The 56,702-nt window shown below is 60.8% G+C and carries 52 protein-coding genes (1 of these 52 running past the window's edge); 41 read left to right on the top strand and 11 right to left on the bottom strand.

The window, feature by feature from the left end; all coding sequences use genetic code 11:
• Positions 1-555: the 5' portion of a DJ-1/PfpI family protein gene (locus tag ACNOHI_RS14650; protein ID WP_420475418.1), read on the bottom strand. 123 nt of this gene lie to the left of the window's left edge; the window shows 555 of its 678 coding nt (coding positions 1-555); its start codon is at positions 553-555; the stop codon falls past the left edge of the window.
• Positions 556-639: 84 nt separating this feature from the next.
• On the opposite strand from ACNOHI_RS14650, the gene ACNOHI_RS14645 reads away from it, so the two are divergent.
• On the top strand, positions 640-1,602 hold the full coding sequence (locus ACNOHI_RS14645; RefSeq protein WP_420475417.1) for a GlxA family transcriptional regulator: 963 nt from the start codon (positions 640-642) through the stop codon (positions 1,600-1,602).
• Here ACNOHI_RS14645 and ACNOHI_RS14640 read toward each other — a convergent pair.
• Positions 1,577-2,983 (bottom strand): hypothetical protein, encoded by a 1,407-nt coding sequence (locus ACNOHI_RS14640; RefSeq protein ID WP_420475416.1) that lies wholly within the window; start codon positions 2,981-2,983, stop codon positions 1,577-1,579. The genes ACNOHI_RS14645 and ACNOHI_RS14640 overlap by 26 nt on opposite strands.
• Before the next feature lie 62 nt (positions 2,984-3,045).
• A complete protein-coding gene (locus ACNOHI_RS14635) occupies positions 3,046-4,056 on the bottom strand; it encodes a carboxypeptidase-like regulatory domain-containing protein (RefSeq protein WP_420475415.1) in 1,011 nt (336 codons plus the stop codon).
• Between the two features lie 191 nt (positions 4,057-4,247).
• Here ACNOHI_RS14635 and ACNOHI_RS14630 point away from each other — a divergent pair, with 191 nt between their 5' ends.
• The 4 genes from ACNOHI_RS14630 to ACNOHI_RS14615 are packed head-to-tail and all read left to right on the top strand — an operon-like array spanning position 4,248 to position 10,434.
• Positions 4,248-6,791, top strand: a complete 2,544-nt coding sequence (locus ACNOHI_RS14630) for a type VI secretion system Vgr family protein (protein WP_420475414.1) — start codon at positions 4,248-4,250, stop codon at positions 6,789-6,791.
• Positions 6,792-6,794: 3 nt separating this feature from the next.
• Positions 6,795-7,592 carry a DUF4123 domain-containing protein gene (locus ACNOHI_RS14625; protein WP_420475413.1) on the top strand — a complete coding sequence of 266 codons (798 nt, stop codon included), beginning with the start codon at positions 6,795-6,797 and terminating at the stop codon, positions 7,590-7,592.
• Between the two features lie 26 nt (positions 7,593-7,618).
• On the top strand, positions 7,619-8,338 hold the full coding sequence (locus ACNOHI_RS14620) for a DUF3304 domain-containing protein (protein WP_420475412.1): 720 nt from the start codon (positions 7,619-7,621) through the stop codon (positions 8,336-8,338).
• Positions 8,335-10,434 (top strand): T6SS phospholipase effector Tle1-like catalytic domain-containing protein, encoded by a 2,100-nt coding sequence (locus tag ACNOHI_RS14615; protein WP_420475411.1) that lies wholly within the window; start codon positions 8,335-8,337, stop codon positions 10,432-10,434. The genes ACNOHI_RS14620 and ACNOHI_RS14615 overlap by 4 nt, the downstream gene beginning before the upstream one ends.
• 72 nt (positions 10,435-10,506) lie before the next feature.
• On the opposite strand, the gene ACNOHI_RS14610 is transcribed toward ACNOHI_RS14615, so the two are convergent.
• Positions 10,507-10,965: an Lrp/AsnC ligand binding domain-containing protein gene (locus ACNOHI_RS14610; RefSeq protein ID WP_331940080.1), complete on the bottom strand. Its 459-nt coding sequence runs from the start codon at positions 10,963-10,965 to the stop codon at positions 10,507-10,509.
• A 143-nt stretch (positions 10,966-11,108) separates the two neighbouring features.
• On the opposite strand from ACNOHI_RS14610, the gene putA reads away from it, so the two are divergent.
• Together putA and ACNOHI_RS14600 are read left to right on the top strand one after the other, a co-directional pair.
• Complete coding sequence (putA, locus tag ACNOHI_RS14605; RefSeq protein ID WP_420475410.1) at positions 11,109-14,789, top strand: trifunctional transcriptional regulator/proline dehydrogenase/L-glutamate gamma-semialdehyde dehydrogenase; 3,681 nt, start codon at positions 11,109-11,111, stop codon at positions 14,787-14,789.
• 4 nt (positions 14,790-14,793) lie between these two features.
• Positions 14,794-15,090, top strand: coding sequence for a hypothetical protein (locus tag ACNOHI_RS14600; RefSeq protein WP_420475409.1), 297 nt, complete (start codon positions 14,794-14,796; stop codon positions 15,088-15,090).
• A gap of 18 nt (positions 15,091-15,108) precedes the next feature.
• Here ACNOHI_RS14600 and ACNOHI_RS14595 read toward each other — a convergent pair whose 3' ends face one another.
• Together ACNOHI_RS14595 and ACNOHI_RS14590 are read right to left on the bottom strand one after the other, a co-directional pair.
• Positions 15,109-15,894, bottom strand: a complete 786-nt coding sequence (locus ACNOHI_RS14595) for a 5'-methylthioadenosine/adenosylhomocysteine nucleosidase (protein WP_420475408.1) — start codon at positions 15,892-15,894, stop codon at positions 15,109-15,111.
• Positions 15,895-16,609: 715 nt separating this feature from the next.
• The gene (locus tag ACNOHI_RS14590; protein WP_420475407.1) at positions 16,610-17,485 is read right to left on the bottom strand and encodes a LysR family transcriptional regulator; all 876 of its coding nucleotides are present in this window, start codon (positions 17,483-17,485) and stop codon (positions 16,610-16,612) included.
• Positions 17,486-17,593: 108 nt separating this feature from the next.
• On the opposite strand from ACNOHI_RS14590, the gene ACNOHI_RS14585 reads away from it, so the two are divergent.
• The 8 genes from ACNOHI_RS14585 to ACNOHI_RS14550 all read left to right on the top strand — a co-directional run bounded on the left by ACNOHI_RS14585 (position 17,594) and on the right by ACNOHI_RS14550 (position 26,743).
• The gene (locus ACNOHI_RS14585) at positions 17,594-19,105 is read left to right on the top strand and encodes a CoA-acylating methylmalonate-semialdehyde dehydrogenase (protein WP_420475406.1); all 1,512 of its coding nucleotides are present in this window, start codon (positions 17,594-17,596) and stop codon (positions 19,103-19,105) included.
• A 173-nt stretch (positions 19,106-19,278) separates the two neighbouring features.
• Positions 19,279-20,952 (top strand): GMC family oxidoreductase, encoded by a 1,674-nt coding sequence (locus tag ACNOHI_RS14580; RefSeq protein WP_420475405.1) that lies wholly within the window; start codon positions 19,279-19,281, stop codon positions 20,950-20,952.
• 162 nt (positions 20,953-21,114) lie between these two features.
• Positions 21,115-21,630, top strand: coding sequence for an Rrf2 family transcriptional regulator (locus ACNOHI_RS14575; RefSeq protein WP_420475404.1), 516 nt, complete (start codon positions 21,115-21,117; stop codon positions 21,628-21,630).
• A gap of 279 nt (positions 21,631-21,909) precedes the next feature.
• Entirely contained in the window at positions 21,910-22,680 is a 771-nt protein-coding gene (locus ACNOHI_RS14570) for an ABC transporter ATP-binding protein (RefSeq protein WP_420475403.1), read from the top strand.
• On the top strand, positions 22,681-23,394 hold the full coding sequence (locus tag ACNOHI_RS14565) for an ABC transporter ATP-binding protein (RefSeq protein WP_420475402.1): 714 nt from the start codon (positions 22,681-22,683) through the stop codon (positions 23,392-23,394).
• A gap of 39 nt (positions 23,395-23,433) precedes the next feature.
• Complete coding sequence (locus ACNOHI_RS14560) at positions 23,434-24,642, top strand: ABC transporter substrate-binding protein (RefSeq protein ID WP_420475401.1); 1,209 nt, start codon at positions 23,434-23,436, stop codon at positions 24,640-24,642.
• Positions 24,643-24,858: 216 nt separating this feature from the next.
• Entirely contained in the window at positions 24,859-25,743 is an 885-nt protein-coding gene (locus ACNOHI_RS14555; RefSeq protein WP_420475400.1) for a branched-chain amino acid ABC transporter permease, read from the top strand.
• Positions 25,744-25,756: 13 nt separating this feature from the next.
• Positions 25,757-26,743, top strand: coding sequence for a branched-chain amino acid ABC transporter permease (locus ACNOHI_RS14550; protein WP_420475399.1), 987 nt, complete (start codon positions 25,757-25,759; stop codon positions 26,741-26,743).
• A 64-nt stretch (positions 26,744-26,807) separates the two neighbouring features.
• Here the strand turns inward: ACNOHI_RS14550 and ACNOHI_RS14545 are convergent, their stop codons facing one another.
• Positions 26,808-27,983, bottom strand: a complete 1,176-nt coding sequence (locus ACNOHI_RS14545; protein ID WP_420475398.1) for an iron-containing alcohol dehydrogenase — start codon at positions 27,981-27,983, stop codon at positions 26,808-26,810.
• Between the two features lie 216 nt (positions 27,984-28,199).
• Between ACNOHI_RS14545 and ACNOHI_RS14540 the strand changes: the two genes are divergently transcribed.
• The 7 genes from ACNOHI_RS14540 (at position 28,200) to ACNOHI_RS14510 (ending at position 34,521) form a co-directional block, all read left to right on the top strand.
• Positions 28,200-28,955, top strand: coding sequence for a hypothetical protein (locus tag ACNOHI_RS14540; protein WP_420475397.1), 756 nt, complete (start codon positions 28,200-28,202; stop codon positions 28,953-28,955).
• 131 nt (positions 28,956-29,086) lie between these two features.
• Positions 29,087-31,012 (top strand): tRNA uridine-5-carboxymethylaminomethyl(34) synthesis enzyme MnmG, encoded by a 1,926-nt coding sequence (mnmG, locus tag ACNOHI_RS14535; RefSeq protein ID WP_420475396.1) that lies wholly within the window; start codon positions 29,087-29,089, stop codon positions 31,010-31,012.
• Positions 31,013-31,025: 13 nt separating this feature from the next.
• A complete protein-coding gene (gene rsmG / locus ACNOHI_RS14530) occupies positions 31,026-31,679 on the top strand; it encodes a 16S rRNA (guanine(527)-N(7))-methyltransferase RsmG (RefSeq protein WP_420475395.1) in 654 nt (217 codons plus the stop codon).
• Entirely contained in the window at positions 31,676-32,308 is a 633-nt protein-coding gene (gene leuE / locus ACNOHI_RS14525; RefSeq protein ID WP_420475394.1) for a leucine efflux protein LeuE, read from the top strand. Before rsmG ends, leuE begins: the two co-directional genes overlap by 4 nt.
• A gap of 6 nt (positions 32,309-32,314) precedes the next feature.
• Complete coding sequence (locus tag ACNOHI_RS14520; RefSeq protein ID WP_420475393.1) at positions 32,315-33,085, top strand: ParA family protein; 771 nt, start codon at positions 32,315-32,317, stop codon at positions 33,083-33,085.
• 9 nt (positions 33,086-33,094) lie between these two features.
• Positions 33,095-33,979 carry a ParB/RepB/Spo0J family partition protein gene (locus tag ACNOHI_RS14515; RefSeq protein WP_420475392.1) on the top strand — a complete coding sequence of 295 codons (885 nt, stop codon included), beginning with the start codon at positions 33,095-33,097 and terminating at the stop codon, positions 33,977-33,979.
• Positions 33,976-34,521, top strand: coding sequence for an RBBP9/YdeN family alpha/beta hydrolase (locus ACNOHI_RS14510; RefSeq protein WP_420475391.1), 546 nt, complete (start codon positions 33,976-33,978; stop codon positions 34,519-34,521). The genes ACNOHI_RS14515 and ACNOHI_RS14510 overlap by 4 nt, the downstream gene beginning before the upstream one ends.
• Before the next feature lie 8 nt (positions 34,522-34,529).
• On the opposite strand, the gene ACNOHI_RS14505 is transcribed toward ACNOHI_RS14510, so the two are convergent.
• Positions 34,530-35,030 (bottom strand): acyl-CoA thioesterase, encoded by a 501-nt coding sequence (locus ACNOHI_RS14505; RefSeq protein WP_420475390.1) that lies wholly within the window; start codon positions 35,028-35,030, stop codon positions 34,530-34,532.
• A gap of 422 nt (positions 35,031-35,452) precedes the next feature.
• Between ACNOHI_RS14505 and ACNOHI_RS14500 the strand changes: the two genes are divergently transcribed.
• From ACNOHI_RS14500 to ACNOHI_RS14445, 12 genes are all read left to right on the top strand, one after another.
• The gene (locus tag ACNOHI_RS14500) at positions 35,453-35,791 is read left to right on the top strand and encodes an ATP synthase subunit I (protein WP_420475389.1); all 339 of its coding nucleotides are present in this window, start codon (positions 35,453-35,455) and stop codon (positions 35,789-35,791) included.
• Position 35,792: 1 nt separating this feature from the next.
• Positions 35,793-36,614, top strand: a complete 822-nt coding sequence (gene atpB / locus ACNOHI_RS14495) for a F0F1 ATP synthase subunit A (protein ID WP_420475388.1) — start codon at positions 35,793-35,795, stop codon at positions 36,612-36,614.
• A gap of 79 nt (positions 36,615-36,693) precedes the next feature.
• A complete protein-coding gene (atpE, locus tag ACNOHI_RS14490) occupies positions 36,694-36,939 on the top strand; it encodes a F0F1 ATP synthase subunit C (RefSeq protein WP_088710626.1) in 246 nt (81 codons plus the stop codon).
• 74 nt (positions 36,940-37,013) lie between these two features.
• Positions 37,014-37,484, top strand: coding sequence for a F0F1 ATP synthase subunit B (locus ACNOHI_RS14485; protein WP_420475387.1), 471 nt, complete (start codon positions 37,014-37,016; stop codon positions 37,482-37,484).
• A 2-nt stretch (positions 37,485-37,486) separates the two neighbouring features.
• Positions 37,487-38,020 (top strand): F0F1 ATP synthase subunit delta, encoded by a 534-nt coding sequence (locus ACNOHI_RS14480; protein WP_420475386.1) that lies wholly within the window; start codon positions 37,487-37,489, stop codon positions 38,018-38,020.
• Between the two features lie 53 nt (positions 38,021-38,073).
• A complete protein-coding gene (gene atpA / locus ACNOHI_RS14475) occupies positions 38,074-39,609 on the top strand; it encodes a F0F1 ATP synthase subunit alpha (RefSeq protein ID WP_420475385.1) in 1,536 nt (511 codons plus the stop codon).
• 27 nt (positions 39,610-39,636) lie between these two features.
• Positions 39,637-40,506: a F0F1 ATP synthase subunit gamma gene (gene atpG / locus ACNOHI_RS14470; protein WP_420475384.1), complete on the top strand. Its 870-nt coding sequence runs from the start codon at positions 39,637-39,639 to the stop codon at positions 40,504-40,506.
• A 32-nt stretch (positions 40,507-40,538) separates the two neighbouring features.
• Entirely contained in the window at positions 40,539-41,936 is a 1,398-nt protein-coding gene (atpD, locus tag ACNOHI_RS14465; protein ID WP_420475383.1) for a F0F1 ATP synthase subunit beta, read from the top strand.
• Between the two features lie 110 nt (positions 41,937-42,046).
• Positions 42,047-42,469: a F0F1 ATP synthase subunit epsilon gene (locus ACNOHI_RS14460; RefSeq protein WP_420475382.1), complete on the top strand. Its 423-nt coding sequence runs from the start codon at positions 42,047-42,049 to the stop codon at positions 42,467-42,469.
• A 105-nt stretch (positions 42,470-42,574) separates the two neighbouring features.
• Positions 42,575-43,006 carry a CoA-binding protein gene (locus tag ACNOHI_RS14455; RefSeq protein ID WP_420475381.1) on the top strand — a complete coding sequence of 144 codons (432 nt, stop codon included), beginning with the start codon at positions 42,575-42,577 and terminating at the stop codon, positions 43,004-43,006.
• Positions 43,007-43,021: 15 nt separating this feature from the next.
• Complete coding sequence (locus ACNOHI_RS14450) at positions 43,022-43,783, top strand: SGNH/GDSL hydrolase family protein (RefSeq protein WP_420475380.1); 762 nt, start codon at positions 43,022-43,024, stop codon at positions 43,781-43,783.
• A gap of 47 nt (positions 43,784-43,830) precedes the next feature.
• Positions 43,831-44,346, top strand: a complete 516-nt coding sequence (locus ACNOHI_RS14445) for a hypothetical protein (RefSeq protein WP_420475379.1) — start codon at positions 43,831-43,833, stop codon at positions 44,344-44,346.
• On the opposite strand, the gene ACNOHI_RS14440 is transcribed toward ACNOHI_RS14445, so the two are convergent.
• Positions 44,335-45,852 (bottom strand): PLP-dependent aminotransferase family protein, encoded by a 1,518-nt coding sequence (locus ACNOHI_RS14440; protein ID WP_420475378.1) that lies wholly within the window; start codon positions 45,850-45,852, stop codon positions 44,335-44,337. The two genes, ACNOHI_RS14445 and ACNOHI_RS14440, sit on opposite strands and share 12 nt — an antisense overlap.
• Positions 45,853-46,035: 183 nt before the next feature.
• On the opposite strand from ACNOHI_RS14440, the gene ACNOHI_RS14435 reads away from it, so the two are divergent.
• From ACNOHI_RS14435 to gabD, 6 genes are all read left to right on the top strand, one after another.
• Positions 46,036-47,304: a 4-aminobutyrate--2-oxoglutarate transaminase gene (locus ACNOHI_RS14435; protein WP_420475377.1), complete on the top strand. Its 1,269-nt coding sequence runs from the start codon at positions 46,036-46,038 to the stop codon at positions 47,302-47,304.
• Positions 47,305-47,353: 49 nt separating this feature from the next.
• The gene (locus ACNOHI_RS14430; RefSeq protein WP_420475783.1) at positions 47,354-48,454 is read left to right on the top strand and encodes an ABC transporter ATP-binding protein; all 1,101 of its coding nucleotides are present in this window, start codon (positions 47,354-47,356) and stop codon (positions 48,452-48,454) included.
• 48 nt (positions 48,455-48,502) lie between these two features.
• Complete coding sequence (locus ACNOHI_RS14425) at positions 48,503-49,531, top strand: ABC transporter substrate-binding protein (protein ID WP_420475376.1); 1,029 nt, start codon at positions 48,503-48,505, stop codon at positions 49,529-49,531.
• An 86-nt stretch (positions 49,532-49,617) separates the two neighbouring features.
• Positions 49,618-50,901 (top strand): ABC transporter permease, encoded by a 1,284-nt coding sequence (locus ACNOHI_RS14420; protein ID WP_420475375.1) that lies wholly within the window; start codon positions 49,618-49,620, stop codon positions 50,899-50,901.
• Between the two features lie 135 nt (positions 50,902-51,036).
• Positions 51,037-51,873 (top strand): ABC transporter permease, encoded by an 837-nt coding sequence (locus tag ACNOHI_RS14415; RefSeq protein ID WP_420475374.1) that lies wholly within the window; start codon positions 51,037-51,039, stop codon positions 51,871-51,873.
• Positions 51,874-51,882: 9 nt separating this feature from the next.
• The gene (gabD, locus tag ACNOHI_RS14410) at positions 51,883-53,337 is read left to right on the top strand and encodes an NADP-dependent succinate-semialdehyde dehydrogenase (protein WP_420475373.1); all 1,455 of its coding nucleotides are present in this window, start codon (positions 51,883-51,885) and stop codon (positions 53,335-53,337) included.
• On the opposite strand, the gene ACNOHI_RS14405 is transcribed toward gabD, so the two are convergent.
• Together ACNOHI_RS14405 and ACNOHI_RS14400 are read right to left on the bottom strand one after the other, a co-directional pair.
• Complete coding sequence (locus ACNOHI_RS14405) at positions 53,338-55,206, bottom strand: diguanylate cyclase domain-containing protein (RefSeq protein ID WP_420475372.1); 1,869 nt, start codon at positions 55,204-55,206, stop codon at positions 53,338-53,340. It lies immediately after the preceding gene.
• Positions 55,203-56,303 carry an ABC transporter substrate-binding protein gene (locus tag ACNOHI_RS14400; protein ID WP_420475371.1) on the bottom strand — a complete coding sequence of 367 codons (1,101 nt, stop codon included), beginning with the start codon at positions 56,301-56,303 and terminating at the stop codon, positions 55,203-55,205. The genes ACNOHI_RS14405 and ACNOHI_RS14400 overlap by 4 nt, the downstream gene beginning before the upstream one ends.
• Positions 56,304-56,542: 239 nt before the next feature.
• Here ACNOHI_RS14400 and ACNOHI_RS14395 point away from each other — a divergent pair.
• On the top strand, positions 56,543-56,702 hold a 160-nt coding region (locus ACNOHI_RS14395; RefSeq protein WP_420475782.1), incomplete at its 3' end, for a uroporphyrinogen decarboxylase family protein.

Here is a 56,702-nt window from a genome sequence, read left to right as displayed (position 1 = left end):
CGGATCGTATTCGAACGCGAGCTGGAGCATCTTCGCCGTCTCTTCCCCCGCCAGTTCCGCCGCCAGCGTCAACCCGAAATCGATGCCCGCCGTAACGCCGCCGCCCGAGATGCGGTTGCGGTCGCGCACCACGCGCTCGGCCACCGGCTCCGCGCCAAAGCGATGCAGGTAATCGCGCCACATCCAGTGGCAGGCGGAACGGTAGCCCTTGAGCAGGCCGGCCGCCCCCAGCAGCAGGGCGCCGTTGCAGACCGACGTCACATAGCGCGCGCCCTCCGCCTGCCGACGGAGGAAGTCCAGCACCTCGGCATCGAGCACCATGTCGCCAACGCCAAATCCGCCCGGTACGCACAGGACGTCGAGCTGCGGACAGTCGGCGAACGACACGGTCGGATTGATGGTGAAGCGGGCATCGGTCTCGACCGGCTCGTACCGCTTCCAGACCAGGTGCGTCTTCGCGCCGGGCACGCGGCTCAGGATCTGTAGCGGCCCGGTCATGTCGAGCTGGGTGACGTTGGGAAACAGCAGGAAGCCGATATGGATGGGTGTTGTCATGGGTGTTCCTCGGGGAATGGGATGAAAACGATTCTAGGCCTGTGGCATCTGGCAGAAATGACAGAAAAGCGTTAAATTCTGCCAATGCCCCATACCCTTGCCATCCTCGTTTTCGACGGCGTCCAGATCCTGGATGTCACCGGCCCGGCGTCCGTCTTCGGCGGCGCCAACGATTGCTGCGGTCGCACTTTCTACGACGTCCATATCGTGTCGGCCCGGGGCGGCACGGTCAGCAGCAGTTGCGCGGTGCAGCTCGCCACCCGCGCGCTGCGCACACTGCCGCCGGAGAGCGTCGATATCCTGCTGATTGCCGGCGGCGACGAACACGTGCTGCGCCGGCTGGCAGGCGACCGCATCATTGCCGACTGGGTCAGGAAGGCAGGCGCCTCGGCCAAGCGCTACGGATCGATCTGTACCGGCGTATTCCTGCTTGCCGAGCTGGGCATGGTGGACGGCCGCCGCGTCGCGACACACTGGTCGGCCTGCAAGGAACTGGAGTCGGATTTCCCCGCCGTGGAGGTGGACGCCGATTCCTTGTACGTCGAGGACGGCGATCTGTGGACCTCGGCCGGCGTGACGACCGGCATCGACATGTGCCTGGCGATGGTGGAACGGGACCTTGGCAGCAAGGCCGCGAACCGCATTGCTGCACGACTGGTTTTGTACGCGCGCCGTCCCGGCTATCAGTCGCAGTTCAGCCCGGTGCTGAAGGCGCAGGCGAAGGCGGGCGCGCCTTTCGGCAAGCTGGTCGACTGGATGGCTGCCAACCTGCAGCAGCCGCTCGATGTGCCGCAGCTCGCGGAGCGGGTGGCAATGTCCGAGCGCAGCTTCTACCGCAAGTTCACGGCGACGATGGGAGAGACGCCCGCGCGCTTCGTCGAAGTTCTGCGGGTGGACCGCGTCCGGCACTTGCTGGAAACTGGCCGCAGCCTGAAAGAGATCGCCGCGCAAACCGGTTTCTCCGGAACGCCGCAATTGACGAAGGCATTTGAGCGGCGCTTTGGAATCACGCCGCAGCTGTTCAGGGAGACGAGAGTCCCGCCTTGATCCGGTCGGCGATTGCCTGGTTGATCGTCGCCAGACCCTGCATCGCCATCCGCCCGGTAGCAGGACCGTCGAGATCCACTTCCGTATCGGTGCGCCTAGTCTTGTTGGCGCCCATCCCTGCAAGGTTGGTCAGGAGGCCCATCGTCCTGCCGACCGCATCCTTGTCCGTATCGTAGCCCCCGACCTCGCGGAAGGACGCAAAGCTGCCGTCGACCACCAGTGGCCCGTTCATGCGCAGGATGTTGGTGTGCGCATGACTCTGCACCAGCAGGGTATCCGGCGCCATGCTGATCGACATCCCTTCGCCGGCGCTGGCGCTCGATCCTCGCTTGATCATGGTCATCCCCGAGCCGGAAGATTCCAGCGCGGCGATGTTGACGGCGACCGAGATCGACAGGGCTTCCAGGTTGCTCTTGCTCCATTCGATGCGCTTGCCGATATTGCCCGCGCCCAATCCCGCAAAGCCGCGCGCGTGGACCTTCGTGCCGGTCGGCGCCATCACCAGGAACTTGCGCTCGGCATGCCCGTAGTTCTTTTCGATGAACACCGGCTTGCCCGGCTTGCTGGCCTCCTCGGTGGCTTCGTAGATCGCGCCGTTCTCGCGCTCGAAGGCTTCCCGGTCTTCCGGCTTGATGCCCGCCGCGGTCAGGCGCGCCTGGAAATCTTCCCAGGCCTTGTCGGTGATCGCCTGGAAGGCAGCGACATCGATTTGCGGCACCGCGTAATTGACCTTGGCCCGAGTCGAACCGTAGTCCCGGCCCGGCAGGTAACTGCCGCGCGTATTGGCGCTGACCTGTCCACCGATGTCGAACAGCACGCGGAATTCGGCGATATAGAAACGCTTCCCCTTCATATCCAACTTGCCTTCGACGAGGCCGTCGACCGGCAGGAGCGTGACCGGCGCGGCGAGCGCCGGCTGGATCGCGGCCACGGTCAGTGGCGAGGGAGCGTGTTGCGCGATCTGCTGGAACTGCTCGGCAGTCAACTGCTTGCCGCCCTGTCCGCCGGGCTGGCATTCCTTTGCAGAACCGAGGCGGACAAGGAAACCCTTGCGCGCCTGGGCCTGGGTGGCCTTTTCCTGCGCATCGGCGTCGGGCGGCGCCTTCTCCCCGGCGGGTTGCTGCGAGGCCTTGCTTACCATCGCACCCAGCGCGCCGAACAATCCGCCGGAACCTGAACCGGCATTCTTCTCCGTCGTCGCCCCCGCCGCAATGAATCCATCCATGGCCTGGGTTTCCTTGGCGATCGCTGCGCAATCCAGTTCAGCGTCGCCAGCCTTGACCCGTTCGATGGCCTGGGCCGCTGCGCAACTGGCACCAATTGCAAGCACTACAGGCAGGACATGCCGGACGAGCCGGCGTGGGGAGTCGGAGCGTTTCATGCTTTTCCTCGCGGGTTGAACGGGTCATGCCATCCACCGGAACGGCATGACCCGATGCCTGCTTATTGCAGGTTCACGGTGAATGCACCGGCGGCGCAGGTGGACGCGTAGGTGTAATTCAAGTTCGCCGCGCCCGCCAATCCACTCTGCCCGGCGAGCGCCTGGCTGACCGATGCGTTGCCCGTACCGCAGGAACCGGCCGCGATGCCGGTGATGCAGTAGTTGATGTTGAGCGGCACCGTGAAGCCTTGCGCTGTGACCGTGCCCTGCACATTGACGCCGCAGGTTCCGGTCCCGCCGCCAGCGCCAGTACCGGTCACATTGAAACCGCTGCTGTCGAAGCTGAAGCTCACCGCGGAACCCGGATTGATCGACGCATAGGCACTGTTGAAGGCGCTGGAGAATGCAGCGAGTTGGTCAGCCGTGAAGGTGGTATTGGTCACGGTGTCCAGCGTCTTGCCCTGCGTCTGCATGTACTTTGAGACGCCGCGCAGCACCTGGCCGTAGGCATCCGTTGTGCCCGTCACGGTCGGCAGCGTGGTCACGATGTTGACGTTGGTGAGCTTGAACTGGGAAGCAATTTTTGCAGCCGATGTATTGAATGCATTCGACGTCACCGCCGCACCGCCGCCGAACGCCGAGCTATACGCCATCGTCGTCAGCGGCGTAACCATGCCGGTCACATTGCTGCCGTTGGCATTGACCACTACCTTCATGGGTGAAGAGAGGTTTGTCGTCGCACCGGTAGCTTCGTCGGTATACGTGCCGCCACTGATCTCCACGATCACGTCGCCGGTGAAGGGTACGTTCAGCGTGTAGGCGCCTACCGCATTGGTCGTGGTCGTCGCGAGTACTGCGCCAGTCGCGGCATTCTTAATGGTGACGGTTGCATTCGCCACCGGCCCCTTCACGGCGGAGCCGGAGATCGTCGTACTGGACGCCTGCGTGCCGGTTCCCGTACTCGTGCCCGAACCGGATGCGGCCGTCGTTGTATCGCTACCGCCGCCCCCGCACGATGCGAGGATGAACGCGGTCGACGCCGCTGCCAATGCTGCCCAGACTGAATTCTTCATTCTTTTTCTCCCTGTTGAAGTTTTACTGTCGCTGTCTCGATGGTCGGCCCCCGGGCACGAAAGTTCAGATTAGACAATTTGTTACAAATAGTAAAGATGCAACTTGGAAATCAAAAAATTGCAAACATTGCATCGAAAATCGTTTTCAGATATTGTCGGCGACACTCAATTTGTTACCACTTTGACAATCAATGTCTCCATTCGACGCGTTAGCCTTCACCCAGTCCGGCCGCCTGTTCACGCTCTCGTTTGCGCCTGGTTCCGGCGTCGAGGACCGCACGCTCTTGCCGCAGGAACTGTCCGGCGATGAAGCGGTTTCCGAAGGCTTCACCTACTCCCTGACCTGCCTGTCGTCCGATGCGCACCTGGAACTGAAGCAGTTCATTGGCTTGCCAGTACGGGTCTCCCTGCTGACCGATGGCGGCGAAGAGCGTGCGTTATGCGGCCTGGTCACCCGTGCCGAATTCGCCGGCTCCGACGGCGGCTTCACCCGCTATGTGCTCACCCTGCAGGATCCCTTCGCCGTCCTGTCCCGCCGCGTCAACAGCCGCGTGTTCCAGGACTTGTCGGTGCTTGAATTTGTCGATGTGCTTCTGCAGGAACACCGCCAGAACAATCCTGTCCTTGCCTCCTGTTTCGACCTCGACGACCGCTGCATGGGCGAACATCCCGCCCAGTCCTGGGTCACCCAATACAACGAGTCCGATACTGCGTTCATTTGCCGCTGGCTCGCGCAGGAGGGGATCAGCTGGTACTTCGAGCATGGCGAGGCCGGCGCGCCGGGAGAGCATCCAAAACTGACGCTGGTGCTGTTCGACGACGTCTCGGTGCTGGAACCGGCCACCGCCGACAAGGTCCGCTTCCACCGCGACGACGGCACCGAGTCCGAAGACAGCATTACCGCTTGGCAGGGCGTACGCACTTTGCAACCCGGCGGCACCGAACGCGCCAGCTACGACTACAAAGCGGTGGTCACCAGTACCCAGCAGGATGGCACCGGCATCGACCAGGGCGAACACGGCGAAAAGCTCGCCAGCACGCTGGAAGACGTGCGTTACGAACCGCACCACAGCGCCAATGATGAGGATGATTACGCGCGCTACGGCAAGCTGCGCATCGGCGCGCATGAATTCGCCAGCAAGACCTTCAACGGCAGCGGCAGCCACCGCGAACTGGCGGTAGGCAGGTATTTCGAACTGGCCGAGCATCCGGTGCACGACCAGGATGCGCCGGAAGACCGGCAATTCACGGTACTGCGTACCCGGCTGTTTGCCCGCAACAACCTGTTGCAGGAAGACAAGGGCAGCGAACCCATATTCCGTACCGACTTCGATGCCACCCGCCGCCATATCCCCATCATCCCTGCATTCAGCACCACCGAACATTCAAAGCCGGTCGCCCCGACACTGCTGACTGCCGTCGTCGTCGGCCCGCCCGGCGAAGAAATCCACGTCAACGAGTATGGCTGCATCAAGGTCAGGATGCCGTTCACCCGCAGCCTTGACCATGCCTTTGCCGAAGGCGCGGGTGCGAGCGGCACGGACAAGGATTCGCTCTGGATCCGAGTTGCGCAACCGTGGACCGGCAACCACTACGGGCAGGTGTGGATTCCGCGCATTGGCGACGAGGTCTTGATCCAGTTCATCAACGGAGACATCGACCGTCCGATTGTCACCGGCTCGGTCTACAACGGCACGCATCGTCCTGCAGCGTTCACCGATGCCGGCACTCTCCCTGGCAACAAGGCGCTCTCTGGCATCAAGAGCAAGATGTATAAGGGACGGGGGCTGAATGAGATCGTGTGGGATGACAGCACGAATGAGCAGCGCATCCGGGTAGCAACGGATCACGGCAAGACGGCGCTTAATCAAGGCTATCTCGTTCATCCACGAAGGGATGGAAAAGGGGAACCGCGAGGCGAGGGTTTCGAGTTGCGCACAGACCAGTACGGCGCGCTTCGTGCAGGTCAGGGCATGCTCATCAGCACCGATGCCAGGAGCAATGAAAGCAGTAGCCACCTGGACAGCAAGGAGCTGGCCAACCAGCTGGCGAGCAACCTGGAGCTGTCCAAAACCTTGTCCGATGCAGCGAAGGATCACAACGCCGATCCGCTGGATGCGAACGAGGAAGCGGAACGGCTGATCAAGGTCGCCGGCAAGACATACACACAGCAAGGCGGAACCGGGCAGAAGGTAGAGGTGCCGGGCTACGAAGAACCGATTCTCGCCTTCTCCAGCCCGGCAGGCATCGTGAATGCAACACCGAAGAGCCATGAAATCGCCGCCGGCGAACACATTCACCTATCGAGCCAACAGGAAACGAACATCGCAGTCGGCAACAAGCTGTCGATGGCGATCAAGGAAGCATGGAGCGTGTTCGTCGCCAAGTCCGGCATCAAGCTCTTCGCTGGCAAGGGCAAGGTGCAGATCCAGGCACAGGATGACGAGATCGAGGCAATTGCAAAGAGGGATATTAGGATCACTTCCGTAATGAACGATATTGACTTCACATCCGCAAAGAGCATTCGCCTGACAGCGGGGGGATGTCAGGTCGAGATCATTAACGGCGCAATCACAATGAAAGCACCGGGCGCAATCAATATCCACGGCAGTGTGAAAAATCTGACGGGTCCGCAGGGCGTTCCTCCGAACCTGCCTATGCTGCCCAGGAGCGTCTGCATCGAATGCCTGAAGAAGAGCGCCGCGAGCGGTGTTCCCTTTACCAAAGTGGCGTAATTCATGAAGAACAGCAAGCCAACCCGAAAATTGATCAACAGCCATGTTCCCGGTTGGATGGATGACTTCGAGAAGACGATCGCTTCACTTCAAGAGAAGTGGCCGCCCGCAAACGTGTTCGCCCTTTTCGATTGCGTCTTTAACGAACCCTGCCTCACGCAGATAAAGAGATCGCAAATTGTCTCGCGTTGCCTCTACGACCTGTCGAAAAATCCCTCGCCTGAATTAGAAGCAGTATCTCCGGTCCTCGTGCCCTTGACAGACGCATTGGACGCCAGATGGCGTGAAGCAGTACAACTCACGGATGGCTACCCAATGCTCTCGTTGATCGTGACACCAGAATCACTCGATCAACTGGCGCAGCGCCTTCATCCGTGGTGCATTGTGAAAGTCGATGGCGAGCCTTACGTATTCCGATTTCCCGACACCCGGCGCCTGCCGGGAGTCATCGAAGTCCTGACACCACAACAGCACGCCGCATTCTTCGGCCCGGCATATGCATGGCTCTATCGCACGCGTTCAGCAGAGTGGAAAGAGCTGCCGATACCCGACGCATCACTTCCTCCGGATGACGACGTGAAGCTGAGCGCGGAACAGTTTGTGCAATTGATCGAAGACAGCGAAGCGGACGAAATTGCGGCGCATTTCCATGTCCATGAGCCGATGTTGATCCTCCCGTATCAACCTTCAGAAGCTTACGACTTGATCGCACAAGCATTGAAGCACGTGGACAACAAAGACGTTGAACGTCTCGACCGGATGGAATGCTGTCGTCTCTTCTTGCAGCAACCTCAACAATAGAGAACGAAACAAGGATACGCAAATCCATGAAATCGAACTGCCTGTTGCCGATATTGATGAGCCTTTTTCTCGCCGGATGCGGAATCCTGCGCGCCGAAAGTTCGAATATCGGCGTCAGTATCAGCGGCGTCAATTACAGCGACCAGCCCATTACTTATTTGCTGTCCGATCCGCACAACCCTGCAAGTGTCGGCGGCGAACCGGTCGATCCTTTCGGGGCAGGAGGCCTCATGTGCTGCTTCAGCCTTCCGAAGACGTGGCAGGCAGGGATCAAGGTGCGCGTGCGGATCTTTGACACAAACCGGAAAGAGGTGAAGGACGACATCCTCGAACTGCCGCCCTATGTCGATGGCAAGCCCGGGCAGTTGTGGGCCGTATATCACCAGGATGGAAGTGCCGAGGTGTTCTCAACCCAGTACGGACCGCCACATGAGAGATGGCCGGCCAAGGTGAAGGGGTGGCCGGTGCCAAGCGTCGAGTATCGGCGCAAGTTGTGGGAACGAGATTTAAATCTAAAAATGATCGACGTCAAGGCGGCCGAAGAGCTGCTTCAGGAATTAAAAGCATCTCCTGAAGAGAGACTGAATAACAGCTGGGAATTCGACAAAAGGTATCGCGAGAAAGAAATTGAGCCGTATTCAGGACCAGATGACCCTGCATATAAAGAATACCTACAGAAACGTTACGAACAGTTCTTGGAAACTTCGCAAAAAGATGTTGACGATTGGTTGAGGAGGAGGCCATGACAGCTGAACTGGCGCAACCGTTAAAGATGCACAATGTTGATTACACAGATCCGTCAAACGTTGATCGATTCTTTTCCAGAGGAGATGTCGAAAAAATCAAGTCAAATTTGATACGCGAATCCGCCCCTATCGGGGAATGCGGCTCCCAATGTAAACCCAACCTCTTTTTCGGTTTCTTCCACGACGGCACACGCAACAACTACGGCAAGTCAATCGAAAAAAAGAACCACACCCATAGCAACATCGCTCGGCTATACAGCTGTTATCCCGGTAAAAGCGTGCCCAACGTTATTCCCAACGAACCAAAGTGGGAACATGAAATCTCGCAGTTCGAGAACTTCTTCCGTGTCTACACCCCTGGCGTGAGCAGCCTGTTCGACGCCGTGGATGACACTGGCGAAGGAAAAGACGCGACGCTCGGCGCGGCAATGGCATACAAGGGAGAACCGCGCATCGTCTGGACCTTGCTTCAGGCGATCAACAACGTGCATCGATTCTTCAAGAAAGACAAGAAGCTGATCGAGGACGATGAAGCAAAAAAATTGTACTCCCGGATACGCCTCAACAAGCTGTCCCTCGACGACATGACGGCATGGACCCCGTCCGCGGAACACGGAGCGGCACGCATGCAATTCGAATCCATCCTGAAGCGGCTGCACGACGCGATCCAGTACAACATGACCGGTCCGGACGGCAGCAAACCGAGGAATACAGATCCCGGATGGGTACAGCAGATTTACGTTTCCGCTTTCGGATTTTCACGGGGAGCTGCGGCGGCTCGGGTCTTTGCCAACTGGCTGGTCGCCCTGTGCAAATTGGATGCGATGTTGCTCAAGAAACCGTACCCCACGCTTGGTGGCTTTGCGGTGAACTTCGAATTCCTTGGTTTGTTCGATACGGTTGCGTCGGTGGGCCTCGCGAACACACTCAATACGGCGGACGGACACTGGGGCTGGGCCGATGCAGAGGTCAGCCTGCGGGTACCGCGTGAGTTTTCCGAATGCTTGCACCTGGTGTCCGCACATGAAGTGCGCCGCAGCTTTCCGCTTGATTCGATCTCGGTCGACGGCGTGCTCGGCAGCAGGCGCTATGAAATTGTGTACCCGGGCGTGCATTCTGATGTCGGCGGCGGGTACTGCCCGAAGGAACAAGGAAAAGGAAAAGACGAGACGGGGATGGATATGTTGTCGCGCCTTCCCTTGGCGCACATGTACCGCGCTGCGCGTCTTGCGGGTGTTCCCCTTAAACTGGAACTGGTCACTCAGCAATCTGTTAAAGAGGACTTCAAGATTGCGCCGGCGACAATCGCGGCATTCAATCACTACCAGGCATTTGCCAGGACGAAGAATGGCAGACTGACGGATATCATGCGCGAGCAGCGCAACTTTTACATTCAGTGGCGTTACAAGCGCAGGCATCAAGGGCCGACTCCGCTCGAGGAAACCGGGAGTTTCAACGCCGCAATACCCGTTGACCAAAACGATCTGCACAGTGCAAACGTGGAGTTCACCCTGGAGATGGCCGCATTTGAGCGCTGGAGAGACAACTATTTGCATCCGATGCCTCAGGAAGATCGTCCATACACATGGGAACATCAGCCACACAAGCCGAAAGGAATCAAACCTCAGCAGCCGGGTTTTGAAAATGACTGGCATCGAGAGTGGGAAGAAATCGCCCGCTTCTGGGAAAGTGAATTTCTTCCTGAAGGCATTGCGGCGTTCTTTGACGACTATGTGCACGACTCGCGTGCGTGGTTCAAACTCAGCGGTCCCGAGGCGGATGAAGTCGAGGGGGTATTGAAGACCTGGCTGCGCCAGATCAAAGAGTTTGAAGAGGCAAAGCATGACTCCAGCAACCGGGTGCATCTGTCGCTGACGACCAGCCAGAAAAATTGGGCGCTGGAGTATGAGCGAACCGGAAGAGTCCCCAGGATGATAAACAGCGGCAGAGAGCCTCTGTGGAGTGGTGCCGGCTATTTGCGCTACCGGAAAGTCTATGCGGGCGGTGATGCGATGCTTATCTCCGAAGGCGGACAAAGCGTTTCCGGGGTCAAGATCGTTTCCAATCGTCGGCATGCCGCAGCGGAGGCTGCTTAGCAATTCAAAAAAAAAGCACCGCTGATGCGGTGCTCCTGATTCTCGTCGTGCGTTGTCCGACGATCCCTGCCTTTATCGAATCGGCAACCGCGTCGTATTCTTCACCTCTTCCATCACCGCATACGTGTGCGTCTCCCGCACACCCTTCAACTGCAGCAGCGACTTGCCGAGAAACTCGCGGTAGGCATTCATGTCCTTCACCCGCGCCTTCACTAGATAGTCGAATCCACCCGCGACCATGTGGCACTCCTGCACTTCCGGAATCACCTGCACGCTGCGCTTGAATGCTTCGAACACTTCCGGCGTCGTGCGGTCGAGCACGACTTCAATGAAGACCAGCAGCGAGACATCCAGCAACTGCGGATTCAGCGTTGCGCTGTAGCCGAGGATGTAGCCGGCTTCCTGCAGCTTGCGCACGCGCTCCAGGCAGGCGGCCGGGGAGAGGTTCACGCGGGACGCGAGTTCCACGTTGCTGATGCGGCCGTCGTTCTGCAGTTCGGAAAGGATTTTCTTGCTGATCTTGTCTAGCATGGCAAGTGCCTTATAAGAATTTTCTTCGGCAGAATTGTCCCACAAAATACAAAATTTCGACAGCTACCTTCATTTCCAGAATTAATCCACGGCGATCCTCACTACAATCGAAAATCATTTTTTTCAGGATTTTCACCCTCGCCATGCTGATTGCCGCACAAGAATTTTCCGCGTCCGCCCCGTTTGCCGCGTTGCACGCCGATATTGACCATATGCCGACAACCCTGCGCGCGGCCATTACTGCCGCCTGGCGCAAGGATGAGCGGGACGCCGTGCAATGGCTGCTCGACCAGGTCAAGCCGAACTATGCCGCGCAGGAAAAGATCCAGGACCTGGCGCGCAACCTCGTCCAGGCCGTCCGTGAAAAGCGCACCCGTTCTTCCGGCGTTGACGCGCTGATGCACGAGTTTTCGCTGTCTTCCGAAGAAGGCGTGGCGCTGATGTGCCTGGCCGAAGCCTTGCTGCGCATTCCCGACCACCAGACCGCGGACCGCCTGATCGCGGACAAGATCAGCAAGGGCGACTGGAAGAAGCACCTCGGCGAATCGCCATCGCTGTTCGTCAACGCGGCGACTTGGGGTCTGTTGATTACCGGCAAGCTGGTTAGTACCAACAGCGAACAAGGACTTGGCTCCGCGATGACCCGCCTGATTGCAAAGGGTGGCGAGCCGTTGATCCGCAAGGGCGTGGACCTGGCGATGCGCATGCTGGGCAATCAGTTCGTGACTGGCCAGACGATCGGCGAGGCGCTGGACAACAGCCGTCCGAATGAGGCACGCGGCTATCGCTATTCCTACGACATGTTGGGCGAAGCGGCGCTGACCGAAGAAGATGCGGCGAAATATTACGACGCCTATGAAAACGCCGTGCACGCTATCGGCCGCGCGTCGAATGGCCGCGGCATCAAGGATGGTCCCGGCATTTCGGTGAAGCTGTCGGCACTGCACCCGCGCTACTCGCGCGCTCAGCACGAGCGCGTGATGAATGAATTGCTGCCGCGCCTGAAGCGCCTGCTGCTGCTGGCCAAGCAGTACAACATCGGCCTGAACATCGATGCGGAAGAAGCGGACCGTCTCGAGCTGTCGCTCGACCTGATGGAAGCGCTGGCGTTCGACAAGGATCTGGATGGTTTCGAAGGGATCGGTTTCGTGGTGCAGGCCTACCAGAAGCGTTGCCCGTTCGCGATCGATTTCCTGGCAGACCTCGCGCGCCGCAGCGGCCGCAAGTTCATGGTGCGCCTGGTGAAGGGCGCGTACTGGGATGCGGAAGTCAAGCGCGCGCAGGTGGACGGCATGCCCGGCTATCCGGTCTACACGCGCAAGGTTTACACCGACGTGTCCTATCTGGTCTGCGCGCAGAAGCTGCTGGCCGCGACCGATGTGATCTATCCGCAATTCGCCACGCACAATGCGCATTCGCTGGCATCGATCTACACCTGGGCCAAGGAACGCGGCATCGAAGACTATGAATTCCAGTGCCTGCACGGCATGGGTGAAACGCTGTACGACCAGGTGGTCGGTAAAGAGAATCTCGGGAAGCCTTGCCGCATTTACGCGCCGGTCGGTTCCCACGAAACGCTGCTCGCCTACCTCGTTCGCCGCCTGCTCGAGAACGGTGCGAACTCGTCCTTCGTCAACCAGATCGTCGATGAAAACGTGCCTGTCGAATCGCTGATCACCGATCCGTTCAAGACGGCGAAGCAGCTTGGCGGCGAACCGCATGCGAATATTCCGCTGCCGGTCAACCTCTACGGCGCTGAACGCCTCAACTCGGCGGGTGTCGATATCGCAAACGAAAACGTGCTGCGCGAGATCGACATTGCCTTCCAGGGTTTCTCGACCCGGCAATGGCAGGCGTTGCCGCTGCTGGCATCCGGTGCGAGCAGCGCAGGCCAGCCGCATGACATCCGCAATCCTGCGGATCATCGTGACGTCGTTGGCCGTGTTGTCGAGGCAGGTGCGGCGGAAGTGGAAAGTGCGCTTTCTGCGGCAGATGCCTATGCGACCGACTGGCAGACCACGCCGCCGGCGGAACGTGCGGCAGCGCTGGTGCGCGCTGCGGACCTGCTCGAACAGAACCAGGCTGAACTGATGGCGCTCGCCATCCGTGAAGCCGGCAAGACCTTGCCCAACGCGATTGCCGAAGTACGCGAAGCGGTCGACTTCCTGCGCTATTACGCTGCGCAGGTACAGGACGGCCCGAACACGCAGGCACTCGGTCCTGTCGTCTGTATCAGTCCTTGGAACTTCCCGCTGGCGATCTTCATCGGTGAAGTCAGTGCCGCACTGGCTGCGGGCAACGTCGTGCTCGCCAAGCCGGCGGAGCAGACGCCGCTGATCGCCTTCCGCGCTGTGCAGATGCTGCATGAAGCGGGCATTCCGCGCGGCGCGCTGCAATTCCTGCCGGGTACGGGCGAGACTGTTGGCGCGACATTGACCGCCGATGCGCGTACGCGTGGTGTGATCTTTACCGGTTCGACGGAAGTCGCGCAGCTGATCAACCGCACGCTGGCCAAGCGCGCCACGGCGGAAAAGCGCGAGATTCCGCTGATTGCGGAAACCGGCGGCCAGAACGCCATGATCGTCGACTCGAGCGCGCTGCCGGAACAGGTGGTGCAGGATGTGCTGAGCTCGGCCTTCGACAGCGCCGGCCAGCGCTGCTCGGCACTGCGCGTGCTGTGCCTGCAGGAAGACATCGCGGACAAGACGGTGAAGATGCTGAAAGGCGCAATGCAGGAACTGCGCATCGGCAATCCCGATCGGCTGGCCATCGACGTTGGTCCGGTCATTGACGCGGAAGCGCAGCAGAACCTGCTCGGCCATATTGAGCGCATGAAGGCACAATCGCCGAACGTGTACCAGCTGCCATTGCCGGAAGCCTGTGCGCAAGGTACCTTCGTTCCGCCGACCGTCATCGAACTGGACTCGATCGCGCAGTTGAAGCGCGAAGTCTTCGGCCCGGTGCTGCACGTGATCCGTTATCGCCGTGACGACCTGCCGAAACTGATTGATACGATCAATGCGACCGGTTACGGTCTGACTCTCGGCATCCATTCGCGTATCGATGAAACCATCGATTTCATCACTGCGCGCGCCCATGTCGGCAACATTTACGTGAACCGTAATATCGTCGGTGCGGTCGTTGGTGTGCAACCCTTCGGTGGCGAAGGCAAGTCGGGCACCGGCCCGAAGGCAGGCGGTCCACTGTACCTGAAGCGCCTGCAGCGCAACGCCGTCGTCGCGCGTGCCGCGCATACGATTCATGAGCAGCAGCATGCGGTATTGCCGGCCTTCGGCAGCCTGATGAAATGGGCCGGTTCGCACGGCCATACCCGTGTGGCGACGCTCGGTGATGGCTATGTACACGCCAGCTTGCTGAATACGGAAATGGTATTGCCCGGCCCGACCGGCGAGCGCAATACCTTGCGCTTCGCACCGCGCGGCGCAGTGCTGTGCTTCGCGTCGAATGTCGATGTGCTGCTCAACCAGCTTGCCGCGTGCTTTGCGACGGGCAACCGGGTTGTGGTCACCTCGCTGACCGCGGCATTGCTGCCTGCCGGCCTGCCGGACACAGTGCGCGCATCGATCGAGGTGACGGAGGAAAAATCCCTGTCGGCGGCGAACCTGGCGATGGCGCTGGTCGAAGCAGATCAGCTTGCGGAGTTGTCGGGTCGCCTGGCATCGCGCGACGGCGCCCTGGTGCCGGTCATCGAAACCAGCGGCAGCGAAGCCATTCCGCTGTGGCGCCTGGTGGCCGAACGGGCCGTCTGCGTCAACACCACGGCAGCGGGCGGCAATGCGAGCCTGATGACCCTGGGTGCCTGACCGGATGCAGGACAACGACATCCTCGGCAATCCGGACCTGCACGAGCGGCTTTGTCTTTCTTCCTGCATCCTGGCGGAGCTGCTCAGGCAGTCGCCCGCCGCGGTTGGTATCGACCAGTTGGTGCAGGTCGCGTGTCACCCGCGGGAAGAGGTGGAGCTGATGTGCAGCCGACTCTCCCAAACCGGTTTGCTGCGGCTCGATCCTGAAAGGGAAGGGCTGTGGCAGCTGGCGGGCGATCCGTCCAGCCTGACGCTGGCCGACCTGTTCTCTGCCTTGCTGGTCCCTTCCTTCGGGCACTAGCCCCTCAATCCTGCCGTCTTATGCCGGCGGCAGGATATCTCCCATTCCACAAAAGCGTTTGACGATGCCGAAAGCGTAGCGCGATGCCACGCTTTCGATGAACTGCATGAAATCATGCGGCGAGGCTTCGTTCGCGCTATCCGAAATCGTCCTGATCACGGAAAACGGCACGCCGAACTCGAAGCAGACCTGGGCGACGGCCGCGCCTTCCATTTCCACGGCAAGCAGGGAAGGGAACGCCTGCTTGAGTTCCAGCTGTCTTGCCTGACTGTCAATGAATTCATCGCCGCTGGCGATCAGGCCGCGGAAGGCCCGCGGCGAACCGAGCCGAAAGGTATCGCGGTCGTGGCCCGGCACCATGTCGTCCAGGTCCTGTTCCAGGAATTCACTTGCCGCTTTGGCAAGACGATCGGTGAGATGCTTGTCCGATCCGAAATGGGATTGGCCAAGCAGCGGGACTTCGTAACGCGGAAACAGCGGGGTGGCGTCCATGTCGTACTGCGCGAGCGAATCGGCCACCACGATATCCCCAACCTGTACATCGCTTTCCACAGCCCCTGCAACGCCCGTAAACACGATATGGGACACCTGGAAGCGTTCGATGAGGGTGGCGACAGTCGCAGCCGCTGCGACCTTTCCTATGCGCGACAGGACGCATACGGCGTCGATTCCCCATAGCTTGCCAGTGGTGTAGTCGCGCATGCCTCTGGAGACGGTTTGGGCGTCCTGCATGGCGTCGATCAGGCCTGCCTGCTCTTGATGAAGGGCGCTGACCAGCCCGAGACGGGTAATTTGTTGGGACATCTGCAATCTTTTTCTGAAAAACCAGCCCATTCATCCTGAAAGCGGGCAATTCAATAGCGTATTGCCATTCGATGTTCTGGTGCAACTCCGGTCGCCGATGTTTTTCGGGGTTTTTTTAAATTGGTTTTGATATATATGAATAGTAGTAGTGTTAACAACAGCCAAAAACTGTGGATAACCCGGTAAACCGGAAAGTAAACAAGTGTTTACGCGCGGTATAAACCGCCGGATAACAGGTGTATGTGTGTAGGACAGGTTTTGAATAAAAAAGCGGCTGTGAACATCTGCTCGTCTTTTCCCCAACTCTTCAAGCCGCTATCCATAGAGTTATCCACAATCGTTTGTTAACAGAGCGGCTTTTTTTTGAAGGCTAGCGGATTGAAGTTATCTTTTTGCCAGCTTTCAGCAATCAAACAATACGGTGTTCAAAATAACAATCTTCGGTTGCGGTTTTTCGAAGAACTGCGGGAAAAAGCTTTCCGGGGTTTTTGAATAAAGGTTTATATATACGAATAGTAGTAGTGTTAACAACGTCCCGTTTACGTGGATAACCCGGTAAACCTGAATGGGATCAAGCGTTTACGCACGGGATAAACGCTTGATAATCGTTGTACGGGCAAAGGATAGATCTTGGATAAAAACGCCCTGTCCACATGCCGTCGTGTTTACTCCCAAACAAATCACGGGTTGTCCAAGGACTTATCCACATTCGTTGTCAAGTTCGCCACAACGCCTGCAGCAAGGAGAACACGGCAGCGATGGTCGGCTCGTTTTTGCGCCTGGCCAGGGCGATGAAGGAGAGTTCGGTCGACAGGCTGACGGCATCCGCGATCACCAGTCCATGCGCATGGGCTTCGCGCAGGGCGATGGATTCACGCACCAGCGACAAACCCACGCCGGATTTCACCAGGTCGAGCATGGACGGCTCCTGGTCGACCAGGGCGACCTTGTTGGGGACAAGCTTCAGCTGGCCGAAGGTTTTCGTCAGCAGGCGGTTGTGCGCCGATTCCGGCGGCGTCCAGATCCAGGGCAGCTTTGCCAGCGCTTCCCAGTCCTTGCCGGCGACCCGGTTCTTCCAGCCCTGGGGCGCGACGACGTTGTAGGTGAACGAGGTCAGTGTCAGCGAATGGAATTCCTTGCCCGGCGTGCCGAGGAAGTAGCCGACGTCGAGGTTGCCGGCTTTCACCTGCTGCAGGACCCAGCCGGACATGCCGTGCTGCAGTTGTGTGGACAACTGGGGGTAGGTTTCCACCAGGCGCTTCAGGAAGGGGCCGAGGCGGATGAATTCGGGGTCGAGGATGGTGCCGATCGACAGCGTGCCTGAAAGCGTCGTATGCAGGCCGGCAACGCCTTCGCGGAATTCGGCCACGCTGGCCATTACCCTTTCCGCATAAGGCAACAGTTTGGCGCCGTCGTCGGTCAGGGACATGCCTGATGGCGTGCGGTTGAACAGGACCAGGTTCAGGCTGGATTGCAACGCCTTGATCTGCAGGCTGACGGCGGGCTGGGTCAGGTGCAGCTTTTCTGCGGCGCGGGTCAGGTTGCCCTCGCGGGCGACGGTGACAAAGGCGCGTAACTGAGTGAGGTCCATGGTTTCATTATAAGAGTTCTTTATATTGGTTTTGACAAGAACTCATTGGATTCGGAGATTCGACAGGAATATGCTGTCGAAATCCGGCAATCTTCCAAAGGAATCCTTATGACGAAGCCCCTCATCCAGCATTTCATCGGCGGCCGCGTGGCCGAATCGACCAGTGGCCGCAAGCAGGGCGTGTTCAATCCCGCCACAGGTGAAGTTGATGCGGAAGTCGTGCTGGCCAGCGTCGAGGAAGTCAATGCCGCCGTCGCTGCCGCGCGTGCTGCCGCACCTGGCTGGGCCGATACCGCGCCGTTGAAGCGTGCCCGTATCCTGTCCAAGTTCAAGGAACTGATCGAAAAGCATCACGACGACCTCGCCGCCGCGATTACGCGCGAGCACGGCAAGGTGTTTTCCGATGCCAAGGGCGAAGTCGTGCGCGGTCTGGAAGTGGTGGAATTCGCGACCGGCATTCCGCAACTGATGAAGACGCAGTTCACCGACAACATTGGCGGCGGCATCGACAACTGGCAGTTGCGCCAGCCGCTGGGCGTCACGGCCGGCATTACGCCGTTCAATTTCCCGTTCATGGTGCCGATGTGGATGGCGCCAATGGCAATCGCCACCGGTAACACCTTCATCCTCAAGCCGTCCGAACGCGATCCGTCGCCGTCGCTGATGGTGGCCGACATGCTGCAGCAAGCCGGGTTGCCTGACGGCGTGTTCAACGTCGTGCAGGGCGACAAGGTAGCGGTCGATGCGCTGCTGCATCATCCGCACGTGAACGCCGTATCCTTCGTCGGCTCGACGCCGATTGCGGAATACATCTACACCGAGGGCGTCAAGCGCAAGGGCGCATTCCCGATGCGGGTGCAGGCGCTGGGCGGTGCAAAGAACCATCTCGTCGTGATGCCCGATGCGAATCTCGACCAGGCAGTCGATGCCCTGATCGGCGCGGCCTATGGTTCCGCCGGCGAGCGCTGCATGGCGATTTCGGTCGCCGTTGCCGTGGGCAGCGTTGCCGACCGGCTGGTCGAGGCCTTGATCCCGCGCGTGAAGGCATTGAAGGTCAAGAACGGCATGGAAGCGGACGCCGAAATGGGGCCGGTCGTGACCGCGCAGCACAAGGACAAGATCGAAGGCTATATCGAGGACGGCGTCCGTTCCGGGGCAAAGCTGCTGGTCGACGGCCGCGGCCTGAAGGTGACGGGGCACGAGAACGGTTTCTTCCTCGGTGGTTCGCTGTTCGACCACGTCACGCCGCAGATGAAGATCTACCAGGAAGAAATCTTCGGCCCGGTGCTGTGCGTGGTGCGCGTGCCTGATTTCGCTTCCGCGGTTGAACTGATCAATGCGCATGAATTCGGCAACGGCGTCGCGCTGTACACCTCGGACGGCAATACGGCGCGTGAATTCTCCCGCCGCATCGAAGTCGGCATGGTCGGCATCAATGTGCCGATTCCGGTGCCGATGGCATGGCATTCCTTTGGCGGCTGGAAGCGTTCGCTGTTCGGCGACATGCATGCGTACGGCGAAGAGGGCATTCGTTTCTATACGCGCTACAAGTCGGTCATGCAGCGCTGGCCAGACTCGATCGCGAAGGGGGCGGAGTTTACGATGCCGGTGGCGAAGTAAATGGAGTTTCCTCCCCTTCAAGGGGAGGGCTAGGGTGGGGATGGGTTTTGTCGCGCCGATATGTTGTCGAAACCCATCCCCATCCCAACCTTCCCCTTGAAGGGGAAGGAGCCGTAAGGCGATCGTAAGCCCTACGGTTGATGATCCCCACACTTGATCCCCTTGGAGCCCCCATGGAATCCGCAGGAACCTACGACTACATCATCATCGGCGCCGGCACCGCCGGCTGCGTCCTTGCCAATCGCCTTGCCCAGGACAAGGACATCTCTGTGCTGTTGATCGAAGCCGGCCGCAAGGACGATTACGTGTGGATCCACATCCCGGTGGGCTATCTCTACTGCATCAACAACCCGCGCACCGACTGGCTGTACCGTACCGAGGCCGATCCCGGCCTCAACGGACGCGCATTGATTTATCCGCGCGGCAAAGTACTCGGTGGCTGCTCATCCATCAACGGCATGATCTACATGCGCGGCCAGGCACGCGACTACGACACGTGGGCCGAACTCACGGGCGACGACAGCTGGCGCTGGGAGAATGTGCTGCCGGTGTTCAAGAAGAGCGAGGATTACCACAAGGGCGCCGATGCCTATCATGGTGCCGGCGGCGAATGGCGCGTGGAAAAGCAGCGCCTGTCCTGGGAAATCCTCGATGCCTTCCGTGAAGCAGCGAAGCAGCGCGGCATTCCGAACGTCGATGACTTCAACCGCGGTGACAACGAGGGCTGCGGCTATTTCGAAGTGAACCAGAAGAAAGGACTGCGCTGGAATACCGCGCGCGCCTTCCTGAAGTCGACCGAAGGCCGCAAGGGCCAGCTCGACATCATGACCGGTTGCCATGTGAAGCGCCTGCGCATCCAGCAGACGGACAATGGGCCGGCATGCATCGGGGTGGAATTCACCGGCGGCGGAAAGGAATGGTTTGCGGAGGCCAAACGTGAAACCATTTCGACGGCGGGTGCGATCGGGTCGCCGCAAATCCTGCAATTGTCGGGCATCGGTCCCGCTGCTTTGTTGCAGAAACATGGTGTGCCGCTCGTCGCGGATCTTCCCGGCGTGGGTGAAAACCTGCAGGACCATTTGCAACTGCGCATGGCCTTCAAGGTGCAGGGCGTGAAGACCTTGAACACGATGGCCAATAGCTTGCTTGGCAAGATGCAGATCGGCATGGAGTATGCGCTGTCGCGCAGCGGTCCGATGTCGATGGCGCCTTCGCAACTCGGTGCGTTCACGCGCTCGGATCCGTCGCAGCCGACGCCGAACATCGAATACCATGTGCAGCCCTTGTCGCTCGAGAAATTCGGCGAGCCGCTGCATCCTTTCCCTGCCTTCACCGCCAGCGTTTGCAATCTGCGTCCGACAGCGCGCGGTCATGTGCGTATTGCTTCGGGCGATCCTTTTGCCGCGCCGAAGATTACGCCGAATTACCTGAGCACGCCGGAAGACCGCAAGGTAGCGGCCGATGCTTTGCAGATTACGCGCGATATCGTAGCGGCGCCCGCATTGAAGAAGTACGCACCGGAGGAATTCAAGCCGGGCCTGCATTACCGCACGGAAGAAGAGCTGGCGAAGGCCGCCGGCGACATCGGTACGACCATCTTCCATCCGATCGGCACCTGCAAGATGGGACGGACAGACGACCCGCTCGCGGTCGTGGACAGCCAGATGCGCGTGCGCGGCGTGAAGGGCTTGCGCGTGGTCGACGCGTCGGTCATGCCGACCATCACTTCCGGCAATACCAACTCGCCGACCATCATGATTGCGGAAAAGGCAGCGCAATGGATACGCGCTGCGCGCAACGAAGCACGAAGCGAGCAAACCATCCTGCGTGTTGCCGAACCGGCTTGACGGTTATGCAATGCGTGCATAGTTTGATGCACACATTGCATTGGATTTGCTGCACTGCGTTCCACTAACCTCGCGCGGTGGTCTTTCACCGTTCCCGGGGCTTGGGGTCAATGACGCAAACGGGCGGGACAGGCCACACCTTTTTCCAGGAAGGGTGTGCGCATGGTTCAACACGAAGAATTCATCCTCGGCAATGCAACGCTGCACCTGCAGCTTTCCACGGCGCTCGCAGTGATGACGCAACTCATCTGCAACGCGTCGCGTCCGCCCACTGCGCAACAACTGTCGGAAACACTGGACGTGTCGCTGCGCTACCTGCGCAAGCTGTTGCGCACCTTGTCCGCCGGCGGCTTGCTCAAGCCGCACGAGAAGAATGCCGACACGTGGACGTGTACACGTGCGCCGCACACCATTTCGCTTGCGGACGTCTACCATTGCCTGATCGCCGATAGGGAAGAGGGCAAGGCACCGTTCATTGCAACAGCACAGGCGGATGCAAGCACGTCGACCTCGGATCTCCTGATGATGCAGGCAACCATGGCCATCAACCAGATCGTGCTGCAGCACCTGCAACGTTTCGACCTCGGTCGCTTGAAGGTGGCCGAGTCAGCGATGATGTTTACCGCATCGTTGCGCGAGAAAGCGCTTCGCCATTCCGAGGGAATGCATCAGCAGTAGCTCCTCGATTTCGTTTCAGTTCAGGCTTGACTTAACCACAAGCAATTATTTTTTCTTCATGCTAACATCGGCCGAGTGCCTGATATCGATACATGTCCGGTGTTGATACAGGCCAAACAATCGGCAGATGATTTGTCTGTTGTATTGCCACCCCCCTAGTCGTACTGTGTACTGTGCATCAGCGTTATGCACGTCCTTTTGGTTAATGACCGCGGCTCAAGCGGCGCGGCGCTGGAGGGCACTTTAGATCGCCCTCCTTACAGACAACAGGGAGAATCCATGGCGGATGTGGTTTTGGAAACGCGGCAGCTGACGAAAGAATTCAAGGGATTCACTGCCGTCAACAATGTGAGCCTGAAGGTGCAGCGTGGACACATCCACGCATTGATCGGCCCGAACGGCGCCGGCAAGACGACCTGCTTCAACCTGCTCACCAAGTTCCTGGTCCCGACATCGGGACATATCCTTTTCAATGGCAAGGACATCACAATGGCCAAGCCGGCGCAGATTGCGCGGCAGGGCATCATCCGTTCCTTCCAGATCTCCGCGGTATTTCCGCACCTGACGGTACTCGAGAACGTCCGTATCGGACTGCAGCGTCCGCTGGGCAATTCCTTCCATTTCTGGAAGAGCGAGGGCAAGCTCAGCGTGCTCAACGATCGCGCGATGCAACTGCTGACGGAAGTCGACCTGGAGAAGTTCGCCGACACGACCACGGTCGATCTTCCCTATGGCCGCAAGCGCGCATTGGAGATCGCCACCACGCTGGCGATGGAGCCGGAACTCATGCTGCTCGACGAACCCACGCAGGGCATGGGCCATGAGGACGTCCATCGCGTCACCGACCTGATCAAGAAAGTTTCCGCAGGGCGGACTATCCTGATGGTGGAGCACAACATGAGCGTGATCGCCGGCATCAGCGACCGCATCTCGGTGCTCCAGCGCGGGGCAGTGCTGGCCGAAGGCACCTATGATGAAGTATCGAAAAACCCGCAGGTGATGGAGGCCTACATGGGCACCACGACCGGCGCACTCGAAGGAGCGCATTGAATGGCTGGATCAGCGGCACTGGAAATCGCCAACCTGCACGCCTGGTACGGCGAGTCGCACATCCTGCATGACGTCAATTTTTCCGTGAACCACGGTGAAGTGGTCACGCTCCTGGGCCGCAACGGCGCGGGACGGACGACGACGCTGCGCGCGATCATGGGGCTGACGGGCACGCGCAAGGGATCGATCAAGATCAACGGCACCGAGGCCATCGACCTGCCCACCTACAAGGTGGCGCACCTAGGCGTAGGCTACTGCCCCGAGGAACGGGGCATTTTTTCGTCGCTGTCGGCGGAAGAAAACCTGATGCTGCCGCCCTTCGTGTCGAAGACCGACAAGGGCATGTCGGTGGAAGAAATCTACGCGATGTTTCCCAACCTGGCCGAGCGCAAATCGAGCCAGGGCACGCGCCTGTCCGGCGGCGAGCAGCAGATGCTGGCCGTCGCACGCATCCTGCGCACCGGTGCGCGCCTGCTGTTGCTCGATGAAATTTCCGAAGGCCTTGCCCCTGTCATCGTGCAGGCACTGGCCCGGATGATCACGACGCTAAAAGCCAAGGGTTACACCATCGTGATGGTGGAACAGAACTTCCGCTTTGCCGCACCACTCGCGGACCGCTTTTACGTCATGGAACACGGTCAGATTGTCGAGACCTTCGCTGCATCCGAACTGGATAACAAGATGCCCGTGCTGAATTCTCTGCTCGGGGTATAACAACCACTAGCCACAAGCTGGAACACCAAGGAGATCGCAATGAAATTGAAAGCAATTGCAGTTGCAGTATCGGCCACCTGTGCATTCGCCGCAGCGGGCACCGCTTCCGCGCAGGTATCCGGTGATGTCGTCAAGATCGGCATCATCACCGACATGTCGGGCCTGTATGCCGACATCGACGGCCCGGGCGGTGTCGAAGCGATCAAGATGGCGATTGCCGACTTCGGCGGTAACGTCGGCGGCAAGAAGATCGAGATCGTGAGCGCCGACCACCAGAACAAGGCCGACATCGCTGCATCCAAGGCGCGCGAATGGTTCGACCAGCAGGGTGTCGACATGCTGCTCGGCGGTACCAACTCCGGCGCCAACCTGGCGATGGCCAAGGTTGCCGCGGAAAAGAAAAAGCCCTTCATCTCGATCGGTGCCGCATCGGCCCGCCTGACCAATGAAGAGTGCTCGCCTTACACCGTGCACTACGCCTACGACACCGTGGCGCTTGCCAAGGGCACTGGCTCGGCAATCGTGAAGCAGGGCGGCAAGACCTGGTACTTCCTGACCGCCGACTATGCGTTCGGTGCGTCACTGGAAAAGGACACCTCCGACGTGGTGAAGGCCGCCGGTGGACAGGTGGTGGGCAGCGTGAAGCACCCGCTGTCGGCTTCCGACTTCTCTTCGTTCCTGCTGCAGGCGCAATCGTCCAAGGCGCAGATCCTCGGCCTGGCGAACGCGGGCGGCGACACCGTGAACTCGATCAAGGCTGCCAACGAGTTCGGCATCACCAAGTCGATGAAGCTGGCTGGCCTGCTGATGTTCATCAACGACGTGCACGCACTCGGCCTGAACCTGACGCAGGGCATGTACCTGACCGACGGCTGGTACTGGGACCTGAACGACGACACCCGCAAGTGGTCGCGCCGCTACTTCGAAAAGATGAAGAAGATGCCGTCCATGCTGCAGGCCGCCGACTACTCGGCCACCATGCACTACCTGAACGCGGTCAAGGCGATCAATTCGGATGATCCGGACAAGGTTATGGCCCAGATGAAGAAGACCAAGATCAACGACTTCTTCGCCAAGGGCGGCGAGATCCGTCCGGACGGCCGCATGGTGCACGACATGTATCTGATGGAAGTGAAGAAGCAGTCCGAGTCGAAGTATCCGTGGGACTACTACAAGGTCGCACAGACGATTCCGGCGGCAACGGCCTGGACGACCAAGGCTGAGACGAAGTGCGCGTTGTGGAAGTAATACTGCACTTCCACGGCACTTCCTTTCGTAGCGATCGGGTTCCTTCCTCCTGCTAGGGGGAAGGCCAGGATGGGGGTAGTGAGGTCGAACTACCGACTGCCGTAGCACAGCCGCAGCACCCCCATCCCAACCTTCCCCCTGAGGGGGAAGGCGTCTTACGGCGCGCCTTGCAATCAGAGGCGCAAATCTCCAGCAGCAACTTTCTTTACTCTGCCTATGGAATTATTCGGCATCCCCCTGCAGGCCTTGCTGAGCCAGCTTCTGCTCGGCCTGGTCAACGGTTCTTTCTACGCGATGCTGTCGCTCGGCCTCGCGGTCATCTTCGGCTTGCTCAACGTCATCAACTTCGCGCACGGCGCGCTGTACATGATGGGCGCGTTCTTCGCCTGGATGGGACTGAACTACTTCGAAATCAATTACTGGGTGATGCTGCTGCTCGCACCAATCCTGGTCGGCATCTTCGGCATCATCATCGAAAAATCCATGCTGCGCTGGCTGTACAAGCTGGATCACCTGTACGGACTGCTGCTGACGTTCGGCATCACGCTGATGCTGGAAGGCCTGTTCCGCTCCTTCTATGGCGTGTCGGGCCAGCCGTATTCGGTGCCTGAGGCGCTCTCCGGCGCATTCAACCTCGGCTTCATGATCCTGCCGAAGTATCGCGCCTGGGTTGTGCTGGCCTCGATCGTCGTCTGCCTTGCCACCTGGTTCGTGATCGAGAAGACCAAGCTCGGCGCGTACCTGCGTGCAGGTACCGAAAACCCGAAGCTGGTGGAAGCTTTCGGCATCAACGTGCCGCTGATGGTGACGCTCACCTACGGTTTCGGTGTTGCGCTCGCGGCGTTCGCCGGCGTGCTGGCGGCTCCGGTGATCCAGGTGTCGCCGCTGATGGGGTCCAACCTGATCATCGTCGTGTTCGCGGTGGTGGTCATCGGCGGCATGGGCTCGATCCTGGGTTCGATCCTGACCGGCCTGGGACTCGGCATCATCGAAGGTTTCACGCGGGTGTTCTATCCGGAACTCTCGGCGACGGTCGTGTTCATCATCATGGCGATCGTGCTGATGATTCGTCCGGCAGGTCTGTTCGGTAAAGAGAAATAGAAGGGGACATAGGATGAACAAGAAAGTGGGATATGCAATCGCCGTGGCAGCTGCACTGGCATTGCCGTTCTTCGTCTACCCGGTGTTCCTGATGAAGGTGTTGTGCTTCGCGCTGTTCGCGTGTGCATTCAACCTCCTGATCGGCTTCACGGGCCTGCTGTCGTTCGGCCACGCGGCGTTCTTCGGCGGGGCAGGCTATGTGGCGGGCCATGCACTGAAGGTATGGGGCATGCCATTCGAACTGGGACTGGTCGCCGGTGTGGTCGTGGCGGCGCTCATCGGCCTGCTCATGGGCAGCCTGGCGATTCGCCGCCAGGGCATCTACTTCACCATGATCACGCTGGCGCTGGCGCAGATGCTGTTCTTCGTCTTCCTGCAAGCACCGTTCACGGGCGGCGAGGACGGCCTGCAAGGGGTGCCGCGCGGCAAACTACTCGGCATCGTTGACCTCGGAAACGACCTGACGCTCTACTACGTCGTGCTGGCCATCTTCATCGCCGGTTTCGCGTTGATCGTGCGCACCGTGCATTCGCCCTTCGGCCAGGTGTTGAAGGCGGTGAAGGAGAACGAGCCGCGTGCCATCTCCCTCGGCTATGACACCGACAAGTACAAGCTGCTGGCTTTCGTGCTGTCGGCGTCCCTCGCCGGGTTGGCGGGTGCTACTAAAACCGTAGTGCTTGGCTTCGAAACGCTGACCGACGTGCACTGGTCCATGTCCGGCCTCGTGGTACTGATGACGCTGGTCGGCGGCCTGGGCACATTGACCGGTCCCATCGTCGGCGCAGTCCTGATCATTGCGCTGGAGAACAAGCTGGGCGAATTGGGCAATCTCATTGCCTCGATCTCCGGCATTGAATGGTTCCGCAGCATCGGTGAATCCGTCACGATCGTGACCGGCTTCATCTTCATCATCTGCGTGCTGGCCTTCCGCCGCGGCATCGTGGGCGAGCTCGGCGCATTGTTCAAGCGGGCACCGGCAGGATCGGGTGCGGCGCACTAGGATTTGCAAGCGTCAATAAAAACGGCAGCCTCGGCTGCCGTTTTTATTTGGTGACGCAGGAGGCTTACAAGGCTGCCGCGTAGATCGCCCGTGCATCGGCGCGCGTCACTTCGCGCGGGTTATTGGTCAGCAGCCGGGTTTGCAGCATGGCGTCGTCGGCAAGGCGGTCCAGGTCGGCTTCCGAAATTCCCACCTGGCGCAGCTGGGTCTCGATCCCGGTGCGGCGGGCAATCTCATCCATCTTGTCGATCAAGGCCTGCGTGCGCGCCTCGGTGCTGCCGGTGACTCCAGGTGCAAGGATCTCGGCGAGTTCGGCATACATGCCGGCGGCGTTCGGTGCATTGAAGCGGAGCACGTGCGGCAATACCAGCGAATTCGACAAGCCATGCGGAACATGGAAGATGCCGCCGATCGGGTAGGCGAGGGCATGGACTGCCGCGCAGGGCGCATTGGCGAACGACTGCCCGGCGAGCATTGCACCGAGCAACATGGCCTGACGGGCGCCCAGGTTTTTGCCATCCTCGCACGCCGTGACGATATTGCTCGACAGCAAGGAGAGCGCTTGGCGGGCCAGCATGTCCGACAAGGGGTTCTTCTTCAGCTTGGTGGTGTAGGCCTCAATCGCATGCACCATGGCATCGATACCGGTCGCTGCTGTAACTTTCGGCGGCAGGCCGATCGTCAATTCCGCATCGAGAATGGCGAGGTCGGCGTACAGCTGGGGCGAGACGACACCCATCTTGGTGGTCGCACCGGTCGTGACGATCGAGATCGGCGTCACTTCAGAGCCGGTGCCCGCGGTGGTGGGTACTTGCACCAGCGGCACGCGGCCGCCTTTGACATTGCCAATGCCGTACATGGATTTGAGATCCTGGTCGCTATCGACCAGCACGGCGATGAGCTTGGCCACGTCCATGGAGCTGCCGCCGCCGAGTCCGATGACGAGGTCGATCTCGTTCTTGCGTGCATCGGCAACGGCTTGCAGCACAACGGGTTCCGGCGGATCGGCAACCACATCGGAGAAGATGCTGACTGTCAGGCCGGCTTCGCGCAGGCTGGCAATGGGGGCGTCGACCAGGCCGGTCTTGAGAAAGCCGCCATCGGTGACGACCAGCGCACGGCGCGCTTTCGGGAAATGTTGTTGAACAAGTGCGCCGATGCGTTTCACGGCGCCGATCTCCGACACGATGTGCGGGACCGTGCTGAAGGTAAATGCGCCGAGGGCTGTTGTTGTGCTCATCTCTTCTCCTTGGTTGATCTTCTATTGTAACAAGCAGGCGTGACGATCGCAGGGGAGAGGGTGGGTAATCCCTGCTTACAATTTACGTCGGGCATGTTGCACGTTTGGTATAGCGATTCCATGGATCGGCGACTAGGATGAATTGATGGCTCCTGGAAACATTCCGGCCGCTTTAGCATCCAAGTGTTTCACGTGAAACATAACCTCTTATCCGACATGACTGACCCTGCCACCATCTTCCAGCGCACCCATTCTGGCCGCGAGGAAATTCACAAGAAAAGCCACGGACTGACGCAAAGCGAGCGACTTGTCCTCATCATGGTGGACGGTGTGTCCTCCTATAAAGAGATTCGCGCCAAACTTCCCGTCCTGACTGACGATCGCTTTGCCCGTGCCTTGCAAAAGCTTCAGGCGAAAGACCTCGTGCTGGAAGTCTTCATGCCCTTGGACGGACAGGCGCCTGACGAGCTTGAGCGAACCGTAATCGACCGATTCCTCCAGCAGGACCCGATGGATCCTGTCACGGTCATCCTCCGTGATCCGGAAGACGAGCTTGGCATGTTGAGCCATGACATGAAGATCCACACGTGGACCGACGTGCCTTCAACGAATGCGGCGGCCTCGGTACTCGAAACAGCACCGGCCGAAGCACGTGCATCCGCTGCCGTCCTCGATGACGCTCCGTTGCTCACGATTCCCACTGCGCAGCCGACCAGACCTCCGCGCCCCGAACCCACACTCGACGCGGAAGATGTTCTGGCTGCCGATGCGCTCATGGAAGAGTTGAGGGCGAGGAGGGCGATGAAGTCGGCGGCGCCATTGACCCAACCCGTGCCGATCGTGATCCCCGAGCAAATCATGCAGCCCTACGAAGAGCTGAATCCCTTCAAGGCGGTCCACTGGGGCTACTGGTTGATCGTGTCCGGACTTTCATTCATCGTTGGCTTCGTACTCGCCCGCATCACCTCCTGACTTTGTTTCACGTGAAACAAACTTGCGCGAACGCGTGACTAACGGAAGGGGCGAGACAAAAACACTTTATAATCTCGCCTCCGGCATCGTATCCGCCGCCCACTTCCTTACCCGTCTCTTCGAGGCGAAATATGCTTTTTCCTACTGAATTCGACGTCATCGTTGTCGGCGGCGGTCACGCCGGCACGGAAGCCGCACTGGCTTCCGCCCGCATGGGCCAGAAAACCCTGCTACTGACCCACAACATCGAGACCCTTGGTCAGATGTCCTGCAACCCGTCCATCGGCGGCATCGGCAAGGGGCACCTGGTCAAGGAAGTGGACGCGATGGGTGGTGCGATGGCGATTGCGACCGACGAGGGCGGCATCCAGTTTCGCATCCTCAACTCCTCGAAAGGGCCGGCCGTTCGCGCCACCCGCGCCCAAGCCGACCGCATCCTGTACAAAGCCGCGATTCGCCGCCGCCTTGAGAATCAGCCCAATCTCTGGCTCTTCCAGCAGGCAGTCGACGACCTGATGGTGGAAGGTGACCGCGTAGTCGGTGCCGTGACCCAGGTTGGCATTCGTTTCCGCAGCCGCGCCGTGGTGCTGACTGCCGGGACTTTCCTCGACGGGAAGATCCACGTCGGCCTCAATAATTACTCCGCCGGCCGCGCCGGCGACCCGCCCGCGATTTCCCTGTCTGCGCGCCTGAAGGAATTGAAGCTGCCGCAAGGCCGCCTGAAGACCGGGACGCCGCCGCGCATCGACGGCCGTACGATCGACTTTTCGGTCATGGAAGAACAGCCGGGCGATCTCGATCCGATCCCGGTTTTCTCCGTGATGGGCTCCGCCGATATGCATCCGAAGCAGTTGCCGTGCTGGATTACGCACACCAACGAGCGCACCCACGACATCATCCGCGGCGGTCTTGATCGCAGCCCCATGTATACAGGCGTGATTGAAGGGGTGGGTCCGCGCTACTGCCCGTCCATCGAGGACAAGATCCACCGATTCGCCGACAAGAACGCGCACCAGATTTTCCTGGAGCCGGAAGGCCTGACGACCAACGAGTTCTACCCGAACGGCATTTCGACCAGCCTGCCGTTCGACGTGCAACTCGAACTCGTGCACTCCATGCGCGGCCTGGAGAATGCCCACATCCTTCGTCCCGGCTATGCCATCGAGTATGACTACTTCGACCCGCGCGGCCTGAAGTCCTCGCTCGAGACCAAGGCGATCCAGGGATTGTTCTTTGCCGGTCAGATCAACGGCACGACCGGTTACGAAGAAGCAGCTGCCCAAGGCATGCTCGCCGGCATCAATGCCGCCCTGCAGACCCAGGGGCGTGAATCCTGGACGCCGCGCCGCGACGAAGCCTACCTTGGCGTGCTGGTCGACGACCTGATTACCAAGGGCGTGCAGGAACCCTACCGCATGTTCACCAGCCGCGCCGAGTACCGCCTCAGCCTGCGCGAGGATAACGCCGACATGCGCCTGACGGAGATCGGCCGCGAACTCGGCTGCGTCGGCGACGCGCAATGGGAAGTCTTCGACCGTAAGCGCGAAGCCGTCGCCTGCGAACTGGAGCGCTTGAAATCCACCTGGGTCAACCCCCGCATCCTTCCACCGGCGGAAGCCGAGCGCGTTCTTGGAAAGGCCATCGAAAGGGAGTACGCGCTCGCTGACCTTCTGCGCCGCCCGAACGTCAACTACGAAACCCTGATGACCCTGAAAGGCGTGGAAGGCCAGGAACTCGCCGGTCCCGGCGTGGTTGACGGCACCGTCGCCGAGCAGGTCGAGATCTCGGTCAAGTACGCCGGCTACATCGATCGCCAGGCGCGCGAAGTCGAACGCCACGACCATTACGAAAACCTCAAGCTGCCCGCCGAAATCGATTACATGGAAGTGCGCGGCCTGTCCGTCGAAGTCCGCCAGAAGCTGAACAAGCACCGCCCCGAAACCCTGGGCCAGGCTTCCCGCATTTCGGGTGTTACGCCGGCAGCGATCTCGCTGCTGCTGGTGCACCTGAAGAAGGGCGGATTCAAGGACTTCGTCAACGCTCCCGCAGCCGTGTAAGGACAGCCGGCCGATGACCTCCTTTTCCCGCGATGAACTGATGCGCACGCTTGCCGAAGGCGTGCGCGCACTGCAACTTGACCTCAGCGACGCCCAGCTCGGCAAGCTGATGGACTATCTTGCGTTGTTGTCAAAATGGAACGCCGTTTATAACCTGACCGCGCTCCGCGACCCGAAGCAGATGGTCACGCACCACCTGCTCGATTCGCTCTCGGTCGTGCCCGCATTCGCCGGCGCGAAGAACATCCTCGACGTCGGCGCCGGAGGGGGCTTGCCCGGTATCGTGCTCGCCATCGCGCGGCCCGACATGCGTGTGTCCATGGTCGACACCGTGCACAAGAAGACCGCCTTCCTCACGCAAGTCAAAGCCGAACTCGGACTGGCCAACGTGACCGTCTACACCAGCCGCGTGGAGCAACTGAAGGTGCCACAGAAATTCGACGTCATCACCTCGCGCGCCTTCGCTGAGCTGAACGACTTCGTCACCTGGTCCGGCCAGTTGCTGGAGGAGGGCGGACACTTTATCGCGCTCAAGGGCGTCATGCCGAACGAAGAAATCGCACGACTTCCTGCCGGATGGAAAGTGGGCAAGGTAGAATCGCTGACCGTGCCCGGCCTCGATGCCGAGCGCCATCTCGTATTCATCGAAGCTGGAGAGCAGGCATGAACGCACTGTTTCATTCCATCGGCATCACCGACGTGTGGCAGCTCATCGCAGCTACCATGGTCTTCCTCATGCTGCCTGGCCCCGGCACCTTCTGCGTCCTTACCTGCACCGGCCAGCGCGGATTGCGCGGCGGCTTCGCTTCGCTCGCCGGCCTCATGCTCGGCGATCTCGTACTGATGTTCCTCGCCGCTATCGGCGTCGCCGCACTGCTGCAGGCGAACCCGGTGCTGTTCCAGGGACTGCAATATCTTGGCGCCGCCTACCTCGCGTATCTTGGCTTGCGACTCGTGTTCGCAAAGAGCGAAGAGGGCGGGGCGGTCGTGCCGTTCTCGAATGCCGCCGACTTCCGCCGCGGCCTCCTCGTCACGCTCATCAATCCGAAAGCCATCGTGTTCTACATGGCCTTCTTCCCGCTCTTCATCGACCCCGCGACGCACCAGGGAGCGGTCACCTTCGCAGCGATGGGTGCGGTCATTTCCTGCTGCACCCTGTTCTACGGCAGCCTGCTGGTACTGGCCGGCAATGCTGCGGCAAAACGACTCGCACGCAATCGGCGCATCGCGGCATTCGCATCGAAAATGGCGGGCATGTTCCTGATCGGCTTCGGCATCAAACTCACGACAAACTAAAACAACATGGCCAAGATATTCTGCGTCGCCAACCAGAAGGGCGGCGTCGGCAAGACAACCACCGCAGTCAACCTCGCAGCCGGCCTCGCCAGGATCAACCAGCGCGTTCTGCTGGTCGACCTCGACCCCCAGGGCAACGCGACGATGGGTGCCGGCATCAACAAGGCTGAGCTCGAGTCGTCCGTGTATGAAGTACTGCTCGGCTTGGCCGACGTCAACACCGCGCGCAAGAAATCCGAGACCGGCGGCTTCGACGTGCTCCCCGCGAATCGTGAACTGGCTGGCGCGGAAGTGGAAATGGTCGAACTCGAGAATCGCGAGAAGCGCCTGAAGGACGCCCTCGCCGCCGTCGGAAGCGACTACGATTTCATGCTCATCGACTGTCCGCCCGCGCTGTCGATGCTCACGCTCAACGGCCTCTGCGCGGCGAACGGCGTGATCATCCCGATGCAGTGCGAGTACTACGCACTCGAAGGCCTGTCGGACCTCGTGAACACGATCAAGAAAGTGCACGGCAAGCTCAATCCCGATCTCAAGATCATCGGCCTGTTGCGCGTGATGTTCGATCCGCGCATGACGCTGTCGCAGCAAGTGTCCGCGCAGCTCGAACAGCACTTCGGCGACAAGGTGTTCAAGACCATCATTCCGCGGAATGTGCGCCTCGCTGAAGCACCGTCCTACGGCATGCCCGGCGTCACCTTCGATCCCGCATCGAAGGGCGCGCAAGCGTATGTCACGTTCGGCGCAGAGATGGTCGAGCGCATCAAGACTATGTAAGGCAAGACTATGGCACTCAAGAAAACCAAGGGACTCGGCCGCGGCCTCGATGCACTGCTGGGCGGTTCGTCCGATTTCGAAGAAGCCGTTCCGACCGTCGCTGGCGCACCGTCCACACTGAGCGTCACGAAGATGCAGGCCGGTAAATACCAGCCGCGCACGCGCATGGACGAAGGTGCGCTGCAAGAGCTCGCCGCATCGATCAAGGCACAAGGTTTGATGCAACCCATCCTCGTGCGTCCGATTAACGGCGATGGCCGCTATGAAATCATCGCCGGCGAACGTCGCTTCCGTGCCGCGCAGATCGCCGGCCTCAGCGAAGTGCCCGTCCTCGTGAAGGATGTCGACGACCAGGCCGCCGCCGCGATGGCACTGATCGAAAACATCCAGCGTGAAGACCTCAATCCGCTGGAAGAAGCGCAGGGCATCCATCGCCTGATCACCGACTTCGACTTCACCCACGAACAGGCCGCCGGCGCGGTCGGACGCTCGCGCAGCGCGGTATCGAATTTGTTGCGCCTGCTGAATCTCGCCAAGCCCGTGCAGACCATGCTGATGGCGGGCGACATCGATATGGGCCATGCGCGCGCATTGCTCGCCGTCGATTCGGCGACACAGATCACGCTCGCCAACCAGATCGTCGCCAAGCGCATGTCGGTGCGCGACGCCGAAAAGCTGGTCGTGAAAACGACGACCGAACAAGCGGGCAACAAGACGCGCGCGGGCAAGGAAAAATCGCGCGACCTCGCGCGCCTCGAAGAAGAGCTGTCCGACACCTTGGCCACGCAAGTCGTCATCAAGGTCGGCGCCAAGAACAAGGGCCAGCTCATCATCGATTTCGCCAACCTCGACGCGCTCGACGGGCTGATCGCGAAACTGCGCGGGACCGAATGACGACGACCATCCTCATCCATCCCGGCCTGTTCAATTCAGGCGAGGGCCATTGGCAAACCGTGTGGGAAGACATGCTGCCGAACGCGCATCGCGTGCAGCAGCGCGACTGGGATGCACCGGGCCGCGACGAATGGATCAACACACTCGACACGGCGATTGCATCCGCGCAGGGGCAGGTGGTGATTGCGGCGCACAGCCTCGGCTGCGCCACGACTGCATGGTGGGCCACCACGCACGCGCACAGGCCGCATTTTGCGAAAGTGAAAGGTGCGCTGCTCGTCGCGCCGCCGGACGTGGAACGCGAAAGCGCCCCTGAGCCTGTCAAAGGATTCGCACCGATGCCGCGCATCCGGCTGCCATTCAAGTCGCTTGTCGTCGCATCGTCCGACGATCCCTGGTGCGAACTCGCTAAGGCAAGGGAATGGGCTGCGGCCTGGGGCGCCGAGTTCCATGACATCGGCGCGCGCGGCCACATCAATTCCGAAAGCGGACTCGGCAACTGGCCGCAAGGGCGGGACTGGCTGTACAGCCTCGTCGGCTGAGCAGGAGGTCAGGGCAGGGCGGCGCCTTCGCCGATCAGTGCCAGTTCATCCTCCTGCGCCTTGCGCATTTCAGCCATGCGCATCGCGTACTTTTGCAGGCGCAGGTCTTCCTCGCTCACGGGTTCCCAGGCCGGCACCTGCACCGAGTCCCCGCCGCCATCCACCGCGACGAACACGATCAGGCAGCGCGTCGTCTTCTTGCGCGTTCCCGTACGCGGATCGGTCGCCGACACGTCGATCGCAATATGGATGCTCGAACTTCCCGTATGCACGACGGTCGCCGTCACCTCGACGACCTGGCCGATGAAGATGGGCTTGTAAAAGCGGATCCCGCCCACGAAGACCGTGACGCAGTAATACCCGCTCCAGCCGACCGCGCAGGCATAGCCGGCCTGGTCGATCCATTTCATGACGGCGCCGCCATGGACTTTACCGCCGAAGTTGACGTCGGTTGGCTCCGCCAGGAAGCGAAGGGTGATGGAGCGAGGGGCGGGCCGGTGGGAATCCATGTTCATGTCCTTTGAAGAAGCCGCATGCGACATGCATGCATGGGCAACATAACAATAAGCATGCCACGCCCCAGCTTTCATTGCGCTTTCAATAACTCATTGATTTATAGGCGAAAAGCAGCTCGCTTTGACGTGGGGCGCACCAAGAGGGTGCGAATAGTCCGACAGCCGCGCCGAGCCGGCGTCCGGATTTCCGCAAGTGGCAATTTTGCGCGCCATACTCCGCATTTCCACGTAGGCCAATACGGTAGTTTTACTATGGTCTTATATAAGACTTTCCTTCCGCCAAAGGTTTGACCATCCCTGTGGAAAACACTTATAATCCCGTGGTTTCACAAGACGCCCACTAAGAAATACCGCGGCCCGTAGCCGGAGCTTTCAGAAGCCGAAAGCCCCACGGATTGCACCAAAGCGGATCATCAATGCTACGCGTCGTCCTCCTGCAGTTTTTGACAACGATCGTTACCGGCCTGATTGCCGGCCTGATCGGAGGATGGCACGCGCTGTTGTCTGCACTTCTTGGCGGCTTGTGCTGTGTTGTGCCGAATGGCTTGTTTGCACTGCGTTTGTTTACCAACGCGCGCAAGCCAGGGGCTGTCAACCCGATGACCTTTTTCATCGGTGAATTTATCAAGATTGCATTGACTGTCGCGCTGCTTGGCGCGGTGGTATGGCTGTACCGCGATTTGAACTGGCTGGCGCTACTCGCTGCTTTCATCGTGGCGCTGAAAAGTTACATCATCTTAATATTTAGGCACTGACATGGCATCCACTGGACACGCTCCAACTGCATCAGAATACATAGTCCACCACCTCGGACACTTCTCCACCCATCATCAAGACAAGATCGTCGATTTCTCGATCATCAACATGGACACGCTGTTCTGGTCCGTGACGATGGGCGTGCTCGGCTGCTTCGTGATGTGGCTGGCCGCGCGCAAGGCGACCTCCGGCGTGCCGGGCCGCTTCCAGGCGTTCGTTGAAATGGTCGTCGAGATGGTCGAAGACCAGTCCAAGTCCATCGTCCACGGCGACCGTCGCTTCATCGCTCCGCTGGCGCTGACCGTGTTCGTCTGGGTCGCGCTGATGAACTCGCTGGACTTCCTGCCGGTCGACATGTTCTCTTCGCTGTTCGCCCTGCTCGGCCTCGAAAACGTCATTCCTTACCATCGCGTCGTTCCGACCGCCGACCTCAACGGCACCCTCGGCATGGCCCTCGGCGTGCTCGCCGTCGTGATCTATTACAACCTCAAGATCAAGGGCGTGGGCGGCTGGCTGCACGAGTGGCTCGCAGCACCGTTCGGCATCTACATGGCGCCGTTCAACGTCCTGCTGAACGCGATCGAATATGTTGCCCGTACCGTTTCCCTCGGCATGCGACTCTTCGGCAACATGTACGCAGGCGAACTGCTGTTCCTGCTGATCGCACTGCTCGGCTCGATGGCCACCGCATTCGGCTTCATCGGCCATGTGATCGCAGGCTCGATGTGGGCAATCTTCCACATCCTGATCGTGTTCCTGCAAGCGTTCATCTTCATGATGCTGACGCTCGTGTACATTGGCCAGGCCCACGAAGCGCATTAAAGAATCCTCAGGATAGTTGTACGTAACGAAGTTTGTTTTTTAGTTTTGTCTTTAACCTTAACCTTTTGAAGGAACTCTCATGACTGACATCTCTTTTGTTGCTTTGGCTTGCGGCTTGATCATTGGCCTGGGTGCTATCGGTGCATGTATCGGTATCGCTATCATGGGCGGCAAGTACCTCGAAGCATCGGCACGTCAGCCTGAACTCATGAACACCCTCCAGACCAAGATGTTCCTGCTGGCTGGTCTGATCGACGCTGCATTCCTGATCGGTGTTGGTATCGCAATGCTGTTTGCTTTCGCAAACCCGTTCATCGCGAAGTAATTAGCGTATAGCTGATTTCCAACAGCCGAACCGGTCCCTGGTTCGGCTCTCGTTATTCTGAGAAGGAAAACACCGTGAACTTAAATGCAACCTTGTTTGCGCAGTTCGTGGTCTTCTTCATCCTCGCGTGGTTCACGATGAAGTTCGTGTGGCCCCCGCTGATGAAGGCGCTCGACGAGCGCGCCGAGAAGATCGCGAGCGGCTTGGCCGCCGCCGACCGGGGCAAAGCAGAGATGGCTGCCGCTGAAAAGCGCGCGCAGGCTGAACTGGCTACCGCCCGAGACGAAGGCCAGAAGCGCATCGGCGACGCTGAAAAGCGTGCCCAGGCAATCATCGAAGACGCCAAGAAATCTGCATCCGACGAAGCTGCGCGCATTATCGCCGCCGCCAAGGCCGACGCAGAACAGCAAGTCACTCGTGCACGCGACGAACTGCGTGCCCAGGTCGCGACTCTCGCGGTCAAGGGCGCTGAGCAGATCCTCAAGCGTGAGGTGAACGCAGCGGCCCACGCCGACCTGCTGAACCAACTCAAGACCGAGCTGTAATCATGGCCGAACTCGCAACGATTGCTCGTCCTTACGCAGAAGCACTGTTCCGTGTAGCCAAGTCCGGCAATCTCGCTGCCTGGTCCGACCTCGTGTCGGAAATGGCAGCCGTTGCCGCTCTCCCCGACGTCAAGTCTTTCGCCAGCAATCCGAAGCTCTCGGACAAGCAGGTTTCCGAAACGTTCTTGTCGCTGTTGAAGTCCAATGTCTCCCCCGAAGCGAAAAACTTCGTTGGCATGTTGGTCGAAAACGGCCGCCTCTCGCTGCTGCCGGAAATCGGCGCGCAGTTCCATGTATTGAAGAATGCATCGGAAGGCGCCGCAGATGCGGAGATCACGAGCGCGTTCGCGTTGACCGACGCTCAAGTGAAAGACCTGGTGGCGACGCTGGAAAAGAAATTCGGCCGCAAGCTGAACCCGACCGTGACCGTGGACACCTCGCTGATCGGCGGCGTTCGCGTCACCGTCGGCGACGAAGTGCTCGACACTTCCGTCCGCGCCAAGCTGCAGAAGATGCACGCAGCCCTCGCGTCGTGATCGCGGCATGCTGACGCTAGCGTAAGCAGAGATTAAAAAATTTAGGAGTTAACATGCAACTCAACCCGTCTGAAATCAGCGAACTGATCAAGAGCCGGATTCAAGGCCTTGGCGACACCGCTGAGATTCGCAATCAGGGCACGGTCATTTCCGTGACCGACGGTATCTGCCGCATCCACGGTCTTTCCGACGCGATGCAAGGCGAGATGCTGGAATTCCCGGGCAACACCTTCGGTCTGGCGCTGAACCTCGAGCGCGATTCCGTCGGCGCCGTTATCCTGGGTGAATACGAGCACATTTCCGAAGGCGATACCGTCAAGTGCACGGGCCGCATCCTGGAAGTGCCGATCGGTCCGGAACTGAAGGGCCGCGTCGTCAATGCACTGGGCCAGCCGATCGACGGCAAGGGTCCGGTCAACACCAAGCTGACCGCCCCGATCGAAAAGATCGCCCCGGGCGTTATCGCACGTCAGTCCGTCTCCCAGCCGATGCAAACCGGCCTGAAGGCAATTGACTCCATGGTGCCGATCGGCCGTGGCCAGCGCGAGCTGATCATCGGCGACCGTCAAACCGGCAAGTCCGCCGTTGCGGTTGATACCATCATCAACCAAAAGGGCCAGGACATGACGTGTATCTACGTCGCGATCGGCCAGAAGGCTTCCACGGTCAAGAACATCGTGCGCGCTCTCGAGCAGCACGGCGCGATGGAGTACACCATCGTCGTTGCCGCCAACGCTTCCGAATCCGCCGCGATGCAGTACGTCGCTGCCTACTCCGGCTGCGCCATGGGCGAATACTTCCGCGACCGCGGTCAAGACGCACTGATCATTTATGACGACCTGTCCAAGCAGGCTGTCGCTTACCGTCAGGTTTCCCTGCTGCTGCGCCGTCCGCCGGGCCGCGAAGCATACCCGGGCGACGTGTTCTATCTCCACTCCCGTCTGCTCGAGCGCGCAGCACGCGTGAACCCCGACTACGTCGAAGCGTTCACCAATGGCGAAGTGAAGGGCAAGACCGGTTCGCTGACCGCACTGCCGATCATTGAAACCCAGGCAGGTGACGTGTCCGCGTTCGTTCCGACCAACGTGATTTCCATTACCGACGGCCAGATCTTCCTCGAGACCTCGCTGTTCAACGCAGGTATCCGTCCCGCGATCAACGCAGGTATCTCGGTGTCCCGCGTCGGTGGTGCAGCTCAGACCAAGGTCATCAAGGGCCTGTCCGGCGGTATCCGTACCGACCTGGCGCAGTACCGTGAACTGGCCGCGTTCGCGCAGTTCGCTTCCGACCTCGACGAAGCCACCCGCCGCCAGCTGGACCGCGGTGCACGCGTGACCGAACTGCTGAAGCAGCCGCAATACTCGCCGCTGCCGATCTCGCTGATGGCCGTGTCGCTGTTCGCAGTGAACAAGGGCTACTTCGACGACATCGACGTGAAGAAAGTGTTGGCATTCGAATCCGGCCTGCATAACTTCATGAAGACCAGCCACGGCGCCCTGCTGCAGAAGATTGAAGACTCCAAAGCACTCGACAAGGACGGCGAAGCTGAACTTGCCGCCGCGATTGCCGCCTTCAAGAAAACTTTCTGATCACTGGAGCTGAAGGAGTAATTACTCATGGCTGCAGGCAAAGAGATACGCGGCAAGATCAAGAGCGTAGAGAACACGAAGAAGATCACCAAGGCGATGGAAATGGTCGCCGCATCCAAAATGCGCAAGGCGCAGGACCGGATGCGTTCGGCCCGTCCCTACAGTGACAAAATTCGTAATATCGCCGCTCACTTGGCGCAGGCCAACCCGGAGTACACGCATCCTTTCCTGGTCAAGCAGGACACGGCAAAGAAGGTGGGCATCATCGTCGTCACGACCGACAAGGGTCTGTGCGGCGGCATGAACACCAACGTGCTGCGTCAGGTGACCAACAAGGTGCGCGAGCTCGAAGGTCAGGGCAAGAAGGTTGAAGCAGTCGCAATCGGCAACAAGGGTCTCGGTTTCCTGAACCGTATCGGCGGCAAGGTCGTGGCGCAAGCCGTCGGCCTCGGCGACACGCCGCACCTGGACAAGTTGATCGGCCCCGTCAAGGTGCTGCTCGACGACTACCAGGAAGGCAAGCTCGATGCGGTTTACCTGTTCTACACGAAGTTCATCAACACGATGAAACAGGAACCGATGATGGACCAGTTGCTGCCGTTGTCGGCAGAGCGTATGGAAACGGACAAGAATTCGCACTCGTGGGATTACATCTACGAGCCGGATGCCCAGTCCGTGATCGACGAACTGCTGGTGCGATATGTCGAAGCGCTGATTTACCAGGCCGTCGCCGAGAACATGGCGTCGGAACAATCGGCGCGCATGGTGGCGATGAAGGCTGCTTCCGACAATGCAGGTAACGTGATCGGCGAACTGAAGCTTGTGTACAACAAGACTCGCCAGGCTGCGATTACCAAGGAACTGTCCGAGATCGTCGCCGGTGCGGCTGCGGTTTAACTAAAGAATCTACTTATATTGAAGGAACGAAAATGGCTGAAGGCAAAATCGTTCAGTGTATCGGCGCCGTGGTTGACGTGGAGTTTCCGCGCGACGCGATGCCCAAGGTTTACGATGCTCTGAAGATGGCAGGCTCCGCCCTGACCCTCGAAGTGCAGCAGCAGCTTGGCGACGGCATCGTCCGTACCATTGCGCTGGGCTCCTCCGACGGTCTGCGTCGCGGCATGGTGATCCAGAACACCGGCGCACCGATCTCCGTGCCGGTTGGTCCGGCAACGCTGGGCCGCATCATGGACGTGCTCGGCAACCCGATCGACGAGCGTGGTCCGGTCAACGCAACGCAAACCGCATCGATCCACCGCAAGGCACCGGCATACGACGAGCTGTCCCCGTCGCAGGAACTGCTGGAAACCGGCATCAAGGTTATTGACCTCGTCTGCCCGTTCGCCAAGGGCGGTAAGGTCGGTCTGTTCGGCGGTGCAGGTGTGGGCAAGACCGTGAACATGATGGAACTCATCAACAACATCGCGAAGGCACACTCGGGTCTGTCCGTGTTCGCCGGCGTGGGTGAGCGTACTCGTGAAGGTAACGACTTCTACCACGAAATGGCTGACTCCAAGGTCGTTGACCTGGACAACCTGGCCAACTCGAAGGTGTCGATGGTCTACGGCCAGATGAACGAGCCGCCGGGCAACCGTCTGCGCGTGGCGCTGACCGGTCTGACCATTGCGGAATCCTTCCGTGACGAAGGCCGTGACGTTCTGTTCTTCGTGGACAACATTTACCGTTACACCCTGGCCGGTACCGAAGTGTCCGCGCTGCTGGGCCGTATGCCGTCCGCGGTGGGTTACCAGCCGACGCTGGCCGAAGAAATGGGCCGCCTGCAAGAGCGTATTACCTCGACCAAGACCGGTTCGATCACCTCCATCCAGGCCGTGTACGTCCCGGCGGATGACTTGACCGACCCGTCGCCGGCAACCACGTTTGCTCACTTGGACTCCACCGTCGTTCTGTCGCGTGACATCGCTGCACTGGGTATCTACCCGGCAGTGGATCCGCTCGACTCGACCTCGCGTCAGCTGGACCCGAATGTCGTCGGTGCAGAGCACTACGAGACCGCACGCGCCGTTCAGGGCACGCTGCAGCGCTACAAGGAACTGCGCGACATTATCGCGATTCTGGGCATGGACGAACTGGCACCGGAAGACAAGCTGGTCGTGGCACGTGCTCGTAAGATGCAGCGTTTCCTGTCGCAGCCGTTCCACGTCGCTGAAGTGTTCACCGGCTCCCCGGGCAAGTACGTTTCGCTGAAGGACACGATCAAGGGCTTCAAGATGATCGCTTCGGGCGAACTCGATCACCTGCCGGAACAGGCGTTCTACATGGTCGGCACGATCGAGGAAGCAATCGAAAAGGCCAAGAAGATCTAATCGCGCGCGGCGCAGCGCGTCGCAGCCGGGCAGGGCACAAGGTACCGTGCCTCGCCTGATCGCGGCGGACTGCGTGCACTCGGTCTGATCTTCAGACGAAAGGTTCTAACATGGCACACACTATTCACGTAGACGTCGTCTCCGCCGAAGAAGAAATCTTCGCCGGCGAGGCCGAATTCGTCGCGTTGCCGGGTGAGGCAGGTGAACTGGGTATTTATCCCCAGCACACCCCGCTGATCACGCGCATCAGGCCGGGTGCGGTGCGCATCAAGGTACCGGGCCAGGCGGATGAGGAATTCGTATTCGTCGCGGGCGGTATCCTCGAAGTGCAACCGAACGGCGTCACCGTGCTGGCCGATACCGCGATCCGCGGTCACGACCTGGACGAGGCGAAGGCGGCTGAAGCGAAGAAACTGGCTGAAGAAGCGCTGGCCAACCGCGAGTCGGAAATCGACTACGCCAAGGCACAGGCTGAACTGGCCGCCGCCGTGGCGCAACTGGCAGCGATCGAAAAGCTGCGCAAGAAGCGCTAAGCGATGTTGGCAGTACAATGAAAAGGCAGCTTCGGCTGCCTTTTTTATTGGCAATTCGACGTTGAGACGATGGCGACGAAATAACTACTTTGCGCAGGAATCTGAATGGATCAGGAACAGCAGGTCATCAATCGCATCCTCATGGAAAGCCGCACGATTGCCGTCGTCGGCATGTCCTCCAAGCACGACAGGCCGAGCCATGAAGTTGCGCAATACATGCAGGCGCATGGCTATCGTATCCTTCCCGTGAACCCTTCGTATGCGGGCACGCGCATTCTTGGTGAGCAATGCTACGCGACACTCGCCGAGGCGGAGGCGGCAATGAAGAAAGCGGGCGGCCGGATCGATGTCGTCGATTGCTTCCGCAAGCCGGAGGAAGTGGGTACTGCTGTCGACGAGGCGATTGCAGTCGGCGCGCGTGCCGTCTGGATGCAGCTCGGTGTCGTCGACGAGGAGGCTTCGGCGAGGGCAGCGAAGGCGGGACTCGACGTTGTGATGGACAAGTGCATCAAGATCGAACACATGCAGTTGCGCTGAAACAGAGGAGCCGGAATGCACCGCTACCTGCCGGAACTGGTTGCCTTGCCGATGCTGCCTTTCCTGATTGCGCAGGGAAGGCATACGCGCAAGGTCACGCCGCGACTGCCTGAGGCTGGCGGGCCAGTGGAGGGCATCGCCGGTGGTACGCAGGGTGGCCTGCCCTTGCGCTTGCTGACTGTCGGGGAGTCACCGGTGGCCGGTGTCGGGGTGAGCACCCACGAGCAAGCTATTTCCGGCCAGCTGGCACTGGCGCTGGCAAATCGACTTCAACGGCCTGTCGCGTGGCGTGCCTGCGGCAGGAATGGCGCGACTGCGCGCGAGGCACTTGAGTCTTTCATCCGGGAGATTCCCGCGGAGCCGGTCGACATCGTCCTGATTGCCTTTGGCGTCAACGATACGACGGCCTTCAATCCGGCCGCACGCTGGACGCGCGACCTCGACGAGGTCTTGCAAACCCTTGCGCGGCGCTGCCAGCCGAAGCTGGTCCTCCTTTCCGGCCTGCCGCCCGTCGCGCATTTCCCCGCCTTGCCCCAGCCTCTGCGCTTTGTAATGGGCCTCAAGGCCTCCGTCCTCGACCACGCCGCAAAGGAGCTTGCGGCGACGCGCGAAGCGGTCTGCTACGTGCCACTCGCGCTTGATACCCACGATATGGCGATGATGGCATCCGACGGCTACCATCCCTCGGAAAAGGGCTGCACGGCTTGGGCAGAACTGCTCGCCGAGGCGGCGCTCGCGCACTCCACGACGATTTGTCCGGGCGCAAAGCGAGTGTGACTGCTTGCTTCAAAAGATGATTCCGGTCGTAAATGGCGGTAGGATAGGTGACCACCAGAGAGGTTGTCATGGAATTCCTGCTCGATCCCGACGTCTGGGAAACCGCCAGCTTCATCGTCACCGTGTTCGGCTTGCCGTTCGCGATCTTCCTGTTCCTCTTTGAACAGCGCAAGGAGCGCGACGCCGAGGACGAGGAAGCGTACCAGCTGCTGCAGGATGCCTATAACGACTTCCTGAAGATCGTCCTCGACAATCCCGACCTCAAGCTGCGCACCAACGCGCCCACGCCCAACCTGAGCGACGAACAGCGCGAACGCATGCTGATCATTTTCGAAATGCTCATCGCGCTCTTCGAGCGCGCCTACATCGTGGCCTACGAGCCCGACCTGAAAGGCGTTGCGTTGCGTCGCTGGAATTCTTGGGACGACTACATGCGCGAATGGTGCCAGCGCGAAGACTTCTACTTCCAGCTGCCGCAGCTGCTGCGCGGCGAGGATCCGCATTTCGCCGCGTATATCCGCCGCATCGCCGACGAAGAGCAGCAGAGCAAGCTAGCGTCCTGACGCCCTCTGGCGCACCTCGATGCTGTTCGAGAGGTGCGGACGGATGATGTTGGCGAGGCGGTCGAAGGTCGGGGCGACGATTTCATTCGGCACGCAGGCGTAGCCGAGGATGAGCCCCTTGCGGGCAGTGCGTGCATCCATGTAGTAGCGAGACAGCGGCCGCGCGATGATCCCCGCTGATTGCGCATGCCGGCTGACGACCGCGTCGTCGCAGTGGTCCGGCAAGCCCAGCGTCAGGTGCAGTCCCGCATCGCCTCCGCTCATTGGCAGCGTGTCGCCGAAGTTGCGCTCAATAGCCCCTTGCAGCAACCGCAGCCGCTCCTCGTACAGCACGCGCATGCGGCGGATATGCGACGCGAAATGCCCCTCCGTCATGAAGTCGGCCAGCACCGCTTGCGTGAACACCTGCCCGCCCCGGTAAAGCTCCGACAAGCCGGTCGCGAACGGCGCCGCCAGCCCCTGCGGGACGACGAGGAAACCGATGCGCAGGCCGGGGAAAAGCGTCTTGCTGAACGAGCCGAGATAAAGCACGCGGTCATGCCTGTCCATGCCCTGCAGCGACGCCAGCGGCCGGCTGTTGTAGCGGAACTCGCTGTCGTAATCGTCTTCCATGACCCAGGCGTTATGCACTGCCGCGTATTCCAGCAGCATGCGCCGGCGCGACAGGCTCATCACCGGGCCGAGCGGATACTGGTGCGAAGGCGTGACGAAAATGAAGCGCGGCGGATTGCGCCAGTCGCCGTTGCGCAGGTCGATGCCTTCGCTGTCGACGGGAACGGGGACGGGCTTCAGGTTCAGCGAATGCAGCACGCTGCGCGTTCCCCAGTAGCACGGGTCCTCGACCCAGGCCCGGTCGCCCGTCTCCGCCAGCAGCTTGGTCGCCAGGTCGATCGATTGATGGATGCCGGTGGTGACGATGACTTGCTCCGCCGTGCAATTCACGGAGCGCACCACGCGCAGGTATTCCGCGATGGCCTCGCGCAGCGGCGGGTAGCCACCACCCTGGCCGTAGGTCAGCAGGTCGGGTTGCGCGCGCCGCCAGTACTTGTTCTGCAGCCGGCTCCAGGTCTTGGTCGGGAAGTGGGTCACATCGGGCACGCCGGGCATGAAGGCACCCCACTGCAGACGGTACGCCCCCGCGTGCTCCACCAGTTGCGCGCCGCGTGCCGAAAGGCCGAGGCGGCTCGACGGATTGACGGGAGCGGCTTCGCCAGCGGCGACCTCCGGCATCTCGTGGGGCATGGTGTCCGCGACGAAGGTGCCCGCGCCGACGCGCGTCTCGAGAAAGCCTTCCGCCACCAGCTGCTCATAAGCGTAGGTCACGGTATTGCGCGACATCTTCAGCTCACGGGCGAGGTCGCGCGATGACGGCAGCTGCAACCCGGCGGGCAGTACGTGGGCGAGGATCGCTTCACGGACGACCTGATAGAGCTGGCGGTTGACCGGCGTACCCGCCTGGCGGTCGATGCGTTGCAGGAGGAAGTCGGAGAGGGCGGCGATACGCAAAGTGGCACCTTGTGGATTGCAGGGGAAAGCACGTCTATGGAGCCACGCCCCTGCCTTCCTTGTCAATGCTCAAATCCCCCTTCTGAAGTGGCACCATCAAATAATCAGAAGTGGATCTATTTATAGGGCCAAAGCAAAAGTACGATTCGTCCATCGCATTTACACAAGGCAAACGGGACGAAGATGAAGAATTCCGATCTACAGCGCCGCAAAGACGCGGCCACCCCACGCGGCGTCGGCGTGATGTGCCAGTTCTACGCCGATCGCGCGTCCAACTCCGAAATCTGGGATGTCGAAAACCGCCGTTACATCGATTTCGCCAGCGGCATCGCCGTGCTCAATACCGGCCACCGCCATCCGAAGCTGATCGAGGCCATGCAGAAGCAGCTCGACAAGTTCACGCACACTGCCTACCAGATCGTCCCGTACGCGAGCTATGTCGAACTGGCCGAGCGCGTCAATGCCATTACCCCGGGCAGCCATGCCAAGAAGACCGCGTTCTTCTCCACCGGCGCCGAAGCCGTGGAAAACGCCATCAAGATCGCCCGCGCCGCTACCGGCCGCGCAGGCGTCATCGCTTTCTCCGGCGGCTTCCACGGCCGCACGATGATGGGCATGGCGCTCACCGGCAAGGTCGTGCCGTACAAGGTCGGCTTCGGCCCCTTCCCGGGCGAGGTGTACCACGCGCCGTTCCCGATTCCGGTCCATGGCATCTCTACGCAGGATTCGCTCGATGCGCTGCAGTCGCTGTTCAAGTCCGACATCGACCCTAAACGCATTGCGGCGATCATCCTCGAGCCCGTGCAGGGCGAGGGCGGTTTCTACCCGGCGCCGGTCGATTTCATGCGTGTCCTGCGCGCGCTGTGCGACCAGCACGGCATCCTGCTGATCGCCGATGAAGTGCAGACCGGCTTTGCCCGTACCGGCAAGCTGTTTGCGATGGAGCACTACGACGTGCTTCCCGACCTGATGACGATGGCCAAGAGCCTCGCCGGCGGCATGCCGCTATCCGCGGTGTGCGGCCGCGCCGAGATCATGGACGCACCCGCGCCCGGTGGTCTCGGTGGCACCTATGCGGGTAATCCGCTGGCGGTTGCCTCCGCGCATGCCGTGCTCGATGTGATCAAGGATGAAGGACTGGTGGAGCGCGCCAACGTGCTCGGCCAGCGCCTGAAGGACAAGCTCAACGAGCTGCGCGAGACGGTGAAGGAAATCGCCGACGTGCGCGGCCTCGGCGCCATGGTCGCGGTCGAATTCATGAAGCCCGGCACGCGCGAACCCGATGCCGATTTCACGAAGCGCATCCAGGCACGTGCAATGGAAAACGGACTGCTGCTGCTGACCTGCGGCGTGCACGGCAACGTCATCCGCTTCCTGTTCCCGCTGACGATCAGCGACAAGCTGATGGATGAGGCACTCGGCATCCTTGCCGACGCCTTGCGAGAGCGCTGACCACCCCGCGGCAACGTACCGCACTGAACGAGTTGGGAGACAAGACGTGCTGAATGAAGAACACATCCAACGTGACACCCTCGTCGCTTTTCGCGGCGTGAAGAAAACCTATGACGGCGAACACCTCGTCGTCAAACAACTCGACCTCGACATCGAGCGCGGCGAATTCCTGACGCTGCTCGGCCCGTCGGGGTCGGGGAAGACGACCTGCCTGATGATGCTGGCCGGCTTCGAGTTTCCCACCGGCGGCGAGATCCGCCTCGAAGGGCAACTGCTTAATAAAGTGCCGCCGCACAAGCGCAACATCGGCATGGTGTTCCAGAACTACGCGCTGTTCCCACACATGACGGTCGCGCAGAACGTCGCCTATCCGCTGTCGGTGCGCAAGCTCGATTCCGTGACCCGTGCCGCGAAGGTGAAACAGGCGCTGGACATGGTGCAGATGGGGAAGTTCGCCGACCGCTATCCGGCGCAGCTTTCCGGCGGCCAGCAGCAGCGCATCGCCCTGGCGCGTGCGCTGGTGTTCGAACCCAAGCTGGTGCTGATGGACGAACCCCTCGGTGCACTCGACAAGCAGTTGCGCGAGCACATGCAGCTGGAACTCAAGGCACTGCACCAGCGCCTCGGACTGACCTTCGTCTACGTGACGCACGACCAAAGCGAAGCGCTCACCATGTCGGACCGCGTCGCGGTATTCGACCAGGGCGTGATCCAGCAGCTGGCTGAAGTCGATGACCTGTACGAGCATCCGCAGAACCAGTTCGTGGCCGGCTTCATCGGTGACAACAACCGCTTCAGCGGCACCGTTGCCGCCATCGATGGCAAGCAGTGCGGCATGCGCCTGCCGGATGGCAGCATCCTCACCGGTCTCAACATCGGCGGCGCCGCCGCAGGCCAGCGCGTGACCGCCTGCGTGCGTCCCGAGCGCATCCGGCTGGTGCCGTCCAGCGAACAGGCGTCGAATGCGCTGCGCGCCACGGTTTCCGACCTGATCTATTTCGGCGACCACGTGCGCGTGCGCTGCAGCTTGCCGCAGCAGGATGACTGCTTCGTCAAGATCGCGCTCAGTGACAGCGCACTGCCGCAACTGCGCACCGGATCGCCGGTGGTGCTCGGCATCGAGCCGGACCGCCTGCGCGTCTTTCAATAAGTCCAACAGGTTTTCTTACCACCGTCCGAGAAGAGAAAAGGAGAGTCCATGAAACTGCACGCCCCCGCCATCCTGTTTGCCGCGCTCGCATCCGCCGGCCTTGCACACGCCGCCGAGCTCACCGTCGTCAATTTCGGCGGCGCCAACAGCAATGCGCAAAAAGTCGCCTACGTCGAGCCGTTCCAGAAAAGCGGCGACAAGGTCACCGTCGTCGAATACAACGGCGAAATGGCCAAGGTGAAAGCCATGGTCGAAGCCAAGAAAGTGAGCTGGGACCTGGTGGAAGTGGAATCGGGCGAAGTCGGCCGCGCCTGCGAGGAAGGCCTGCTCGAAAAGATCGACCACAGCAAGTTCGGCAAGAAGGATGATTTCATCCCGGCGGCATTCCACGAATGCGGCTTCGGCGCCTTTGTGTGGTCCACCGTGCTCGGCTACAACGCCGACAAGCTCAAGACCGCCCCCAAGGGCTGGTCCGACTTCTGGGACGTGAAGAAATTCCCCGGCAAGCGCGGCATGCGCAAGGGCGCGCGCTACAACCTCGAATTCGCGCTGATGGCCGATGGCGTGCCGACCAAGGATGTGTATAACGTTCTGTCGACCAAGGCCGGCGTCGACCGCGCGTTCAAGAAGCTCGACGAAATCAAGCCGCACATCCAGTGGTGGGAAGCCGGCGCGCAGCCGCCGCAATTCCTGGTGGCCGGCGATGTCGCCATGTCCACCGTGTTCAACGGCCGCATCGATGCCGCGCAGCGCGAAGGCAAGAACCTGGCCGTCACCTGGGCCGGCGCGATCTATGACCTCGACTACTGGGTGATCCCGAAGGGCGCGAAGAACAAGGATGTGGCGGAAAAGTTCATCGCCTACTCCAGCACGCCTGAAGCGCAGCACACCTACGCGACCAAGATCGCCTACGGCCCGGTCAACAACCAGGCACTCAAGCGCCTGGACGCCAAGACGCTGGCGAACCTGCCGACGTCGACCGCGAACGTGAAGGATTCCGTGCAGCAGAACCTGAAGTTCTGGACCGACCATGGTGAAGAGCTGGAGCAGCGTTTCACCGCTTGGGCGGCCAAGTAAAAGTGTCTCCTCGCCCTCCGGCGTTTTGATGCCGCCCGCAAGGGCGGGCGGCATCGTTTTTCAATACAAGAACGAGAGACAGAGACATGACTTCTCCCGCCATCGGAGTAGCCTTCGACACCCTCCCGGCCGAACCCTCCACGGCCCAGCTCAAGCGTGAATTGCGCGCCGCGCAGCTGCGCAAGCGCATGGGCGCCATCGCGCTGATCGCGCCGCTGATGATCTTCCTGCTGGTCACTTTCGTCGCACCCATCGTCATCCTGCTCAAGCGGGCGGTGGAGAATCCGGAAGTGATGAGCGTGCTGCCGAAGACGGTGCAGGTGCTTGCAGGTTGGGATCGTCACGGTACGCCTTCTGATGAGGCCTTTGCCGCGCTGGCGGACGACCTTGCTGTCGCGAAAGAGCAGAATGTCGCCGGTGTGCTCGCCCGCCGCGTCAATGCCGAAATCCCCGGCTCGCGTTCGATCATCATGAAGACCGCGCGTGCCATGCCGCTGCAGGATGCGGAGGGCAAGCGTCTGAAAGGCACCGACGCACGCGAGGCACTGGTCGCGATCGACGAACATTGGGGCCAGCCGGAATACTGGCAGGTCATCGCGCGCAACGGTTCACGCTACTCGCCCTATTACCTGTTGGCCTCGCTCGACCTGAAGCAGGACGCCTTCGGCGGCATCGAGCAGGTCGATGAAGAACAATCCGCCTACCGTACGATTTTCGCTCGCACCTTCATGATCAGCCTCGGCGTCACGCTGTGCTGCCTGCTGCTCGGCTATCCGCTCGCCTACTGGCTGTCGACGATGTCCGAGCGCCGCGCCAACCTGTTCATGATCCTGGTACTGATTCCGTTCTGGACCTCGATCCTGGTGCGCGTCGCCGCATGGATGGTGCTGCTGCAGGCCGAAGGCCTGGTCAACAAATCGCTGATGCTGACCGGCCTCATCGACGCGCCGCTGGAGCTGCTGTTCAACCGTACCGGCACCTACATTTCGATGACGCACATCCTGCTGCCCTTCATGATCCTGCCGCTGTATAGCGTGATGAAATCGATCCCACCGAGCTACATGCGGGCGGCGGTGTCGCTGGGCAGCCATCCGTTCGCCGCCTTCTGGCGCGTGTATGTGCCGCAGACCTATCCGGGGGTGGGGGCGGGCGCGCTGCTGGTGTTCATCCTTGCGCTTGGCTACTACATCACACCGGCGCTGCTGGGCGGAACCAATGAGCAGATGGTCAGTTATTACGTGGCGTACTTCATCAATGTGACGATCAACTGGGGTATGGCGTGCGCGCTGGGGGCCTTGCTGTTTATTGCGACCTTGCTGCTGTATGGGGTGTATCGCAAGTTTGCGAAGATTGATGTGAGCATGGGGTAAGCGAGCCTCCATCTTCTGCATCATGCAACCTTGTCATTCCCGCCTTCGCGGGAATGACGGGGGAGAAATGCGGTAGTTCATGCGCAAGCGCCCCCCTGCTGAAGAAGGCGAGCAAACAAATAGAGAGACAACACGATGAAACACATACTGCCAACATTCGCCCCCTACCAGTCCCTCACCGAGCGCGCATGGTTCTTCATCCTGCGCGGCATGAACGCACTGACGCTGCTGTTCCTGGTGCTGCCCATCCTGGTCATCATCCCGCTCTCGTTCTCCGAGAGTTCCTTCCTGTCCTATCCGATGCCGGGCGTGTCGCTGAAGTGGTACCAGAACCTGTTCGATTCGGAGGAGTGGATGCGTGCCGCGAAAAACAGCTTCATCGTCGCGCCCGCTGCCACGCTGATCGCCACCGTGCTCGGCACGCTCGCGGCCGTCGGGCTGAACAAGGCGGAGTTCCGCGGCAAGGGCCTGGTGATGGCCGTGCTGATTTCGCCGATGGTGGTGCCGGTCGTGGTGGTCGGCGTGGGGGTGTATCTGTTCTTCGCCGACATCGGACTGTCCGAAAGCTATGCAGGACTGATCATCGCCCACGCTGCGCTGGGCGCTCCGTTCGTCGTGACCACCGTGTCGGCAACCTTGCAAGGATTCAACCACAACCTCGTACGTGCCAGCCTCAGCCTCGGCGCCAGCCCGCTGTCGACGTTTTTCCGCATCACCTTGCCGGTAATCGCGCCGGGATTGGTGTCGGGCGCGCTGTTTGCCTTCGCGACCTCGTTCGATGAAGTGGTGATCACGCTCTTCGTCGCCGGACCGGGACAGTCCACGCTGCCGCGCCAGATGTTCGCCGGCATTCGTGAAAACATCACCCCGACAATCGCCGCGCTGGCGACTATCCTGATTGTGTTTTCCACCTGCCTGCTGCTCGCGCTCGAATGGCTGCGCGGACGCAACAAGGCAGCCGCCAAATTCTAAGGAGCAAACATGCTGAACCTCAAAGATCCTTCCCTGTTCCGCCAGCAAGCCTTCGTCGGCGGAAAGTGGTGTGATGCCGATAAGGGCGAAAGCTTTCCGGTCACCAATCCTGCGACCGGCGAAACCATCGGCAATGTGCCGCGCATGGGCGCCGCCGAAACACGCCGCGCGATTGCCGCCGCCAGCGAAGCCTGGGCCGGCTGGCGCGCGAAAACCGCGAAGGAACGCAGCGCCATCCTGCGCAAGTGGAACGACCTCATGCTGGCCAACGCGGACGACCTTGCGCTGATCATGACGGTGGAGCAGGGCAAGCCGCTGGCGGAATCGAAAGGCGAGATCGGGTACGCCGCATCCTTCATCGAATGGTTCGCCGAAGAGGCCAAGCGCGTGTCGGGCGATACGCTGCAATCGCCCTGGACGGATCGCCGCATCGTCGTCACCAAGGAACCGATCGGCGTTTGCGCCGCCATTACGCCGTGGAATTTTCCCGCCGCCATGATTACGCGCAAGGTCGGCCCGGCGCTTGCCGCAGGCTGTCCGATGGTGGTCAAGCCGGCGGAAGGCACGCCGTTCTCCGCCCTGGCCATGGCCGTGCTGGCGGAGCGCGCGGGTGTTCCTGCCGGCGTGTTCTCCGTCGTCACCGGCGACGCGCGCGCCATTGGCGGCGAAATGACCTCGAACCCGACGGTGCGCAAGCTGAGCTTCACCGGTTCCACCGAAGTCGGCCGCCTGCTGATGCAGCAATCCGCCGCCACCGTGAAGAAGCTGTCGCTCGAACTGGGCGGCAATGCGCCCTTCATCGTGTTCGACGATGCCGACCTCGACGCGGCGGTGGAGGGCGCGATGGCGTCGAAGTACCGCAACGCCGGCCAGACCTGCGTGTGTGCCAACCGCATCTACGTGCAGGATGGTGTGTACGACGCCTTCGCCGACAAGCTGGTGTCCGCCGTGCGCAAGCTGAAGGTCGGCAACGGCCTCGAAGCCGGTGTCACGCAGGGGCCGCTGATCGACGAAGATGCGGTGAAGAAGGTCGAGCTGCACGTCGCCGATGCAACGGAAAAGGGCGGCCGTGTCCTCACCGGCGGCAAGCGCCATGCGCTCGGCCATACCTTCTTTGAGCCGACGGTGATTGCCGGCGTGACCACCGAGATGCGCGTGGCGAAGGAGGAAACCTTTGGGCCGGTTGCACCGCTGTTCCGTTTCAAGACGGATGCCGATGCGATTGCGATGGCCAACGATACCGAGTTCGGGCTCGCCGCTTATTTCTATTCGCGCGACATTGGGCGCATCTGGCGCGTGGCGGAAGCACTGGAGAGCGGCATGGTCGGCATCAACACCGGCCTGATCTCGAATGAAGTGGCGCCCTTCGGCGGCGTCAAGCAGTCCGGCCTCGGGCGCGAGGGATCGAAGTACGGGATGGACGATTATCTCGTCATCAAGTACCTCTGCATGGGCGGTATTTGATTACTCCGCAAGCACCGAACGGTTGCGTCCGTTCTTGGCGCGATACAGCGCCAGGTCGGCATCCTGCAGCAGGGAATCGAAGTCCTGGTGCAGGCCGTGTTTCAGGGAGGCGATGCCGACGCTGACGGTCACCCGGTCGGCGACGTGGGAGGATTCGTGGGGAATAGCCGCCTCCCATACGGCTTCGCGCATCCGTTCGGCCAGCACGTGCGCCTGCTCCGGCGTGGTGTTGGGCAGCAGCACCACGAACTCCTCGCCGCCGAGGCGCGCGAGCAGTTCGCCGGCACGGTTGAAGAGCAGGGCCAGCTTGTCCGCAATCGCCTGCAGGCAGCGGTCTCCCTGCGCATGCCCGTAGGTGTCGTTGTAGCGCTTGAACTCGTCGATGTCGCACATCAGGACCGAGAGCGGCGTTTCGGCACGCATGGCGCGGCGGAATTCGACATCCTTCATTTCATCGAAATGGCGGCGGTTTGCCAGTCCGGTCAGCGCGTCGTGCCGGCTTAGCGAGTGCAGTTCGCGGTTGGCCTTCTGCAGCGCTTGCTGGGTATCGAGCAGCGTCATCTGCGCCGCCTTGTGATCGAGCATGTTGGCCGAGACGCGCGCGGCCAGTTCGACCAGTGTGGCGCTCTCGCTCTCTTGCGTGATGGCGCGGCCGACGAGGCAAAGCAGGCCGATCGTATTGCCTTTCACTTCCACCCCGACCGCCGTATAGGCATCGCAGCCGAACAGCGCCAGCAGGGGATCGTCCGCATTCGCTGCTTTCTCTCCGTACAGCCAGACCCGCGAGCGGCGGTCCGCCAGCATGCGGCGCGGCAGGACGTCGTCGGCGATGAACATTTCCCTCAGGCTGCCATCCACGGCCAGCGGCGGCCAGGCATTGGCGACGCCGAAGCCGCGTGCTTCCATGTCATAGGTGTAGAGCAGGCAGCGGCGCGCGCCGAAATAATCGCCGAAGGCCGACAATCCGTGATCGACGGCTTCGTTGGCATGGCCGGGCGGAAGATTGATGAAGCGCGTCAGCACGCGGATGATCAGGCCATGGAATCCGCGCAGGCGTTCCAGCGAACGCGTGCGTTCGCCGACCATGTCGGACAGTCGGTCGCGATGGTTGCGCAATTCCTCTTCCAGCACGCGCTGGTTATCGATGTACTCCACCAGCTGGCCGTTGAGCGCATTGAAGGCGCCGCACAGCTGGTCGAGTTCGTCCACATGGCGTCGCGCGTGACGCTGCAAGGTCAGGGCCTGCCCGAGCGCGGTGGGGCGGAGGGACGCGACCTGCCTGGCCATGTGCGACAGATGGCGCGTCACGAGCCGGGCGATCAGCCAGGCGATCAGCAGGCCGAGCACCAGTCCCTTGAATGCCTCGCCTGCCAGGATGCGCAAGGCGCTGGTCTCGATGCGGCTCAGGAAGGCAGGACGATCGACGTACAGGTGCAGATGGCCGACCACAAGGTCGGGGTTGTACGGGCTGATGAGCGTTTCCCTCCATGACAGCGGATCGACCGGGTCATGTTCGGCGGCATGGTTGCGGAACATGGCGGCATTGCGCTTATGGGTGTGGACGTTTGTCCCTATCGTGGTCGTCAGCACCGCATGGCCGACCATCGGGAAACTGGCGAGGCCGTCCATCTGCAAACGTACCGCCGCCATGTCCAGGTCCCACAGGCTGTTGGCGAGGCTCTTGCGATAGCTTGCGGCGGCGAAGCGCAACTGGTCGATGGCGTCCCTGCGTTCTTCCTGGTAGTCGATCGCGATCAGGATGGCGGTCATGGCGACCGTGACGAGCGTGCTGTAGAACAGCGCCCACGCAACGACGCGGCGGCTCAGCGGACGGAAGGGTTTGGCGGTGGACGAAACGGGTTGCGTCATTTTAATGCAGGCAGGAGGCCGAACTGGTAGCTGCGGAGTTGCGGGTTCAGGCGCTTGGAAAATTGCCGGAAGTCGATGCTGCTGAAATCCTCGTCGCCAAAGCGGGTCAGGAAGCGCTGCGCGCGTTCCTCGTCCAGCAGCATGAACGAGGGCAGGACGACGTCCGCGCCGTCGCGCCCGAAATCCTTGCCGTGGTGGTAGTCGTACAGCATGACGAGTCCCCACGCCGCCAGCGTGAAGTGGCCGCCGGCGAGTGCGGAGACGCGGCCCTGCACGCGCGCTTGCAGCACCGGCGGCGAGTTGTTGATCGCCGACACCAGCAGGTCGGTACCGGGCGTGCGTCCGGCCGCCTCCGCCGCATCGATGGCGCCGAAGGCCATCAGGTCGCTGGCCACCCAGAAGGCATTGATTTTCGGGTAGCGCAGCAGCAATGCCGCCGCCTGCTCCCCGGCCCGGGCGCGATCCCAATTGCCGTAGACCACCTGTTCCAGCACCACCGCGGGATGGGCGGCGAAAACGTCGATCGCGCCCTGCAGCCGCTGCGTACCGGTCGGCGTCGCCTTGTCGCCGGCAATCGCGGCGACATGCACCTTGCCGTCGTCCGCCACGGCGTGCCGCAGCAGCGCCTGCCGTACCAGCTCCTCGGCGGTCAGCCTGCCGGCCTCGGCCGCGTTGGGGGTGAGCGAGCCCAGCCAGTGGCGGAACTTTTTGCGTGGCTTGCCGTATTCCGACTGCTGCGACTCGACCAGCCCGCTGTAGACGATCAGCGACTTGATGCCGGCATGCTCGGCGAGCTTGAGCATTTCGCCGGCGGAGAGCTTTTCGTTCACCAGCATCAGGTAATCGGGTTTCTTCGCACGCGAGGTGACTTTGCGCACAAGCTCGATCATTTTCAGGTGGTCGCGTTCGGCGTACAGCACCTCGAGCTCGATGCCGAGCTGCTGGGCGGCCGGTTCCGCGAAACGGGCGGCACTGCGCCAGAACGGCTCGTCCGAGCGTCCTGGATTGATGAAGACGACATTGATAGCGGCAGCCCACACGGCAGGACCTGCCAGGCTCAGCACGACCCCCAAGCCCGCGGCAATCCATCGGCGCATGGCCCCTCCTTATCAGACACGACCGCAAGTCTTGTCCCGCCGCCTGGACGAGGCGCCGGCATTCTTTTTATGGATTGCGGAATGGAAACATCACTATAGCGCCGGGCCGCCGGGAGCTGAAGCATTTTTCCGGCCGCGCGGCGTCGTGCAACGATTTTCTTGATGTGGATGCGGGAATTTCGTTGCGCGCGGGTGGCGTCGGCATGGGCGATAATGGCGGATTCGTGAAAGGTTTTGCCATGTCATCCAAGTTTGCCCCCCTCCAGAACGACACCTTCCTGCGCGCGCTGCTGCGCCAGCCGACCGAGTACACGCCGATGTGGCTGATGCGCCAGGCCGGCCGCTACCTGCCGGAATACTGCGCCACCCGCAAGCGCGCCGGCTCCTTCCTCGGCCTGG

It is taken from the genome of Noviherbaspirillum sp. ST9, from assembly GCF_048799745.1.
GTDB lineage: Bacteria > Pseudomonadota > Gammaproteobacteria > Burkholderiales > Burkholderiaceae_D > Noviherbaspirillum.
This window is presented reverse-complemented; position numbering and strand designations above follow the sequence as displayed.

Excerpts from the sequence above, each read along its gene's own strand:
- ACNOHI_RS14645 (WP_420475417.1), top strand. The coding sequence starts at position 640 with ATGCCCCATACCCTTGCCATCCTCGTTTTCGACGGCGTCCAGATCCTG.
- ACNOHI_RS14640 (WP_420475416.1), bottom strand. The coding sequence starts at position 2,983 with ATGAAACGCTCCGACTCCCCACGCCGGCTCGTCCGGCATGTCCTGCCT.
- ACNOHI_RS14635 (WP_420475415.1), bottom strand. The coding sequence starts at position 4,056 with ATGAAGAATTCAGTCTGGGCAGCATTGGCAGCGGCGTCGACCGCGTTC.
- ACNOHI_RS14630 (WP_420475414.1), top strand. The coding sequence starts at position 4,248 with ATGTCTCCATTCGACGCGTTAGCCTTCACCCAGTCCGGCCGCCTGTTC.
- ACNOHI_RS14625 (WP_420475413.1), top strand. The coding sequence starts at position 6,795 with ATGAAGAACAGCAAGCCAACCCGAAAATTGATCAACAGCCATGTTCCC.
- ACNOHI_RS14620 (WP_420475412.1), top strand. The coding sequence starts at position 7,619 with ATGAAATCGAACTGCCTGTTGCCGATATTGATGAGCCTTTTTCTCGCC.
- ACNOHI_RS14615 (WP_420475411.1), top strand. The coding sequence starts at position 8,335 with ATGACAGCTGAACTGGCGCAACCGTTAAAGATGCACAATGTTGATTAC.
- ACNOHI_RS14610 (WP_331940080.1), bottom strand. The coding sequence starts at position 10,965 with ATGCTAGACAAGATCAGCAAGAAAATCCTTTCCGAACTGCAGAACGAC.
- putA (WP_420475410.1), top strand. The coding sequence starts at position 11,109 with ATGCTGATTGCCGCACAAGAATTTTCCGCGTCCGCCCCGTTTGCCGCG.
- ACNOHI_RS14600 (WP_420475409.1), top strand. The coding sequence starts at position 14,794 with ATGCAGGACAACGACATCCTCGGCAATCCGGACCTGCACGAGCGGCTT.
- ACNOHI_RS14595 (WP_420475408.1), bottom strand. The coding sequence starts at position 15,894 with ATGTCCCAACAAATTACCCGTCTCGGGCTGGTCAGCGCCCTTCATCAA.
- ACNOHI_RS14590 (WP_420475407.1), bottom strand. The coding sequence starts at position 17,485 with ATGGACCTCACTCAGTTACGCGCCTTTGTCACCGTCGCCCGCGAGGGC.
- ACNOHI_RS14585 (WP_420475406.1), top strand. The coding sequence starts at position 17,594 with ATGACGAAGCCCCTCATCCAGCATTTCATCGGCGGCCGCGTGGCCGAA.
- ACNOHI_RS14580 (WP_420475405.1), top strand. The coding sequence starts at position 19,279 with ATGGAATCCGCAGGAACCTACGACTACATCATCATCGGCGCCGGCACC.
- ACNOHI_RS14575 (WP_420475404.1), top strand. The coding sequence starts at position 21,115 with ATGGTTCAACACGAAGAATTCATCCTCGGCAATGCAACGCTGCACCTG.
- ACNOHI_RS14570 (WP_420475403.1), top strand. The coding sequence starts at position 21,910 with ATGGCGGATGTGGTTTTGGAAACGCGGCAGCTGACGAAAGAATTCAAG.
- ACNOHI_RS14565 (WP_420475402.1), top strand. The coding sequence starts at position 22,681 with ATGGCTGGATCAGCGGCACTGGAAATCGCCAACCTGCACGCCTGGTAC.
- ACNOHI_RS14560 (WP_420475401.1), top strand. The coding sequence starts at position 23,434 with ATGAAATTGAAAGCAATTGCAGTTGCAGTATCGGCCACCTGTGCATTC.
- ACNOHI_RS14555 (WP_420475400.1), top strand. The coding sequence starts at position 24,859 with ATGGAATTATTCGGCATCCCCCTGCAGGCCTTGCTGAGCCAGCTTCTG.
- ACNOHI_RS14550 (WP_420475399.1), top strand. The coding sequence starts at position 25,757 with ATGAACAAGAAAGTGGGATATGCAATCGCCGTGGCAGCTGCACTGGCA.
- ACNOHI_RS14545 (WP_420475398.1), bottom strand. The coding sequence starts at position 27,983 with ATGAGCACAACAACAGCCCTCGGCGCATTTACCTTCAGCACGGTCCCG.
- ACNOHI_RS14540 (WP_420475397.1), top strand. The coding sequence starts at position 28,200 with ATGACTGACCCTGCCACCATCTTCCAGCGCACCCATTCTGGCCGCGAG.
- mnmG (WP_420475396.1), top strand. The coding sequence starts at position 29,087 with ATGCTTTTTCCTACTGAATTCGACGTCATCGTTGTCGGCGGCGGTCAC.
- rsmG (WP_420475395.1), top strand. The coding sequence starts at position 31,026 with ATGACCTCCTTTTCCCGCGATGAACTGATGCGCACGCTTGCCGAAGGC.
- leuE (WP_420475394.1), top strand. The coding sequence starts at position 31,676 with ATGAACGCACTGTTTCATTCCATCGGCATCACCGACGTGTGGCAGCTC.
- ACNOHI_RS14520 (WP_420475393.1), top strand. The coding sequence starts at position 32,315 with ATGGCCAAGATATTCTGCGTCGCCAACCAGAAGGGCGGCGTCGGCAAG.
- ACNOHI_RS14515 (WP_420475392.1), top strand. The coding sequence starts at position 33,095 with ATGGCACTCAAGAAAACCAAGGGACTCGGCCGCGGCCTCGATGCACTG.
- ACNOHI_RS14510 (WP_420475391.1), top strand. The coding sequence starts at position 33,976 with ATGACGACGACCATCCTCATCCATCCCGGCCTGTTCAATTCAGGCGAG.
- ACNOHI_RS14505 (WP_420475390.1), bottom strand. The coding sequence starts at position 35,030 with ATGGATTCCCACCGGCCCGCCCCTCGCTCCATCACCCTTCGCTTCCTG.
- ACNOHI_RS14500 (WP_420475389.1), top strand. The coding sequence starts at position 35,453 with ATGCTACGCGTCGTCCTCCTGCAGTTTTTGACAACGATCGTTACCGGC.
- atpB (WP_420475388.1), top strand. The coding sequence starts at position 35,793 with ATGGCATCCACTGGACACGCTCCAACTGCATCAGAATACATAGTCCAC.
- atpE (WP_088710626.1), top strand. The coding sequence starts at position 36,694 with ATGACTGACATCTCTTTTGTTGCTTTGGCTTGCGGCTTGATCATTGGC.
- ACNOHI_RS14480 (WP_420475386.1), top strand. The coding sequence starts at position 37,487 with ATGGCCGAACTCGCAACGATTGCTCGTCCTTACGCAGAAGCACTGTTC.
- atpA (WP_420475385.1), top strand. The coding sequence starts at position 38,074 with ATGCAACTCAACCCGTCTGAAATCAGCGAACTGATCAAGAGCCGGATT.
- atpG (WP_420475384.1), top strand. The coding sequence starts at position 39,637 with ATGGCTGCAGGCAAAGAGATACGCGGCAAGATCAAGAGCGTAGAGAAC.
- atpD (WP_420475383.1), top strand. The coding sequence starts at position 40,539 with ATGGCTGAAGGCAAAATCGTTCAGTGTATCGGCGCCGTGGTTGACGTG.
- ACNOHI_RS14460 (WP_420475382.1), top strand. The coding sequence starts at position 42,047 with ATGGCACACACTATTCACGTAGACGTCGTCTCCGCCGAAGAAGAAATC.
- ACNOHI_RS14455 (WP_420475381.1), top strand. The coding sequence starts at position 42,575 with ATGGATCAGGAACAGCAGGTCATCAATCGCATCCTCATGGAAAGCCGC.
- ACNOHI_RS14450 (WP_420475380.1), top strand. The coding sequence starts at position 43,022 with ATGCACCGCTACCTGCCGGAACTGGTTGCCTTGCCGATGCTGCCTTTC.
- ACNOHI_RS14435 (WP_420475377.1), top strand. The coding sequence starts at position 46,036 with ATGAAGAATTCCGATCTACAGCGCCGCAAAGACGCGGCCACCCCACGC.
- ACNOHI_RS14425 (WP_420475376.1), top strand. The coding sequence starts at position 48,503 with ATGAAACTGCACGCCCCCGCCATCCTGTTTGCCGCGCTCGCATCCGCC.
- ACNOHI_RS14420 (WP_420475375.1), top strand. The coding sequence starts at position 49,618 with ATGACTTCTCCCGCCATCGGAGTAGCCTTCGACACCCTCCCGGCCGAA.
- ACNOHI_RS14415 (WP_420475374.1), top strand. The coding sequence starts at position 51,037 with ATGAAACACATACTGCCAACATTCGCCCCCTACCAGTCCCTCACCGAG.
- gabD (WP_420475373.1), top strand. The coding sequence starts at position 51,883 with ATGCTGAACCTCAAAGATCCTTCCCTGTTCCGCCAGCAAGCCTTCGTC.
- ACNOHI_RS14405 (WP_420475372.1), bottom strand. The coding sequence starts at position 55,206 with ATGACGCAACCCGTTTCGTCCACCGCCAAACCCTTCCGTCCGCTGAGC.
- ACNOHI_RS14400 (WP_420475371.1), bottom strand. The coding sequence starts at position 56,303 with ATGCGCCGATGGATTGCCGCGGGCTTGGGGGTCGTGCTGAGCCTGGCA.